Here is a 56,815-nt window from a genome sequence, read left to right as displayed (position 1 = left end):
CAACGGCCAGGGTCATCTGCCAGCCTTCGATCGTCACATCGACCAGGCCATCGTGGCGGTGGGCGCTTATTTGCAGGGCGTGAACACCCAGGGCTGCGTCGCGCAAGCGCTGATACGCTTCCCGCGTGCTCACGGTACCGCTGCGGCTCACTGTCAGAAATTCGCCGGGGTATTGGCACTGATGATCTCGGCCTCATCCTGGCCGATGTTCTTGAAGCTGTGGGGCAGGGTGGTGGGGATGTAGTAGCCATCGCCCGAATTGAGCACGCTAACCTGGCCATCGACCCACAATTCGACCGTGCCACGGGTGACCAGGCCGCACTCTTCGCCCTCTGCATGCACGATCGGCTCGCCCGAATCGGCGCCCGGTGCGTACAGCTCGCGCAACATGCGCATCTGCCGCGCCTCGACACTGGCGCCGACCAGCAGCATGCGCAGGCCGTTGCGGCCCAGGTCTGGTTGCTCGCTGGCGCGGAACACGAAGCGCTCTTCCCGTACTGGCTCGTCGAAGCTGAAGAACTCCGCCAGGCTCATCGGGATGCCTTCGAGCAGTTTTTTCAGGGAGCTGACCGAAGGGCTGACGCGGTTCTGTTCGATCTGCGAGATCGTCGAGTTGGTCAGCCCGCTGCGGCGGGCCAGTTCCCGTTGGGAGAGGTTGTTGCGTTCACGCACCAGTTTGAGTCGCGTCCCCGTGTCCATAGCCGCCTTGTAATCAGAGGTGTCAAAAATAATGAGCGACGCATTAAAGCACACTCTGCACGCTTGCGCGCTGTGCTTATCAGGCCCGCTTCTCGCGTGGCATCGGCCATAGCCCGACCAGCAGCAAAAGCGCAGCCACCGCCAGGAACGGCAAGCGCGGGTCGAGGGCATACACCAGCGTGCCGGCCAGTGGCCCGATCACCGCGCCCATGCCCTGGGCAGCGCCGATCGAGCCGGCGGTGGCACCTTGTTCAGAGGCTTGCATGGCATTGGCCGCGAGTGCCGAGAATGCCGGGAACACAAAGCCCATGCCGGCGGCGGCGACGAAGTAGCAGGCCCACAGCCAGGGCGCCGTGGCCGCCAGTGCGCCGCAGGCAAAACCGACCGCCGAGACACTGGCACCCACCCGAATCATTTTCAACGGCGGCCACTCCAGTTGGCGCAGCACCACCTGCGCCAGGATCAGTGCCACACCCACCGTGGTCAAGGCGATGCCGGCAGCCTGGGCGGCCTCGGCCGGGCCCAGGTGCAGGCGGTCGAGGGCGAAGAAGCCGACGGTGATTTGCGACACTGTGACACTGAGCATGGCGCTGAAGGCCACCAGCAAAGGCCGGCGCAGGCGCGGATCGCTCAAGTGCACAGGGCTGGGCGCGTGGCTTTTGGCCAGTGCCTGTGGCTTGAGGGTGAACAGCAGCACGAAGAACGCGCAGGCCGGCAGCAGCGACATGAGGTGGAACGGCAGGCTCAGGCTGTGCCGCGCCAGCAATGCGGCCAAGGCCGGGCCCAGCACCAGGCCGACGGCGTTGGCCGCCCCCAGCGAGGCCATGGCCCGCGCCCGCTGCTGCGGTTCGACATGGTCGGCGATCATTGCATTGCAGGCCACCGGGATGGCGGCATAGAACGCCCCGATGCACCCGCGGGCTAGCATGAGGCCGATAAAGGCCAGGGTTGCGCCCGGCAGCCAGCGCAGCGCGCCTTCGACGAACAGGCACAACAGCCAGTAGGCGAGGGTGAAGCCTGCGCTGCCAAGCAGCAGCACGCGCCGGCGCCCGAGCCGGTCGGCCGCGCGGCCCCAGGGGCGGGCCAGCAGTACCCAGACCACACCGGCCACGGTCACGGCAGCACCGGCTTGCCAGGTGGCCATGCCGAGTTGGCGTGCGATCGGGCCGATCAGGGCGACGAAGGCCATCATCGACATGGTACAGGCCATGTTGGCCAGCAGCAGTGGCCGTAAGTCCAGGGTGCTGGCAGGAACGAGAGTGGCAGGATCCTTTGCGACGTTCATAGGGCAGTCCAGAGTTTTTAGCGAAAAGTACGCCGATCTTAATAAGAATTATTATCGAATGTCGAACGCCCCGGACCGCTTCGGCTCAGTCGCTGCGACGCAGGGGGCCAGGCCACATGCTACGCAAGACGCCGTCGCGACGCACCAAGGCATGCATCAGGGCTGCGCCCAGGTGCAGTACAACCGTCGCGAACAGCAGGTAGCCGGCCCAGCCGTGGGCTTGGCGCAGCACGGCATACAGCTGAAGGTCATGCGGGGCGATCGCAGGCAACTGCAGGGGCCGCGGATAACCGCCGGCCGAAAGCATCGCCCAACCCAGCAGGGGCATGGCCAGCATCAAGGCATAGAGCACCAGGTGCGAGGCCCCGGCGGCGAGCCGTTGCAGCGTTGGCAGGTCGCGTGGCAGTGGTGGGTGAGGCAGCGTCAAGCGCAGGGCAATACGCAGCAGCACCAGTACCAGCAAGGCCAGGCCCGTTGCCTTGTGCAGGTCGATCAGCAATGGATGGCGCAGTGACAGGTCGCTGACCATGCTCACGCCGATGAACAGCATGGCCACGATCAGCACGGCCATCAGCCAGTGCAGCAGGCGAGCGAGGGGATGGAAGGCTTCGGGTTTCATGGGCGGGCTCCGGTGCCGAGCGATTCGCGGCTGCGGCGGTTGAACGATTCCGAATACGCGGCCGAACGGGCGGCGAGGATCGGGTCGGCGGACGCTTCGATGCCATGCGGCAGGATCAGCGGGTCGAAGTTCAGGTCTCGGCAAGCGCCTTGTTCAGCAGCGTCCACCTGTTCGAGCACGAGCGTGCCGGCGTCCACGCTGCGCCGCTGTGCAGGCCAGGGGCTGGCGGGGTCGTCCACGGCGTCACCGGGCTCGGCCAGGACCAGGCGCAGGGTCCAGCGCAGCGGCCCTTGGGCCAGGCGCTGTTGCAGGTCATGCTGCAGGAACAGTTTGTCGTCCACCTGCCCTGGCAGCGCCGTAAACGCCGTCTGCGGCTCCAGTTGCCAGCGCACTGGTTGGGCTGCCCCGGCGGCGTCGATCAGGCGAAAGGCATTGATGCTGTGGTACTGGGTGCTGGCAAAGCTGTTGCTTGGCTTGTAGCTCGCGGCCCACTGGCGGAACGCCGCGCTTTCAGGGTGAGCAGCGAAGAACGCCTGCTGCCTGGCTGGGTCCAGTTTGCCGGTGGCAGGGTCAGGCGTGCTCGCTAGCACCTGTTCATAGAAGGCTTGCGGTGTGCTCACCGCCAGCACGGGCGGGTTGTTCATGCCGGTACGCCAAACCTGCCCGTCGTCGCTGCTCAACTGAAGCGCCAGGCTGCGCACCGGGATGGCGGTGTCTGGCGCATAAGGGTTGGCGCCACCGATGGCGAAGCGGCCGATCACCGGCACCCGTGCCTGGCTGAACACCCGCGCCGTGGACAGGCTGGCAGCCTGCCCGCTGGCCTGGAAGTAGCCGCTGACGCACAGGCCTTTGGCGTGGTTCTTGCGGTAGCCCGGGTAGTGCCCGGCCTGGGCTTCGAAGGTGTCGATGATGCGCTGCGGCGTCAGCTTGGCTGCGCCGATCCAGCCTGCGGCATAGGCAAAGCCAACGCCCGCTGCCAGCATCACAGCGCCGATGGCGGCCAGGCGCAGGGCCTTGGCGGGGCCGTGCAAGGGTGAGTTCATGGTTGTCGTCCGGTTCAGTGAAGATGCCGGTACGACGGGGCAGGGCAAAACTTATTCCCTGGGATGGAATAGATTTTGTTGCCGGGCGTCTGCCCCATACACTGACAACCCCAGAGGCCGGGACATTTGCCATGCACGATCTGGACGAACACCAATGGCGCGAGCTGCTTGCACGTCTGCGCCGCTTTGCCTTGTGGTTGACGCGCGAACCCGGCAGCGCCGACGACCTGGTGCAAGCCACCGTCGAGCGCGCCTTGAGCCGCCATGGCCAGCAACGCGAGGCAGAGGCGCTGCGCGCCTGGCTGTTCACCATCCTTTACCGGCTGTTTCTCGACGGCAAGCGTCGCGACCGCCTGCATGCCCGTTGGCTGTCCTGGTTTGGCCGTGCCGAGGTGGAAAGCGAGCCGGTCGGCGGCAATATCGAGGCCATCGTCCTGGCCCAGGCCGACCTGCAGGCATTTGCCCGGTTGTCTGCCGAGCAGCGTGCCTTGCTGTTGCTGGTGAGCATCGAAGGCTTGAGTTACAAGGAGGCCGCCCAGGCTTTGGGCATCCCTATCGGTACTGTGATGTCGCGCCTGTCGCGCGCCCGCAATGCCTTGCGCGAACTGACCGAGGGCAACCCTCAACCCCCGGCCTTGCGGAGACTGAAATGACGCGCCTGATCCCCAGCGAAGACGAATTGCATGCTTATGTCGATGAGCGCCTGGCACCGGGGCGTCGGGCCGAAGTGCAGGCCTGGCTTACGGCCAACCCGCAGCAAGCGGCCAGGGTCGAGGCGTGGCGCAGTGATGCCCGCCGCCTGCGTGCGGCATTGGCCGGCCTGGGTGAACAACCAGGGGCTGCGCAACTCGACCTGGGCCAGCTGCGCCTGCGGCTGCGCCAGCGTCGTCAACGGCGCTGGGCGTCGGCGGCGGTGTTGCTGCTGGCGCTCGGCGTGGGGGGGATGGGCGGCTGGCAGGTGCGGGATGCCACGCTGGCAAGGGTCGATCTGCCGATGGCCGATGCGGTCCAGGCTCATCGGTTGTTTGCCGGCAGTGAGGCGCTGGATATCCAGGCCAGCGACCCGACCCAATTGCGTGAATGGCTCGGGCGTCACTTCAACCGCGTAGGGCAGTTGCCGGACCTGGCGGGTTACGGGTTCCGGCCGGTGGGCGCGCGATTGCTCAGCAACGAGCAGGGGCCGGCAGCATTGTTGGTGTTTCAGGATGGCAAGGGTGAACGGATCAGCCTGTTCATGCGCTCGCCCAGCGAGCATTACCAACGCATGCCTGATGGGCAGCGGGTTGATGGGCAGCTGGAGGCGCGGTATTGGTCACATGGGGCTTACAACTTTGCGCTGGTCAGCGCGGCGGACGATACGCGTGGGGCGGGGGTGGGGGCGGCGTTGCGGTTGGGGTTGTAGGGCGGCAGATGCAGGGCGGTGGATTTTCAGCGTTTATGAGATCGAGCGCCACCCGCGCGGCGCTCGATCTCCCAGGCGCTGCAAATCTACCGCCTACACCCAGCCTCGATCAGCTCAACTCCAGCCAGATCGGCGCATGGTCTGACGGCTTTTCCATCCCACGCAGTTCATAGTCCACGCCCGCTGCCTTGATCCGCGGCACCAGGTGCTGCGAGGCCATGATCAGGTCGATGCGCAGGCCACGTTTTGGATCGTCCTCGAAACCACGGCTACGGTAATCGAACCAACTGAAGCGGTCGGCCACTTCAGGGTACAGGTGGCGGAAGCTGTCGACCAATCCCCAGCCCTTGAGGCGCTCCATCCACTCGCGCTCTTCGGGCAGGAAGCTGCATTTGCCAGTCTTGAGCCAGCGTTTGGCATTGTCCGGGCCGATGCCGATGTCGCAGTCCTGGGGCGAGATGTTCATGTCGCCCATCACCAGCACCGGCTGGTCATTGCGGAACTGACCTTCGAGCAACGCCTGCAGGTCACTGTAGAAGCGCTGCTTGGCCGGGAACTTGGTGGGGTGGTCGCGGCTTTCACCCTGGGGGAAGTAGCCGTTCATGATGGTGACCGGGTTGCCATCGGTATCGGCGAAGGTGCCCCAGATGAAACGGCGCTGGGCGTCTTCTTCATCGGTGGCAAAGCCCTTGTGCAGGCTCAGGGGGGCCTGGCGCGACAGCAAGGCAACGCCGTAGTGACCCTTCTGGCCGTGGTAGTGCACGTGGTAACCCAGCGCCTGGACATCGGCCAGCGGGAACTGATCGTCACTGACCTTGGTTTCCTGCAGGCCGATCACGTCCGGCTGGTGCTTGTCGATCAAGGCCGCCAGCTGATGCGGGCGGGCACGCAGGCCGTTGATGTTGAAACAGACGATCTTCATGGAAAGACAATCCTGGCAAAAGCCGCGATGCTAGCCGACATCGCGCGTCATCACCAGCATGGCGGGTTGCGGGTGCTGCTGCTAACGTGCTGTAGGGGGTGAACGATGCGCGGTGGCGCCCCTCCAAGGCACTGTAAGCCCATTCCAGGAGGACTGCCCGCAATGCCCGACACCACTGCCACCCCGGCCCGTATCTGCCAGCTCGACGATGGTTACAGTCGCGAGGCACGTTCGCTGCTGTACAACGCCTACCGCCACGAGCCTACATTCGCCTACATTTTTGAAGCGCAGCGCCCAGGCTATGAGCGGCGTTTGCGCGTGATGGTGCGTGAATGGGTACGCCAGCATTTCTATCTGCAATTGCCTGCAATCGGCCTGTTGGTGGATGACCGCCTGATTGCCGTGGCCCTGATTGTGCCGCCGCTGCGCAGGCTGGGGGTGGCCGACAGCTGGGCCTGGCGTTTGCGCATGATGCTGGGTACTGGCCTGCGATGCACACGGCGCTATATGGATTACCAGGCGGCATTGGCCAGTTGCCTGCCCACAGACCAGGTGCACATGTTGCCGTTGCTGGGGGTGCATCCACAGTTTCAGGGGCGCCAGTACGGCGAGCAATTGTTACAGGCTGTGCATGACTGGTGCGCAGAAGACCCGAGCACCCAGGGCGTGGTGCTGGACACCGGCAATGAGCACTACCTCGCGTTCTATCAGCGTCAGGGCTATGAGGAAATTGGCGAGGTTGCTGTAGGGCCTATCCGCGAGCGGGTATTTTTTCACCCCAACCCGGTCTCTTCGAATCCTGCTTCTGCCTGACAGGCCGCCAGACGGCTCCCTTGAGCGCCCGGCTCTGGTAGCATGCGCCGCATGACGTATTCAGGAAGATTGACCTGGGGCCTGGTTTTCTGGGTCGCCAGTTTTGCAGCATGGGGCCAGAGCGAGTTGTTGGTGAAGGTAAAGCCCGCCAACAAAGCGCTCAAGGCCAATGTCGAAGGCTATATTGGCAACCTTGGCGACCGCGACGAAGAAGCGCTATTGCGCTTCAGCCGCGGGGCCGAGGAGCAGGCGCGCAAAGCAGTGCAGGCACTTGGCTATTATCAGGCCCAGATCGAAACCGAGGTCAAGCCTCCGACCAAGGCCGAGCAACCCGCGCAACTGATCATCCAGATCGCGCCGGGCGAGCCGGTAAGGCTGCGCGACGTGACCGTGCGTATCGAAGGCCCTGCCAGTGAAATGAAGGCGTTCCGGGTGCCCGACAGCAAGGCGTTGCGCGCTGGCGAGCAGCTCAACCACGGCCTGTATGAGGATGCCAAGCGGCTGATCCAGAATCAGGCCTCGCGCTATGGGTTCTTCGCCGGCCGCTTCAGCCGCCAGCGCCTGGCGGTCGACCCCCAGGCCGGTGTGGCCGACATCGAACTGGTCTACCAAAGCGGCCCTCGCTATCGCCTGGGCGCAGTCAAGTTCGGGGGTGACACCCCCCTCGATGATGACCTGCTGCAGCGCATGGTCTCGTTCAAACCCGGCACACCCTACGATTCCGAGCTGATCGCCGAGCTCAACAACGACCTGCAATCAAGTGGCTACTTCGAAGGCGTGCGGGTAGATGCCGCGCCGACCGCTGCCGTAGGTGAGGACATCCCCGTGGATGTCCGCCTGGAAACCCGCAAACCCCGCACCATGGGCCTGGGCCTGGGCTTCTCGACCGACGTCGGGCCACGCGGCAAGGCCAACTGGACGCGGCACTGGGTCAACCCCCAAGGCCACAGCTATGGCTGGGAAACCGAGCTGTCGGCCCCCCGGCAGAACGTCGGCCTGTGGTACGACATCCCGCTGGACCCGCCGCTGACCGACAAGTTGCGCTTTGCTGGTGGTTACCAGAACGAGGAAATCGCCGGTACCGACACCCTCAGCAAGCTGCTGACGGTTGGCCCGGAATGGCACAGCAAGTTGCCCAGTGGCTGGCAGCGGGTCATCTCGCTCAAATACCAGCGTGAGGAATACCGCCTGGGCGATGACTCGGGGCTGAGCAACCTGCTGATGCCGGGTGTGAGCTTTTCGTACCTGCGCAGCGACAACCGTATCGACCCACACAACGGCTACCGCTTGCAGTTCGATACACAGGTGGCCAAGGAAGGGCTGGTTTCCGACACCAACCTGCTGCACGGCAACGTATTGCTCAAAGGCCTGACCACGCTTGGCCACAACCATCGCTTCCTCGGCCGGGTGCAGTTCGGCGGCAGCGCCACCAACGGTTACAAGAACAACATCCCGCCTTCGCTGCGCTTCTTCGCCGGTGGTGACCAGAGCGTGCGCGGCTATGACTACCAGACCCTGTCGCCGAAAAACAGTGATGGCGACCGCATTGGTGGGCGCTACCTGGTGGCAGGCAGCGTCGAGTACCAATATTCGGTGACTGAGAAGTGGCGGGTGGCGACCTTCGTCGATCAAGGCAACTCGTTCAACACGCTCGAGCTGCCCAGCCTCAAGACTGGGGTAGGTATTGGCGTGCGTTGGGTTTCACCGGTCGGGCCGCTGCGCCTGGACCTGGCCAAGGCACTCGATGACGAGGGTGGTATCCGCTTGCACTTCTCCATGGGGCCTGAGCTGTGACACGTGTGTTCAAATTCATTCTGCTGGGTCTACTCGGCCTGGTATTGGCCGTGGGCCTGGCGCTTGGCATGCTGGTAGGTACCGAAAGCGGCAGCCGCTGGGCGTTGGCAAAGGTGCCGGGGCTTGAGGTTGCTGATTTCACGGGGCGACTGGCCGGCACTTGGCAAGCCAGTCGGCTGAGCTGGGTCGACGGCGGTAACCGAGTCGAAGTACAGGCGCCTCTATTGGCTTGGTCGCCCGCGTGCCTGTTGCGTGGCACCTTGTGTATCGAGCAGTTGCATGCCCAGCGCATCGACATGGCGTTTGCGCCGAGTGAAACGCCAGTCGACAGTGGCCCTTTGCAGCTCCCGGCCTTGCGTTTGCCGGTTGACATCGAACTGGGTGAGGTCAAGGTCGGCCAGTTGCGCCTGGACGGCAGCGAGCTGCTCGGTGATCTGCAACTGGTGGCGCACTGGACCCGGACCGGAATGCGCATCGATAGCCTGCAACTGCAACGGGACGACCTGCGCCTGGACCTGCAAGGTGACTTGCAGCCTGAAGGCGACTGGCCTGTGCAATTGCAGGGGCAGGTTCAACTGCCCTCGGTGGAGGGCAAAAGCTGGCAGCTGGCACTGGCAGCCAAAGGCGAGCTGCAGAAAACCCTCACGCTCGAAGGCACCAGCTCGGGTTACCTCGATGCACGCTTGAGCGGTGAGTTGCAGGCGTTGGCGGAACACCTGCCAGCAACGCTGCAGATTCGCTCCGAGGCGTTCAAACCGACTGCTTCGTTGCCAGATACCCTGCAGTTCAAGCAGCTCGAACTCAACGCCAAGGGCGATCTGCTCAAGGGTTATTCACTGTCGGGTTCGGCCAGTTTGCCCGCCGAACAGTCGCCGATCGCCTTGGCCTTGTCCGGGCGGGTCGACAGCAAGGGTGCCAAGCTCGATGCCCTTGACCTCAGCGCCAGCGATAGCCAGCGGCTCAAGCTACAGGCCAGTGCCGACTGGCAACAGGGCCTGAGCGCCGATGCCCAGCTCGAATGGCTGGATTTCCCATGGCTGCGCCTGTACCCACTGGAAACGCCGCCCGACGTCACGCTCAAGCGCTTCAACGCCCAGGTTCGCTACCGCGATGGCAACTACCAAGGCACCTTCAATGGCGACCTTGACGGCCCGGCGGGTGCCTTCACGCTGGCCAGCCCGTTCGAGGGTGACCTGGCCCAGGTGAAGCTGCCGCAGCTGGCGCTCACCGCAGGGCAGGGCAAGGCCGCCGGCAGTGTCGCGGTGCGCTTCGCCGATACCCTGGCGTGGGATGTCGATATGCAGCTTTCGGCGCTGGACCCTGCGTACTGGCTTGCCGAACTGCCGGGTACCCTGGCCGGGCCTCTGCGCAGCAAAGGTGAAATGAAGGGTGACGAGCTTAAGCTCGATGCCCAGCTCGACCTCAAAGGCCGCCTGCGCGGTCAGCCGGCGGTGCTCAAGGTCGAAGCGCAAGGGGCAGGGCAGAGCTGGACCCTCGGCGCCCTGGCGATCCAGTTGGGTGACAACCGCATCAATGGCAGTGGCAGCTTGCAACAGCGGCTGGCGGGGCGGGTGGATCTCGACCTGCCGCGCCTGGGCCAGCTATGGCCGAGGCTGCAGGGGCAAGTCAAAGGCCGGCTGGACATTGCTGGCACCTTGCAAGCGCCCCAGGGCACGCTCACCCTGCAGGGCCAGCAACTGGCGCAGGCCGAGAACCGTATCCAGCGACTGGACCTCGACGCCCGGCTGGATAACGCCCAGCGTGGTGTGATCGAGCTCAAGGCGGGCGGCATACACCTGGGTGACACGGCACTGGGCACCTTGCAGGCCAATGGCAAAGGTGACATTCGCCAGCAGGCCCTGACGCTGGCGCTCGACGGCCCGCAGCTCAAGCTCGACCTTGGCCTGGACGGCCAGTTGAACAAGGGCGATTGGCGTGGTCGGTTGGCCAGTGGGCGGATCCAGGCCGGTGGCCAGGACTGGCAGTTGCAGGCTCCGGCACGCTTGCAGCGCTTGGCCAGCGGCCAGCTAGATTTCGGCGGCCATTGCTGGCGTTCCGGTCAAGCCAGCCTGTGTGGTGAAGACCAGCGCCTGGCACCGGAGCCACGCCTGCGTTATCACCTCAAGCAGTTCCCCCTGGACAGCCTGGCCCAGTGGCTGCCAAAAGATTTTGCCTGGCAAGGCCTGCTGAACGCCGACGTCAACCTCGATGTGCCGGCCAGTGGCCCCAAGGGCAGCATCGTAGTCGACGCCAGTGGCGGCACCCTGCGGGTGCGTGACAAGGACCGCTGGGTCGACTTCCCTTATCAGGCCTTGCGCCTGGACAGCACCTTGGCGCCACGACGTATCGATGCCCGCCTGGCATTTCGCGGCGAGCGCCTGGGTGAACTGAGCTTGAATACCCGCATTGACCCACTGGGCAAGAATAAACCGCTGTCGGGTGATTTCAGCCTGACGGGCCTGGACCTGTCGGTGGCCCGACCATTCGTGCCCATGGTCGAGCGCCTGACCGGGCAACTCAATGGCAGCGGTCGTTTGTCGGGCACCTTGCTTGCGCCACAGGTCAACGGCAACCTGGTGTTGAGCGGTGGCGAGGTCAGCGGCGCCGAGTTGCCGCTAAGCCTGCAAGACTTGTCATTGCAGGCAACCATTGCGGGCGAGCAGGTTCAGCTCAATGGCAACTGGCGCAGTGGCGAAGCAGGGCGCGGCCAACTGACCGGTAACCTGACCTGGGGCCAGGCGCTGGGCATGGACCTGCGTTTGCAGGGGCAGCAATTGCCGGTGACGGTGGAGCCCTACGCGACCCTGGAAGTCGCCCCCGACCTGAACCTGCGCCTGATCGACGACAAGCTGGCAGTGACGGGCAAGGTCCAAGTGCCAAAAGGCAAGATCACGGTACGCGAACTTCCGCCATCGACCGTGAAGGTGTCCGATGACACGGTGATCATCGGCCATCAGACCGAAGAGGGTAAACAGCCCCTGGCAATGGCGATGGACATCGATGTCGAGGTTGGGCGAGACAAGCTGTCGTTCAGTGGTTTTGGCCTCACTGCCAACCTGCTCGGCCATGTGCACATCGGCGACAACCTCGATACCCGGGGTGAGTTGAGTTTGGCCGATGGCCGTTACCGTGCCTATGGGCAGCGCCTGACCATTCGCCGGGCGCGGCTGCTGTTCGCTGGCCCGATAGATCAGCCGTATCTGGACATCGAGGCCATTCGCAAGGTCGATGATGTGATTGCCGGTATCCGTTTGAGTGGCAGTGCCGAGCAACCGACCACGCAGGTGTTTTCCGAACCCGCCATGAGCCAGGAGCAGGCGCTGTCGTACCTGGTGCTGGGGCGCCCGTTGGGCACATCGGGTGAAGACAACAACATGCTTGCCGAAGCAGCGTTGGGCCTGGGGCTTGCCGGCAGTGCCGGTATCACCGGGAGCCTGGCGTCGAGCCTGGGCATCGATGATTTCCAGCTGGATACCGAAGGTTCGGGCAACACCACCAGCGTGGTCGCCAGCGGCAACCTGACCGAGAAACTGAGCCTGCGTTACGGGGTAGGGGTGTTCGAGCCTGCCAATACCATCGCGTTGCGCTACAAGTTGAGCCGGAGGGTCTACCTCGAGGCGGCAAGCGGGTTGGCCAGCTCGCTGGATATCTTCTACAAGCGGGACTTCTGATCGCCGCGGTCAGCAACGGACCGTGGCCGCTTCGATGAATTCATTGGAGCCGGAGAGGGGTGGGGGACTGGACCTGGGTATGCGTACCGGTGTGATCAGGCTGGTGTATTCCTCGATCAGCCGGTTCAGCGCTTCAGGCGGCTCGCTGGCCTGAAACTGCATGCGGATCTGTACTTCGTCGGGGTCGCGACTTTCGCCCTGACGGCCTTGGCCGCCAATGGTGACCTTGAAGCTGGTCGCAGTGTGCTCGCTGGCGGTCAGCAATGCTTCTTGCGCCTCGGTGCCCTTGACCCGAACCGACAAGTCGACCTGCATGCGTTCCAGGGCCAGGCCCTTGGGTGATACCAGCGCAAACAAGGGCACGCGCATGATGTGCTGTTCATCCATGGCCACTTCGACCATCTTGGCCTTCATCGGGGCGCCCAGTGCTTCGGTGTCACAGTCGAAGAACTGATCGAACAGGTTGATGTACTGTTGTGCAATCAGGCTGTTGGTGGCACTGGCGGCTTCTTGCAGGCCCCGCGTGATCTCGCGCAGGTCGATGGAAGTCATGGGGGCTAGGGACTTGTCCAATCATTCGGCTCCTGGGTGGGGTGGTGCCCCCTGCTGCGAGGGGGCGATTCTTGCCAGCTTCAATTTGTTGGCGGGGTTTCACTGTCAGCTGGTTGTTTGCCAGGGGCCTGCGGATGGGTGCCTGCCGTGGGGCCTTTCAACCTGTCGGCCTGCGAGATAGCGTCTGGGCTATCAAGCGTCGCGCTCTTGACGATGGTGGGTTTGGTTGCGGCTTCGGTCAGGAAGTCGATGACCCTCATCATTGCTTCGGGCGGGTCCTGCCGCTTCAAGGTAGTGTTGAACGCGTAGCGGGCGCGGGTATCGGTCTTGCGGGTTTGCGTGGACTTGTGGCTGATGCTGCCCTTGACGTTGAGGCTGAATGGCCCCCAGCCAAGCGACCCGGTGGCTTCTGCGGCCATGTTCTTGTCGGTTACATCTTCCGACATCTGATTGATGGTCAGTTCGAACTCGACATTGCCTTCTTCGATGGAGATGTTCGGGTGGGTGATCGCTGCCACCAGCGGCACTTTCATCGTTTTGCTGACGACGCCTTGGTACTCGCCCTGTTCATCGACGATGGTTTCGTCATAGTCGAACTGGATCGCGACGGCCTTGCCTTCCTGAACGCAGACTTGCATCAGGAAGTCTGCATAGGACTTGCTGGCGGTGACCTGCGCTTGGACCATCGCTTGCAGGGGGCCTGCAATCATACGGTCCATCGGCAAGGCATTGATGACGGATCCGATGAGGCTAGAGTCTATCGACATAGCTGGATTCTCTTTTTAGTGGGGTGCATGAAGGGTCGTCAGTAACGACCTCGTTGCTCATTGGCTAGCGAACGCAAGGTTCCTGGCGGCGGATATTGCCGATCTGGCGCAGGCTCAAGCCGTATTTGTCGGCCAGCAAGCTGCGTGACAAACCATCGGCGCTTTCTTTCTGGATCTGCAGGTTGCGCAGCTGGCGCATGAAGTGATCGGCCTTGGGGATTTCCAGGGCTACGCCGGCGAAGCGTTTGATCAGCGCATCGAGCGCCTCGGCCGGGAGTACATCGGCAAGCTTGGTCCGCTCGCGGTGCTTGGGGATGTATTTGGGTCTGCCGCCATAGGCGCAGGTCAGCTGGAAAGCGTTTTCGATACCGATGCAGTCGATCAGCGCTTGCAATGAATGCGGCAAATGGCTGATGTCTATGCAGGTGAGGTCTGGTAACTCCATGCGACGCTCCTTCGTTCAGGGTTGCGATGCGGTAAGCGATCACCCGCGGCGATATGTCGAAGGTGTGACTGGATTCTCAGGTAGAGCCAGGGCGCGTCGCTAGGCGGTATTTAGGCTGGGGTTTGTAGCCTCGGTGAGCACGGTTTGCAGGCAGCGATTTCGCTTGTTGTAGGACACTGCTTCAACTACTCGCCGCAGCTGTTGATTTTCCGTTGTCGCACTTCATAGCTTGCAAGTTGGGGGCGGGGACCCTCAGTCGCACGGATAGCTGCTCAACAGGCTGGCACTTTTCAAGTAGGCCTTGGGGGTTGTGCTCATGCCCTGTGGCAGGGCGCGCCAGTCGACCAGCAGGCACAGAGCACTGAACGCATGCTCGTCGCGCTTTCCTACAGTGCGATCAGGAAAGTCACGGCGATAAAGTGCTCGGGTCTGCTGCACGGGGTAAACCTGATCGGCCTGCGCCAAAGTCTGGCGGGCCAGCTCTGGCAGCAGCGATGCAGGCACGGTGAAATGAACCTGACCGGTGTGGGCTTGCAGGTAGCCGGCTTCGCGAGCGCGCTGCCAGAGTTGCTGCCATTGGCTGGAGCCGGCGTTGGCGGCCAGTTCGCTGCCTAGCTTGAACAACTGCTCGGCGGGCGCCTGGCGAGTGTCCAGCGCGTAGACAGGGAGGTAAGTCAGGGCAAGGGATGCGAACAGCATGGATCTGTACATGGTGCCTCCGGCACGGGCGATAAGGACCCATGCTTTCAGGCGAACGGCACCACGCTAAGCAGGAAATGCAGCGCTGGTGCGGGTGAGCGTTGTATCATTGCCGCGGCTCGTTGCGAGCCATTTGCCCCTGATGTTGCAAGGAACTTTGAATGACACACGTGCAGCGCCTCAAATATTCACTTCTGATCATCCTGGTGGTACTGGGCCTAATGCTGGGCCTGTCCCACCTGCAAAAGCAAGGCACGATCAGTGAGCAGACCTTCCAGATGCTGGCGATCGCCATTGCCGTGGTCGTGGTCGTGATAAACGGCATTCTGCGGCGCAAAGTCAAGCGCTGAGCTGTGCGGGCCGGCCAGTTGTGGCCGGCCATACGCTCAGCGCGGGGCGGTTTGATCCAGCACGGCGCGGGCCTGGGGGTTGAGGCTGTAGCATTTGTCGCTGCCCAGGTTGATGACGCCTTCGGCGCACAGCCGCTTGAGTACTTCACGCACACTGAGGAACGACAGCGGGATATCCAGTTGTTCCAGTTGCGCGTGCACACCACGCACGCCGATGCTGCGGCCATTGCGGTCTGCCACGTGCAGGGCATCGATCACTTTGAGCCGAATGAGGCTGGTGCGCAGGCCAAAGGTGCGCAGCAGCTCGCGAATCTGTTCGTTACCAACACGTTCCTCGACGAAAGCGTCCTGTCCTTTGGGCGCCTTCCCCGGGGTGTGCCCGGCCTGCATTGAGGGTTGCGGGTTGTACATGTGAATGCTCCTTTTCGTGGACTAACCCGAAATGTGGTTGCCTCACTTACTAGGACGAATGAGAACGGAAAATCTGCAGCCCGCTCGAAAAAAAATTGCCTGTTGTTGTTCAAGACGTTCTACATCGTTGTAATACGTAAAATTTTCATTCAGCCATTCGTCTGATCGGGATGACCCCTGAATCCGAGGTGTGCCCGTGTTCTCAATTTCGCGTCCCATGACCCGTGCCAGCTTGGCCGCAGCCCTGGTCGCCTTCAGCATTGCCGCGCAAGCGCAGCCCGCCAGCGCCGATGCCAGCGCGCAGATCCGCCGTACCAGCTTCGGGGTACCGCACATCGTGGCCAAGGATGAGCGCGGCCTGGGGTATGGCATTGGTTATGCGTATGCCCAGGACAACCTGTGCCTGCTGGCCAACGAGGTGCTGACGGTGAGCGGCGAGCGGTCGCGCTATTTTGGTGCCAAGGCCAAGACCTTCGAGCAACGCGACAACCTGGCCAGTGACCTGTTTTTCACCTGGCTCAACACGCCGACTGCCGTGGGTGCGTTTCTAAACGCTCAGCCAGCGCCGGTGCGTGACCTGCTGGACGGCTATGCAGGTGGCTTCAACCGCGCCCTGGCCGAGCGCCGCAGCCAAGGGTTGCCGCCAGAGTGCGGAACTGGGGAGTGGGTGCGGTCGATCACCAGCCAGGACCTGGTCAAGTTGACCCGCCGGCTGTTGGCTGAAGGGGGTGTCGGCCAGTTCGTCGAGGCGTTGGCAGGGGCGCAGCCACCTTCGCTGACCAGCCAACGTGCGGCGGCCGGTTTTGCCACGGCGCTGGCTCGGCAGGCGCGTTTCGCTTCGGAACGAGGCAGCAACGCGGTGGCCGTCGGGTCGCAGCGCTCGGCCAACGGCCGTGGCCTGTTGCTGGCCAACCCGCATTTCCCGTGGATGGGCGGTATGCGCTTTTATCAAATGCAACTGACCATACCGGGCCAGCTGGACGTGATGGGGGCTGCATTGCCAGGCTTGCCGGTGGTGAACATCGGTTTCAACCACCACCTGGCCTGGACGCACACGGTCGACACGTCGAACCATTTCACGCTCTACCGTCTTCAGCTCGATCCGAAGGACCCGACCCGCTACCTGCTCGACGGCAAGTCGCTGCCGTTGATGCGCCAAGCTGTGAGCGTCACGGTCAAGGCCGAGGATGGCACCTTGAACCAGGTCGAACGTCAAGTCTACAGCTCGAAGTTCGGGCCCGTGGTGCAGTGGCCAGGGCGCCTGGACTGGGACGCGCAAGCCGCTTACAGCCTGCGCGACGCCAACCTGGACAATACCCGGGTGCTGCAGCAGTGGTACCGCATCAACCGGGCCGACAGCCTGGACGCGCTGAAGGGCTCGGTGGAGCAGTTGCAGGGCATCCCTTGGGTCAACACGCTTGCCGTGGATGAAGGCGGCCAAGCGCTGTACCTGAACCAGTCGGTGGTGCCCTATGTCGACCAGCAACTGCTGAGCACCTGCAGCTACCCGAAGGCCTCAGGGCGCCTGGTGGTGCTGGATGGCTCGCGCAGTGGCTGTGCGTGGAAGGTCGATGCGCAGGCCGCGCAGCCCGGGATCTTCCCGGCGCGATTGCTGCCCAGCCTTGAGCGCAAGGACTTTGTGCAGAATTCCAACGACCCCGCCTGGATGGCCAACCCCGCGCAGCCCTTGACCGGTTTTTCACCGCTGGTCAGCCGCAACGACCAGCCGCTGGGCATGCGCGGGCGTTTTGCCCTGAACCGCCTGCAAGGTAGCGCCAAGCTTGGCGTCGACGACCTGCAGCGCATGGTCACGGACGATGAAGTCTACCTCGCAAGCTTGCTGCTGCCGGACCTGCTGGCGTGGTGCAAAGGAGCCGAAGCGGACCTGCAGCCAGTGTGTGACAGCCTGTTGGCCTGGAACGGCAAGGCAGACCTGGACAGCGGCATTGGCCTGGTGCATTTCGAGAACATGTTCAATGCCCTGGCGGCCCACCCTGAAAGCTGGCGGGTGGCCTTCGACCCGGCGGACCCGCAGCACACGCCGCGCGGCCTGGCGGTCGAACAGGCGGCGGTGCGCAAGCTGTTGCGCGAGGCGGCCTTGGCGTCCTTGCAACAGGTGGGTAAAAGCGGAGTAGGGCGCGACAGCCAGTGGGGGCAGGTGCAGCAGGCTCTTGACGGTACGCCTGTACCGGGTGGCCCGCAGGGGCTTGGGGTCTATAACGCGATCCACAGCGTGCCGCATGGGCCGGGCAAGCGCCTGGTGGTCAGTGGTACCAGCTACCTGCAACTGGTCAGCTTCACCGATCAGGGCCCACAGGCTCGGGGGCTGCTGGCGTTCTCCCAGTCGAGCGAGGCGGGTTCGGCGCATGCCCATGACCAGACCAAGGCTTTCTCGGCCAAGCAGCTGGCAGTGATTCCGTTTACCGAGGCGCAGATCAAGGCGGACCCCGAGTATCGTGAATATGTGATCAGTGAGGGGGATAAAGGGGCAGTGGCTCAGCATTGAGCCTCTGTCCGAGGCGGTTGTCGTAGGAGCGGCCTCGCCGGGCGCTCCTACAAGCCGGTTGTCATCCGTTTGCAGAAAACTCGAACGGCGCCAGTTGAAAACCCTGCTCGTCAACCTGCAGGGTCCAACCTCGGCGGTCCCAGTCCCCCAGCACGATGCGCCGTGCGGGCTGGCCGTTCACCACCAGCTTGTGAATCGCCGGCCGGTGGGTATGGCCATGCACCAACGTCCTGACACCGTGCGCCGCCATCACCTTAGGCACTTCCTCTGGCGTGACGTCGACGATCTCGGTGGCCTTCATGCGGGTCTGCGAGCGGCTTTCGCTGCGCAGCTTGCGCGCCAGCTTGTGCCTCGAAGACAGCGGCAGGTGCCGCAAAATCCACAGGCTCAACGGGTTGCGCAAGTAACGACGCAGCTTCATGTAGGCCAGGTCCCGGGTGCACAGTGTGTCGCCGTGCATCAGCAATACCTGCTCACCGCCCAGTTCGATCACGCTCGGGTCAGCCAGCAAGGTGCAGCCGGCGGCATCGCAGAAATCCTGACCAATCAGGAAATCACGGTTGCCGTGCATCAGGTAGATCACCGTACCGCTGTCGCTCAACTGGCGCATGGCTTGGCAAATCGATTGTTGGAAGGGCGTCATGGCATCGTCGCCGATCCAGGCTTCGAAGAAATCGCCAAGGATGTACAGGGCCTTGGCGTGGCGCGCATGGCCGTCGAGCAGATCAAGAAACGCCCGGGTGATATCCGGGCGTTCTTCTTGCAGGTGCAGATCAGAGATCAGCAGTATCACTCAGACGATCTCGGCTTTCTCGATGATCACGTCTTCTTTAGGCACGTCCTGGTGGCCGGATTTGGAACCGGTGGAAACGGCTTCGATCTTGTCGACGACGTCTTGGCCTTCGGTCACTTTGCCGAACACGGCGTAACCCCAGCCCTGTGTGTTCTTGGCGGTGTGGTTGAGGAAGTCGTTGTTGGAGGCGTTGATGAAGAACTGCGCCGAGGCGGAGTGCGGCTCCATGGTACGGGCCATGGCGATGGTGTACTTGTCGTTCTTAAGGCCGTTGTCGGCTTCGTTCTGGATGCTGGCACGCTTGTCTTTCTTCTCGTTCATGCCTGGCTCGAAGCCGCCGCCCTGGATCATGAAGCCCTTGATCACGCGGTGGAACACGGTGTTCGAGTAGTGGCCGGCTTCAACGTAGGCCAGGAAGTTGGCAACGGTCACAGGGGCGCTTTCGGCGTCCAGTTGCAGGACGATGTCGCCGTGGTTGGTGCTCAGTTTGACTTTGGACATGCTGAAATTCGCTCTTACAGGGCATTCGGAAATAGGTTGCGCAGGTTCACGCTCAGTCACCTGACGCTGGATCGGGCTGCCGCGGCACACGTACGCGGGGCCCATTTTGCCGGATCGCGACAATTTGCTGCGATAAATCGCGCCACTTTGTCAGCGGCCGGCTGTCAGCAGCTTGACTGCTTCGGCTATGATAGGCCCTTTGATTCAATCGGCCTACCCAGGCCGGACACGTGCATTCAAGGATCCTATGAGCAAGCCCACTGCCGACAACGCGCCCAACGCCGCTGCCAAAGGCGCCCCCGCTGTCCCTGCGAACTTCCTGCGGCCGATCATCCAGGCCGACCTGGACTCGGGCAAGCACAGCAGCATCGTCACCCGTTTCCCGCCGGAGCCCAACGGCTACCTGCACATCGGTCACGCCAAGTCGATCTGCGTCAACTTTGGCCTGGCCAAGGAATTCGGTGGTGTCTGCCACCTGCGTTTCGATGACACCAACCCGGCCAAGGAAGACCAGGAGTACATCGACGCCATCCAAAGCGACGTCAAGTGGCTGGGCTTCGACTGGGCCGGCGATGTGCGCTACGCCTCCAATTACTTCGACCAGTTGCACGACTGGGCCGTCGAGCTGATCAAGCGTGGCAAGGCTTATGTCTGCGACCTGACCCCTGATCAGGCCAAGGAGTACCGCGGCAACCTCAAGGAGCCAGGCAAGAACAGCCCGTTCCGCGAGCGCAGCGTCGAAGACAACCTCGACCTGTTCGCCCGCATGAAGGCCGGCGAGTTCAAGGACGGCGAGCGCGTGCTGCGGGCCAAGATCGACATGGCGTCGCCGAACATGAACCTGCGCGACCCGATCCTCTACCGCATCCGTCATGCCCACCACCACCAGACCGGTGACAAGTGGTGCATCTACCCCAACTACGACTTTACCCACGGCCAGTCGGACGCCATCGAGGGTATCACCCACTCGATCTGCACCCTGGAATTCGAAGGGCATCGTCCGCTGTACGACTGGTTCCTGGACAACCTGCCGGTCCCGGCGCACCCGCGTCAGTACGAGTTCAGCCGCCTGAACCTGAACTACACCATCACTTCCAAGCGCAAGCTCAAGCAGTTGGTCGACGAGAAACACGTCGATGCCTGGGACGACCCGCGCATGTCGACCTTGTCCGGCTTCCGTCGCCGCGGCTACACGCCGGCGTCGATTCGCAACTTCTGCGAAATGATCGGCACCAACCGTTCCGACGGTGTGGTCGACATGTCGATGCTCGAATTCAGCATCCGTGACGACCTCGACCGAACCGCGCCACGCGCCATGTGCGTGCTGCGACCGCTGAAAGTGGTCATCACCAACTACCCAGAAGGCCAGGTCGAGCAACTCGAACTGCCGCGCCATCCGAAGGAAGACATGGGTGTGCGGGTACTGCCGTTCGCACGCGAACTGTACATCGACCGCGACGACTTCATGGAAGAGCCGCCGAAGGGTTACAAGCGCCTGGAACCAGCCGGTGAAGTGCGCCTGCGTGGCAGCTACGTGATCCGGGCCGATGAGGCGATCAAGGATGCCGACGGCAACATCGTCGAGCTGCGCTGCTCGTACGACCCGGACACCTTGGGCAAGAACCCCGAGGGCCGCAAGGTCAAGGGCGTGATCCACTGGGTGCCGGCCGCAGGCAGCGTCGAATGCGAAGTGCGCCTGTACGACCGCCTGTTCCGCTCGCCTAACCCGGAAAAGACCGAGGACGGCGGCAGCTTCCTCGACAACATCAACCCGGACTCGCTGCAAGTGCTGACTGGCTGCCGTGCCGAACCGTCGCTGGGTCAGGCGCAGCCTGAAGACCGCTTCCAGTTCGAGCGTGAAGGCTACTTCTGCGCCGACCTCAAGGACAGCCAGCCGGGCCGCCCGGTGTTCAACCGCACCGTCACCCTGCGTGACTCCTGGGGCAGCTAAGGAACCGTCGTGCTTAACATCTACAACACGCTGAGCAAAACCAAGGAAGCCTTCAAGCCGCTCGATGGCAACAAGGTGCGCATGTACGTCTGCGGCATGACCGTGTACGACTACTGCCACCTTGGCCATGGTCGCAGCATGGTGGCCTTCGACCTGGTCACCCGCTGGCTGCGCAAGAGCGGCTATGAGCTGACCTATGTGCGCAACATCACCGACATTGACGACAAGATCATCAACCGGGCCAACGAGAACGGCGAGACGTTCGATGCGCTGACCGCCCGCATGATCGACGCGATGCACGAAGACGAGCGCCGCCTCAACATTTTGCCGCCGGATCAGGAGCCGCGTGCCACCGACCACATCGCTGGCATGCACGCGATGATCCAGACGCTGATCGACAAAGGTTACGCCTACGCGCCAGGTAACGGCGACGTGTACTACCGGGTAGGCAAATTCGTCGGTTACGGCAAGCTGTCGCGCAAGAAGATCGAAGACCTGCGCATCGGTGCGCGCATCGAAGTCGACGAGGCCAAGCAGGACCCGCTGGACTTCGTGCTGTGGAAGGGCGTCAAGCCGGGCGAGCCAAGCTGGGAATCGCCGTGGGGCCCGGGCCGTCCGGGCTGGCACATCGAGTGCTCGGTGATGTCCACCTGCTGCCTGGGCGAAAGCTTCGACATCCACGGCGGTGGCAGCGACCTGGAGTTCCCGCACCACGAGAACGAGATTGCCCAGAGCGAGGCCGCGACCGGCAAGCAGTACGCCAATGCCTGGATGCACTGCGGCATGATCCGTATCAATGGCGAGAAGATGTCCAAGTCGTTGAACAACTTCTTCACCATCCGTGACGTGCTTGAGAAGTACCACCCGGAGGTGGTGCGTTACCTGCTGGTGGCCAGCCACTACCGCAGTGCCATCAACTACTCCGAGGACAGCCTGCGCGATGCCAAGGGCGCTCTGGAGCGCTTCTACCACGCACTGCGCGGCCTGCCGCGCGTGGCGGCCAAAGGTGGCGAAGCGTTTGTCGAGCGCTTCAGCATGGCGATGAACGACGACTTCGGCACCCCGGAAGCCTGCGCTGTGCTGTTCGACCTGGTGCGCGAGATCAACCGCCTGCGTGACAGCGATCTTGAGGCTGCTGCTGGCCTGGCGGGTCGCCTGCGTGAGCTGGGTGATGTGCTGGGTGTGCTGCAGTTGGAGGCTGATGACTTCCTGCGGGCCGGCGCTGAAGGCAAGGTGGATGCTGCTGAGGTTGACAGCTTGATCCAGGCGCGGCTGCAGGCACGGGCTGACAAGAACTGGGCCGAGTCCGACCGTATCCGCGACCAGTTGACCGCCATGGGGGTGGTGCTGGAAGACAGCAAAGGCGCAACCACCTGGCGCCTGGCTGACTGATCGGCGCTGTGAAGGGGCTGCCTGGCAGCCCTTTCACGACACCTGGCCCAGGCTTCAAGCCTTGCGGCACACTACGAAACAGCAGAAACCGCTTTTCTTCCCAACACCGCACGCCCTTTCTTCATGCCGACCGCCAGCGCCAACAAGATCAACGCGATCGATAGCCAGTCCCATCCGCTCGGAACCTGATGCACGATCACGGCCGAGCTGACGATGCCGAACACCGGAATCAGCAACGACAATGGCGCCACCGTCGACACCGGGTACTCGCGCAGCAGGCAGTTCCACCCCCAATAGCAGAAGTGCGTCGCGGCATACACCTGAAACGCCAGTGAACAAGCGACGACGGTATTCGCTTGTGTAACCAGCGCCACAAACGGGCTTGTGCCGTGCAGCCACCAGGTCAACAACAGCAAGGGGGCCGGCGCAAAGAGGCTGGCCCACACGACGAAGGCGAATATCTCCCGCACCTTTGACAGCTTGATGATGACGTTGCCGATGCTCCAGGCCAGTGCGCTGATCATCACCAGGGTCAAACCGATGGTTGTTGTCTTGCCGGGGCTCGCGGCGAGTATGCCAAGCAAGCCGATTGCCGCCAGCACGATGCTGATCAGTTGGGGCCAGGCCAGGGGTTCGCGAAACAGCAAACAGCCCCAGGCCAGCGTAAAGAATGCACTGAACTGAATCAGCAACGAGGCGCTGCCTGGCGGCACACCCATGGCAATCCCCAGGTTGATCAACGCCCACATGGCGACGCCAAAGATCAAGCCATAAGCAGCCTGCCAGCCGATCGCGACATTCGGCCGCTTCACGAAAAACACCCACGGTAAGGCGCAGAGCGCAAAGCGGATGCCTGAGAGCAGGAGTGGGTCGACGTGGGCCAAGCCCAGTTTGGTGATCGGGAAGTTGATCCCCCAGAGCGCTGTGACCAGCACGGCGAGGATCAAGTGCTTTTTTTGCATTGTTTGACAGCCTTGTGAAGTCGCGGCAGGGGGCCTTGACGCCTTAGCCAATATGCCGCGGTCTGGTTTGGCCCGCTTTCAATTCAAGGTCAAATACCATTAAAATCAGGCCATGACGCATGCAGATGACACGCTATACGAAGACACCGCTTGCGATGTGGTGGTGACGAGGAGGGCTTTTGCCGATGGCGAACTGTTCCCGATGCACAGCCACAGGCGGGGCCAGTTTGCCTACGCCGCCTGTGGCGTGATCACGGTTGCAACTGGTTCGGGCACCTGGGCAGTGCCGCCATTGCGGGCCATCTGGGTGCCTGCCGAGCTTGCGCACGCTATGCACATGCGCGGCCCCGTCACCATGCTCAACGCCTATATTCGCCCGCAGTCAGCCCAGCGGGTCGGCCTTCCTGAGCACTGTCAGGTTTTTGCAGTTTCGCCCCTGGTGCGCGAGCTGCTTGAGAAGGCTATTGAAGTGCCCGCCCAGTATCCCGCGCAGGGGCGTGATGCGTGTTTGATGGGGCTGCTGCTTCATGAGATCGCCGGCATGCCGGGTGTGTCACTCAATGCCCCTATGCCCGAGGAGCCACGCCTTGCACGGGCGTGCAGGGCGTTTCTGGCGGAGCCCTCGTTGCAAACAGGCATCGACGGGATGGCGGAGCGCGCCAGCATGAGCCGGCGCACATTCACCCGCCAGTTTCGCCTGCACACCGGGATCAGTTTTAACGAATGGCGACAGCAGGCATGCTTGCTGGCAGCCGTGGTACGGCTGGGCAGTGGTGAGCCGGTTACGCGTGTTGCGACAGCGCTTGGGTACAGCAGTCCAAGCGCTTTCGCGACGGTGTTCAAGCGTTTGCTCGGTGCTGCTCCCAGCCGCTACTTCGCCGATCCCGCCAATGGGCAATGCAGCACCAGCTTGGCCCCGCCCAGTTCGCTGGAGCCGATTTCCAATCCGAACCCATGCAGGTCTACGATCGCCGCCACGATCGACAAACCCAGCCCGAAGCCCGGGTGACGGTGGCCTTCCTCGCTGCGATAGAAGCGCTTCAGCACAGCGGTGCGCTCTTCTTCAGGAATGCCCGGCCCAGTGTCCTCGATGGCGATATGCAGGCCCCGTTCATCCTGCGTCGCCGAAACCCGCACGCAGCCGCCCGCTGGCGTGAACTTGATGCCGTTGCCCACCAGGTTGGCCAGCGCCTCGAACAACAATTCGCGGTCACCGTGCAGCGTCGGTAACTGTTCGGGCTGGTCCAATTCAAGCCGAATAGCGCCATCTTCGGCCAATGGCAGGTAGAAGTCGTGGAGTTCCACCAGCAGCCCATGTGGGTCGAGCTGAACGAAGCCGGCACGGCGCTGACGGTCTTCCAGTTCGCTGATACGCAACAAGCCGCGAAAGCGTGCCATCAGTGTGTCGGTTTCACCTATAGCCTGGTCGAGTGCCTCGGCCTGCGCCGAATCGCTGTCACTCTGCTGGCGAATACGGTACAGCTGGGCGCGCAGGCGGGTCAGTGGCGTGCGCAGGTCATGGGCGATGTTGTCGCACACACCCTTGACCTCATGCATCAACCGCTCGATGCGGTCGAGCATGGCGTTGACGATGGCGGCCAGCATGTCCAGCTCGTCGCGCCGGGCCGACAGCGGCAGGCGGTGGGTGAGGTCGCCTGCCACGATCAGTTCGGCCTGGGCCTGAATGGCGCGGATGCGCTTGAGCGGTCTGCGCCGCAGCAGGTACCAGCCGGCAAAGCCTGGGATCAGGGTCAGGGAGATGCCCCAAAGCAGGGCATGCAGGATGATCCGGGTGACCACGAACAACGAACCGTTGTCCCGCACCAGCACCAGCCAGCGGCCATCCTGAACCTTGATCGCCACGGCATCGCAGCTGTCGCGTGGCATGTGCGGGTCGTCGGCGTCCAGGCAGCGTTTGAGCTCATGGACCTTGCCGTCCAGGCCAAGCTCGGAGGGCAGGGTGCGAATACGCCCGCCAAGCGGGTTGAGTTGGGCATCGAACAGACCGTAGGCGTCAAAGCTGCGCTCTTCGAAGGCCTGGCTGGCAATCAGCGCGTCGTCCAGTTGCTTGCCGCTCATGTGTGCGAACAGGTGCTGGCGCTGCAGCATGGAATGGCGGGTGAGTTTGTTCAGGTAGCTGGACACCTCGAAGTACAGCACCCCCATGAGGATGCTGCTCCAGGCCACGAACAGAAAGCTGTACAGCGCCAGCAGGCGGCTGGTCGAGGAGCTCCAGCCCTTAGACGGGTTCAGCAATGGCATAGCCCGAGCCCCGTACGGTACGGATCAGCGGCGATTGGCCGGGAGAGTCGATCTTCTTGCGCAGGCGGCCAATGTGGACATCGATCAGGTTGGTGCCGGGGTCGAAGTGATAACCCCAGACTTCCTCGAAAATCATCATCCGGGTGATGACCTGGCCACTGTGGCGCATCAGGTATTCCAGCAGCTTATATTCGGTGGGCAGCAGGTTGAGCGTGTGCTCGCCGCGCCGCGCTTCGTGGCTGATCAGGTCCAGTTGCAAGTCGGCGACCTGCAGGCGGGTCTGGGTCATGGGCACGCTGTTGCGACGCAGTAGTACCTCGACCCGGGCGGCCATCTCGTCCGAGGCAAAGGGCTTGGTCAGGTAGTCGTCACCCCCGGCACGCAGGCCGCGCACCCGTTCGTCGACGTCAGACAGGGCGCTGATCATCAGGATCGGCGTGGCGATCTTCAGGCTGCGCAGGGTGGTGACGATGGTCAGGCCATCGACTTCGGGCAGCATGCGGTCCAGGGTAATCAGGTCGTAGCCACCGGCAATCGCCTTGGCCAGGCCTTCCCGGCCATTGTCGGCCCAATCCACGTCCAGGCCGTGGCTGGAGAGTTCGGCGACGATTTCCTGGCCGGTGACGGCGTCGTCTTCGATGGTCAGTACGCGTGGCATGCTGGTTCCTGGGCGGCGAATAGAGGCTTGATTGTGCCAAAGAATAGACAAACGGCGATTTAAGAAAAATTCATCTGGGAATGCACGGTTGACCAAGCGGCCAAAAAAAAGGGCATGCCATTGCTTGGCATGCCCCGTTTTCAGGCTGTCGCAGCGCCTCAGGCGACCTTGACGATCCAGCCTGCCGGTGCTTCGACATCACCGCTCTGGATGCCGGTCAGCTCGTTGTAGAGCTTCTGGGTGACCGGGCCGACTTTTTCCAGGTCGTGGAACACGTGCAGCTTGCCGTTGTACTCGATGCCACCGATCGGGGTGATCACCGCGGCGGTACCGCAAGCGCCGGCTTCGATGAAGCGGTCGAGGTTGTTGATCTCGACATCGCCTTCGATCACTTTCAGGCCCAGGCGCGAGGACGCCAGTTCCATCAGCGACAGGCGGGTGATGCCTGGCAGCACGGAGGCCGATTTCGGCGTGATGAACTCGTTGTTGGCGGTGATGCCGAAGAAGTTGGCCGAACCGACTTCCTCGATCTTGGTGTGAGTCAGCGGATCGAGGTAGATGGCATCGGCGAAGTTGGCCTTCTTGGCTTCAGCGCCTGGCTGCAGGCTGGCGGCATAGTTGCCACCGACCTTGGCTGCGCCGGTGCCTTGCGGGGCGGCGCGGTCGAAGCTGGAAATCTGGAAGTTGTGCGGCTTCATGCCGCCCTTGAAGTACGAACCCACCGGGATGGCGAAGACCGAGAAGATGAACTCGGGTGCGGTACGCACGCCGATGTTGTCACCGGTGCCGATGACGAACGGGCGCAGGTACAGGGCGCCTTTGCCATGTGGCGGCACGAAGCGCTCGTTGGCCTTGACCACTTGCTTGCAGGCCTCGATGAACACATCGGTTGGCACGTGCGGCATCAGCAGGCGGGCGCAGCTGCGCTGCATGCGCGCGGCGTTCTGGTCTGGGCGGAACAGGTTGATCGAGCCGTCCTTGCAGCGGTAGGCCTTGAGGCCTTCGAAGCACTGCTGGCCGTAGTGCAGGGCAGTGGAGCCTTCACTGATGTGCAGTACGTTGTCTTCGGTCAGGGTGCCCTTGTCCCACTCGCCATTGCGCCATACGGACAGGTAGCGCTTGTCGGTCTTGATGTAGTCGAAGCCCAGCTTGTCCCAATTAATGCTCTCGTTACTCATGACACCCTCGATTGTCTTGCAGATGCCCGATTGCTCAGGCTGCTGTTATATGCGCACCACGCCACGATAATACATCCGTCGCGGATCGGGAACGGCCAGTCACGAATTGCTGGCCGCTGATGCGGGGTTGCTGGCTTTAAAGCTGCCAGTAATCATCCAGCGCGAGCCGTTCGAGCAGTACCGCATCATGGGAAACCACCACCAGCGCCCCCCGAAATCCCCGAAGCATGCATTCCAACGCCTCCAGTGATGGAAGGTCCAGGTGGTTGCTGGGCTCATCCAGCAACAGCATGTCTAGCGGTCGCTCGCGGTACAGCACAGCGGCCAGTGAGGCCTTCAGCCGTTCACCGCCACTGAGCAGGGCGCTGGGCAGCTCGATGCGCCCCGCATCGAGGCCCAGTTGCGCCAGCCGACAACGCAAATCACTCAGTGCCAGCGTTGGGTTGGCCTGTCGCAAGTGGTCGAGCACGGTGGTTTGCCCCGGTAGCAAGCTGCAGTGCTGGTCGAGTAAAGCCACTTCGCCGGTCACGCGGACGGTGTCGGATGGCACGGCTAGCGTTCCGTTGAGCACTTGCAGCAGGGTGGACTTGCCAGTGCCGTTGGCGCCGACCAGGCCTACACGCTGGCCCAGACACAGCCGCAGGCACAAGGGCTTGCGGTTGCCGTGCGGCAGGCGTAGCTGATGCACGGCCAGTACTTCCCTCCCTGGGTGGCGTTGAGGCGTCGGTGTGTGCAGGATGATGGTGCTGCTCTGTTCAACCTCGCGGGCTGCATCACGGACTTGGCCCTGTAGGGCCTGCAAGGCATCGCGATGGTCGCGTCGTTGTTTGCCAGCCGTGGCCTGGCTGCGCTCATGCTGGCGATCCAGCAGAATTTTCGCCTGGTTTGCATGCTTGGCCTGCCGCCCGGCACGCGCCTGGTGGCGCTCAAGGTCTTCGCGCTGGCGCTGTAACTGGTGGGCGTGACGTTGACGCTCCAGTTTGAGCCGCGCAAGTTGCTGCTGGGCCACTTCCGTCTGCTTGGTTTTTTGCGTGACATAAAGGTTGAAATTGCCTCCAAATGCCTGCAAGCCGAGGCTGGACAGCTCGACGATACGCGCCATGTGCTGAAGCAGGCTGCGGTCGTGGCTGATAACCAGCAAGCCGCGGTCCCAGGCCTGGATCATGCTGAGCAACTGTGCGCGGGCTTCGGCGTCCAGATGATTGCTCGGTTCGTCGAGGATCAAATAGTCGGCGTCGCTGAGCCAGGCACCGATCAAGGCCACGCGCATGGCCTGGCCACCGCTGAGGCTGCGGGCAGGTTGGCGCCAGTCGAGTTGGCCGAGGCCCTGTCGGTCAAGGTGCACCTGGAGTTGCTCGCGAATATCCCAGCGCTCACCCACTGTGTCGTAATCGACGGGGTCGACGCTGCCTTGTTCAATACGCTTCAACGCCGCGATCACCGTGCCTGCCTGGGCAAGGTCAGCTACCGTGGTGCTTTGCTGGATGACCTGTTGATGCAGGTGGTGAATGCGACCCTGGCGAAGGCAGCGCCCGCTTGTGGGTTCGCGCTGACCAGCCAGTAACTGTCCAAGCAGGCTTTTACCCACGCCATTGCGCCCGACCAGCCCCGTACGGCGCTGATCGAACGATTCGTTGAGATTGGAAAACAGCAGCCTGCCATCGGGCAAAGCCAAGGAGACGCTATCCAGCGTCAGGATCGACGTATTCGTCATGCACAACTCCACTCAATGCCGCGACATCTCCGGAGCAAGCCGGAGGCTGAAGGCTGGCCGTCGAAAAGACGGCGGCATCAATGGCGCATTGGACGAACACCTCGCAGAAGTGGAATACGGATCGTATCGAACCGGTGAAGGCAGGTAAAGCGCCTTCCGCCGATAGGCCTCAGTGCACTTGCAGGCGCTTGTTCCAGTCACCGTTGTGGCTGCGGCTACAGGCCTCTTCACTGTCAAAACGCACATGCCAGGCTGGATGATCCAAGCGTATCCCTACTTCATCGAGCGCCTGACAGGTCAGCGCCAGCATGCGCGCCTTGGCCACCCCAGCCAGCGCTGCAGCTTTGTCTGCCTCGCGCTGGAAAACCCAGGTGATGCGCAAGCTTGCGGGAAAGTTGTCGGGGTCGAGGCGGTGGGTAAGCCAGGTGAACCCGACGATTTCTGCCTTGGCCGTATCGCAGGCCTCCGTCAGGCAAGCTACCAGTTCACGCTCCACACGTGCCACCTCGCGCTTACCCATAGCCTTCATTGGGCAGCCTCATCATCAATTTGCTGGCAAAAACTCAAGCGGTTGCCGAACGGGTCGTACACCTGCATCTGCAGGCCCCAGTCCAGGCGTTCGGCCTCAGGGCGGGCGTAGCCGTAGCGTTTGGCCTGCAGTTCGCCTTCGAGGGCGCGCAGGTCGTCGATGCGGGCAAATACGGTTGAACCAGGGGTAGCGTCTCCATGGTGCTCGGTCAGGTGCAGGATCAGCCCGTCGCGATGAATTTGCGCGTACAGGGGCAGGTCCGGGCTGAAGCGGTGCTCCCAGTCGAGGCTGAAACCGAGAAAATCGAGGTAGAACTCTTTGGCCTTGTCGACCGAAAAAATACGCAGTACCGGAATGGCGGGGGCGAGCGGCATAAGGCGTCCTTGACCGTTGGCAAAGGTGCCACTGTAGCGCAGTTAGGCGGTCGCCTGCGCGTCTCTGGCTGCCGGGCCGACGGCAATGGTTGACCACCTGCCGGCCACTGCGTAGCCTTGCCAGTTCGAGGTTCTTCGGCCAGGCCGAAGCTAAGACGGGAACGCGGTACATGCCGCGGCTGCCCCCGCAACTGTAAGCACCGACAAAGGATCGACACAGCCACTGCGCAAACCGCGCGGGAAGGCGTCATCCGGCCAGCCTTGCTCTTTACCGAGCGGCGGGCATGGTGCGAGCCAGGAGACCTGCCTCGAAGCGCTTTCGACTTTCAACCGGGCGGGGTGATCCGGTGGCGAACAAGCCCGGCCGACCTGGCCCGTGGCTGTCGTCCTGCATGCCCGCGCCATCTGCCAAGGGCACCGCGACATGAAAACACTGGCCAAACTCCCCGTCACCATCGTTACCGGCTTCCTCGGCTCAGGCAAGACCACCTTGCTGCGGCACATGCTCGACAACGCCCAGGGCCGCCGTATCGCGGTGATCGTCAACGAATTCGGCGAACTGGGCATCGATGGCGAAATCCTCAAGCAGTGCAGCATCGGCTGCACCGAAGAAGAAGCCAGCGGCCGCGTTTACGAACTGGCCAATGGCTGCCTGTGCTGCACCGTACAGGAAGAATTCTTCCCGGTAATGCGCGAACTGGTCGCGCGCCGTGGCGACCTCGACCACATCCTCATCGAAACCAGTGGCCTGGCCTTGCCCAAGCCGTTGGTACAGGCCTTCCAGTGGCCGGAAATCCGCAACGCCTGCACCGTCGACGCGGTGATCACCGTGGTCGACAGCCCGGCCGTGGCTGCCGGTACCTTTGCCGCCTACCCGGACCAGGTGGATGCACAGCGCAAACTCGACCCTAACCTGGACCACGAGTCGCCGCTGCACGAACTGTTCGCCGACCAGTTGGCCAGCGCCGACCTGGTGGTGCTGAACAAGGCCGACCTGATCGACGCCGAAGGCTTGGCCAAGGTCCGCGCCGAAGTCGCCGAAGAGCTGCCGCCCGCCGTCAAGGTGGTCGAGGCCAGCAGCGGTCGCCTGCCGCTGGAAGTGCTGCTGGGGGTGGGCGCCGAGTCCGAGGCGCACATCGACGGCCGCCGTACTCACCATGATTCGCACCACGATGGCGATGACCACGACGATCATGACCACGACGCCTTCGATTCGATCTCCATCGACCTGCCCGAGGCTGACGAAAGCCTGTTGCTCGATGCCCTGACCCAACTGGTGGTCGAGTTCGGCATCCTCCGCGCCAAAGGCTTCGCCGCCATCCCGGGCAAGCCAATGCGCCTGCTGGTGCAGGGCGTGGGTACCCGCTTCGACAAGCACTTCGACCGCGCCTGGCGCGCCGACGAGCCGCGTATCACGCGCTTGGTACTGATCGGCCAAGCGCTTGACGCTGCGCAACTCGAAGCGCGTCTGCGCCAAGCACTGGGCGCCTGACCCATGCACCTGCTGCGGACCCAGCCCGGCGGCTTCGTGCCGGATGACAGCATCGCCGACCTCGGCCAGAGCCCCGCCGACCTGGTGATCCTCTGCAGCGGTGATTCACACCTGGCATTGCTCGCCGACACGGCCGAGCAATTGCCTGACGACTTCCCCAGTTTGCGCCTGGCCAACCCGATGCAGGTGCAGAACCATGCCTCGGTCGACTTGTATGTCGACCAGGTACTGCGCCATGCCAAGGTCATTCTGGTGTCGTTGCACGGTGGCGTTGGCTACTGGCGCTATGGCGTCGAGCAACTGGTCGCGCTGGCGGCCCAAGGCGTGCAGCTGATCCTGGTGCCGGGCGACGACCGCCCGGACCCGGAGCTGACGGGCCTGGGCACGGTGACCGGCGAGCAGGCCGAGCGCCTCTGGCACTACCTGCGCCAGGGCGGCAAGGCCAATGCCATCAACCTCTTCAACTGCCTGGCCAACCAGTTGTTGGGCCGCGATTATCGCTGGGACGAGCCGCAGCCCTTGCCGCGCACCTCGGTGTACCACCCGGCCAAGGGCAGTGCAGCGCTTGAAGACTGGTATGCGCAATGGCGCCCCGATCACCCGGTGGCACCGCTGCTGTTCTATCGCTCTCACCTGCAGGCGGCCAATACTGCTTTTATCGACGTATTCTGCAATCGGTTGCTGGCGGCCGGGGTCAACCCTTTGCCGATCGCCGTCGCCAGCCTCAAGGAAAGCGCCTGCCTGGAACAGGTCGAGGCCTGGCTGGACGAGGTCGGTGCCGAGGTGTTGATCAATACCACGGGTTTCGCCTTGTCCAGCCCCGAGCGCCCCAACCTGCGCCCGTTCCGCCGTGATATCCCGGTACTGCAGGCTATTTGCGCGCAAGACAACCAACCCGCCTGGGAAACCAGCGAGCAAGGCCTGGGCGCGCGCGACCTGGCCATGCACATTGCCTTGCCGGAGCTGGACGGGCGCATCATCACGCGCCCGGTCAGCTTCAAGGACATGGCCTGGCGCAGCGAGCGCAGCCAGTCCGACGTGGTCTGCTACCGCGCCCATCCCGAGCGCATGGACTTCGTCGCTGAGCTGGCCCGGCGCTGGGTAGCGCTGGCCCGCTTGCCCAATGACCAGAAGCGCGTGGCCCTGGTGCTGGCCAATTACCCGACCCGCGACGGCCGAATTGGCAACGGTGTGGGGCTGGACACGCCGGCGGCTGCGTTGAACATCCTCAAGGCGCTGCAGGGCGAAGGGTATCCGCTGGCCGACCTGCCGGGCACGGGCACCCAATTGATCCACCAGTTGCTGGGCGGCGTGACCAACGACCTCGACCATCTGGACCAGCGCCCCTGCCCGCAGAGCCTGAGCCTGGATGACTACCAGGCAGCGTTTTCCCGCCTGCCGGAGGCCAATCGCCAAGCGGTGCTGGAGCGTTGGGGGGCGCCGGAACACGACCCCATGTACCGCAGTGGGCGGCTGATGGTTGCAGGCCTGCGCTTCGGCCAGACCTTCGTCGGTATCCAGCCGGCACGCGGCTACCAGGTTGATCAAAGTGCGGTGTACCACGACCCCGACCTGGTGCCGCCACACGGGTACCTGGCGTTTCATTTCTGGCTGCGCCATGCCTTTGCTGCCGATGCGGTGATTCACGTTGGCAAGCACGGCAATCTGGAGTGGCTGCCCGGCAAGGGGGTCGGCCTGTCGGCGCAATGCTGGCCAGACGCGCTGCTCGGCCCGTTGCCGAACATCTACCCGTTCATCGTCAACGACCCGGGGGAGGGCGCCCAGGCCAAGCGTCGCACCCAAGCGGTCATCATCGATCACCTGATGCCGCCGTTGACCCGCGCCGAAACCTACGGCCCGCTGCGTCACCTGGAGCAACTGGCCGACGAATTCTATGAAGCGCAGCTGCTCGACCCGCGGCGTGCCCGCGAGCTGCAGCGCGACATCCTGGAACTGGTCAAGGCCAACCACATCGATCGCGAACTGCAACTGGAAGGCCAGCTGGACGATGCCGCCGTATGGCTGCCGCGCCTGGACACCTACCTGTGCGACCTCAAGGAATCGCAGATCCGCGATGGCTTGCATGTGTTTGGCCAGTCTCCTGAAGGTAGGCTGCGCCTGGACACCTTGCTGGCGTTGCTGCGCGTGGAGCGCGGCGACGGCCGGGGTGGCAATGCCAGCCTGTTGCGCACACTGGCCAAGGCCCTGGTGCCCGGCTTCGACCCACTCGACTGCGACCTCGGGCAGCCTTGGCAGGGCGCGTGCCCAGCGTTTTTGCAGGCAGTGAGCGACGCGCCATGGCGCACCTGCGGTGATACCCGTGAGCGCCTTGAACTGCTGGCCCTGCAGGTGATCGAGCAGGCACTGGGCGGAGCTTCGGCACTGCCTGCAGTGAGCGAATGGCAACCGGTGCACGAAGTGGTGCAAGCGCTGTGTGCAACGGTGGCGCCGAGCCTGGATGCCTGTGGTGCGGCAGAAATCGACGGCCTGCTGGCGGCCCTGGCTGGCCGCTTCGTCCCGGCGGGCCCCAGTGGCGCGCCAAGCCGCGGGCGCCTGGACGTGCTGCCCACCGGTCGCAACTTCTATACCGTGGATGTGCGTAACCTGCCCACCACCACGGCCTGGCGCCTGGGTTTCGCGTCGGCGAACCTGATTCTCGAACGCCACTTGCAGGACCACGGCGACCACCTGCGCCAACTGGGCCTGTCGGTATGGGGCACAGCGACCATGCGCACCGGCGGTGACGACATCGCCCAGGCCATGGCCCTGATGGGTGTGCGCCCGGTCTGGGCCACCGGCAGCCAGCGGGTCGACGATTTCGAAATCCTGCCGCTGGGCGTGCTTGATCGCCCGCGGGTGGATGTGACCTTGCGCGTCTCGGGGTTTTTCCGCGATGCCTTCGGCAACCTGATTCGCTTGTTCGATGCCGCCGTTCAGGCCGTGGCGGCGCTGGATGAGCCCGATGACCTCAACCCGCTGGCAGCACGGGTGCGCAACGAGCGCGAAACGCTGCAGGCACAGGGCGTCGACGCCGAGCAGGCGGCCCGCCAGGCTGGCTGGCGAGTGTTCGGGGCCAAGCCCGGTGCTTATGGCGCTGGCGTGCAGAACGCCATCGATGGCCGTTTGTGGCACAGCCGCGACGACCTGGCCGAGGTCTACCTCAACCACGGCGGCTACGCTTACGGCGCAAGCGACGAGGGCACCCCGGCCCGCGCCCAGTTTGCGCACCGCCTGGGACAGGTCCAGGCGGTGTTGCAGAACCAGGACAACCACGAGCACGACGTGCTCGATTCCAACGATTACTACCAGTTCCAAGGTGGCATGCTGGCCGCCTCTGAAACCTTGTCTGGCGCGTCGGTAGCCAGTTATCACGGCGACCACAGCCAGGTCGACCGGCCGCGTATCCGCACCCTCAAGGAAGAGCTGAACCGGGTCATCCGGGCCCGTGCGCTCAACCCGAAGTGGATCGACGGGGTGAAGCGCCATGGTTACAAAGGCGCCTTCGAGATGGCGGCGACAGTCGACAACCTGTTCGCCTTCGACGCTACCACGCACCTAATCGACGACCATCATTATCAGTCCCTGGCCGATGCCTACGTGCTCGACCCGGCGACCCGCGACTTTATGCGCGAGCACAACCCCGAGGCCCTGCGCGACCTTACCGAGCGTTTGCTGGAGGCCCAGCAACGCGGCCTCTGGGAGGCGCCTGGCGACTACCGCGAAGCCCTTGAGGAGCAGTTGCTCGACGGCGAGGAACAGGCTTGAAATGAGTGAACCCGTACTATTTCCGCTGGCTGCAGTGGTCGGTGCCGATGAGCTGAAACTGGCCCTGTGCCTGACCGCCATCGACCCGAAAATCGGAGGCGTGCTGATCGAAGGCCCGCGCGGCATGGCCAAAAGCACCTTGGCCCGCGGCCTTGCCGACCTGCTCGGCGAAGGCCCGTTCGTCACGCTGCCATTGGGCGCCAGCGAAGAGCGCCTGGTCGGCACCCTCGACCTGGACGCTGCGCTGGGGCAGGGCAAGGCACAGTTTTCGCCGGGCGTGTTGGCCCAGGCCGATGGCGGTGTGCTGTACGTGGACGAGGTCAACCTGCTGCCCGATACCTTGGTCGACCTGTTGCTCGACGTGGCAGCCAGCGGCACCAACCGCATCGAGCGCGACGGCATCTCGCACCGGCATAGCGCCCGCTTTGTGCTGATTGGCACCATGAACCCGGAAGAAGGCGAGTTGCGCCCGCAGTTGCTCGACCGTTTTGGCTTGAATGTGGCACTAGAAGGTTTGCCCGAGCCGCACGCCCGCCAGCAGATCATCCGTCGCCGCCTGGCGTTCGACAGCGACCCGCAGGCCTTTTGCGCGCAATGGGCGGCCGCCCAGGCGCAACTGCGTGAGCGTTGCCAGCAAGCGCGCCACGCCCTTGCCTTGATTGCCTTGGACGATCAGGCCCTGGCCTGGATCACCGAGCGCTGTTATGCCGCCGGGGTCGATGGCCTGCGTGCTGACCTGGTCTGGCTGCGCGCTGCACGGGCGCATTGCGCCTGGCGCGGGGGCGCGGCCATAGAAGAAGCCGATGTGGACGCGGTGGCCGAGTTCGCCCTGCGCCATCGCCGCCGGGTGACGCCGCAGCAACAACAGCCGCCTTCGACACCGCCCGAGGCAGGCCAGCAGGGCGCAGACAATCAAGGCGGGCAGGGTGATTGGGGGGCGCTGCCACCTCAACCGGTAGTGAGTGGCGCGCGTCGCGAGGTGCCGAACTGGGCAAAAAAGCCCTGAGCATCCGCCCACGGCAGGCTCAAGGGGCGGATGCCAGACCACGCGTGGGCAAGCTGGCAGGCGCCAGCCGTGGCCGTGTGCGCAGTGCCGCGGCGGGCCGGGTGGCGTGGTTGCCGACCTTGCTCAAGGGGCGGCCCCGGCTGCGTGACGACCTGTGCTGGCAACAGCGCCAGGGCCAGGCTAACGAACTGTGGCTGGTGATCGTCGACGCATCTGCGTCAACCCGCCGCCATCAGGCACTGGCGCAGACCAAAGGCTTGCTGGCGGCGTTGTTCGACCAGGCATACCGGCAGCGCGCCCGGCTGGCCTTGCTGACCGCCAGTGGGCGGACACCGCAGTGGCAGCGTCACGGCCTGAAGGCCTCGGCAGCCCTACAGCCCTGGTTGCAAGCGCTGGGGGCGGGCGGTGGTACGCCGTTGATCGCTGCGCTGGAGCAGGCACGGCAGTGGCTGCAGGCGCGGCAGCAAACCCACCCCAATGAGGCTGTGCGCTGCTTGGTGTTCACCGACGGACGGCTGCAGCGCTGGGATGCCGTGCAGCCCATGCCGTGTGCCACGCTATTGGTCGACATGGAACTGGCGCCCGTTCGCCTGGGGCGCGCACAACAGTTGGCCGAACAACTGCAGGCGGATTATCAGCACCTGGAACAGTTCAAGGTTGTGGATTGAGTTACGGCGGCGGGGGAGGTTGCGACACTATGTCGCAATAACAAAAGTTGCGAGAGCCGCAACTGGAAAGTTGCGCAAGTGCGTGACAGGGCACGCACTTGGCGGGCTAATCGGTATTACTTTGGCATCGACCAAGGTTGCAGGTCGTAACCTTTTTCGCACAGCTCGGCGCGCACTTCCTCGATCAGGCTGGCCCATTGCGCAGGGTCGGAATAAATGCGCGAGGACACTTGCTTGCTGCCGATGCGGGTGCTGGTCCGGTCGATCACTGCCAGGCTCAGCTCACCAGTACCGTTGGGTGCATCCCAGGCTACGCACTGGAAAGGTTCGAAGGCGTGGTCGGCAATCAGCAGTGCTTCGTTGACACGGAGCGGGGCATTCATGGTTCGGTCTCTCTATGGTCCCAAACATCGAAGTAAAGTCCGCGTTGCTTCAAAGTCGCCTCAATAATCGCGAAGTGCAGCGCGGGGTTATGTGTACTGATGCTCGTTGTCCGGGGGTAAGTCACACATTGGATGTAAAATTTTTTTTCAGGGTCAAATCTGTTCACGCTTACGCCGCCATGTGATGTCGATAAAGTGCGAAAATTCCCGTCATGGATTGTAAAAAAATGATTCGGCAGACAGACGGTACTGGGCACCGTCAAGTTCGTTGCTACTGTTAATTGGGCGCCACAACTTGCTGTTTTACTTCACAAAACCAAACTCTGGCGCCAAGGAACGGTCATGCAGCAACCCGCTTCCCAACGCCGTTTGCTCATCGTCGACCCCTGCGACGACTGCCACCAATTGCTGCCGGGCCTGCGCAGTGCCGGCTGGGATGTGGACAGTTGTATCCTCGGCGCCGCGCTGGAGCACACCTGCGATGTTGGCCTGCTGCGCCTGCAGGCATCGCACCTGCGCCATCCCGACGCCGTGAAGGACATGATCAAGCGCAGCAATACTGAGTGGATTGCCGTGCTCAGCGCCGAGCAGTTGCGCATGCAGAACGTGGGTGATTTTGTCTGCGAATGGTTTTTCGACTTCCATACCTTGCCGTTCGATGTTTCCCGCGTGCAGGTCACCCTCGGGCGTGCCTTTGGCATGGCACGCCTGCGCGGCAAGGGCACGGCGCGGGTGGACGAGGCGACGCATGAGCTGTTGGGTGAAAGCCGCCCTATTCGCGAACTGCGCAAATTGCTGGGCAAGCTGGCGCCCACCGAATCGCCGGTACTGATCCGCGGTGAGAGCGGCACAGGCAAGGAACTGGTGGCGCGCACCCTGCATCGCCAGTCACAGCGGCGCGATCAGCCGTTTATTGCCATCAACTGCGGGGCGATACCCGAACACCTGATCCAGTCCGAGTTGTTCGGGCACGAAAAGGGCGCGTTTACCGGCGCCCATCAGCGCAAGGCCGGGCGAATCGAAGCGGCCCATGGCGGCACCCTGTTTCTGGACGAGGTCGGTGACTTGCCCTTGGAGCTGCAGGCCAACCTGCTGCGGTTTCTGCAGGAGAAGCACATCGAACGGGTCGGAGGCAGCCAGCCGATCCCGGTGGATGTACGGGTGCTTGCGGCCACTCACGTGGACCTGGAAAAGGCCATCGAACAGGGGCGCTTTCGCGAGGACCTGTATTACCGGCTCAATGTGTTGCAGGTGGTGACCGCGCCGCTACGTGACAGGCATGGCGACCTGTCGATGCTGGCCAGCCATTTTGCGCATTTCTACAGCCTTGAAACTGGGCGCAGGCCGCGCTCGTTCAGTGACCATGCCTTGGCAGCCATGGGCCGGCATGATTGGCCCGGCAATGTGCGCGAACTGGCCAACCGGGTGCGACGCGGGTTGGTGTTGGCTGAAGGGCGGCAGATTGAAGCGTCGGACCTGGGCTTGCAGATCGAGCAGGAACAGCAGCCGCTGGGGACGCTGGAGGAGTACAAGCACCGGGCGGAGCGCCAGGCTTTGTGTGATGTGCTTAACCGGCACAGCGACAATTTGAGCATCGCGGCGAAGGTGCTGGGGGTCTCACGCCCGACGTTCTATCGGCTGTTGCACAAGCACCAGATCCGCTGACAACAGGCCTTAGGCTGTGCGTAGCTGCCGACCTTGTGGGGGGGGTAAACCCGCCCCCACAGTTTTCTGATACCCCGATCGATCAGTGCGGGGCGCGGTGGATGGTCTTGAGCAGGTCTTCCGGGCTGATATGCCCCACTACCTGGGCCACCGCGCTGCCGGGGGTCGGCAGGTCGATGATGTGGCTCTTCATCTTGCCGACCACGTGCATCTCGCACGGCTTGCAGTCGAACTTCAGGGTCAGTACTTCGTCACCCTGAATCAGTTGCATCGGCGCGACCTTGGTGCGCACGCCGGTCACGCCCTTGGCTTGCTTGGGGCACAGGTTGAACGAGAAGCGCAGGCAGTGCTTGGTGATCATCACCGGCACTTCGCCGTGCTCTTCATGGGCCTCGTAGGCCGCGTCGATCAGTTGCACGCCGTGACGGTGGTAGAAGTCGCGGGCCTTCTGGTTGTACACGTTGGCCAGGAACGACAGGTGCGACTCCGGGTACACCGGTGGTGGCGTGGTCTCGGCCTTGCGCCCGCCACGCGGGTGCGCCTTGACCCGCGCAGCGGTCAGCGCCTCGATGGCTTCACGGCGCAGGGCCTTGAGCTGCGAGTTGGGGATGAAGTACGCCTGCGGTGCATCCAGCTCGATGGCGTTGGCGTGGTACTGGGTTGTGCCCAATTGGCCCAGCAGGTCGTGCAACTGCTCCAGTGCCTGTTGCGGCTTGTTGGCCGCGCCGAACGGGCCGTCTAGGGCGACTTGCACGCTGACGCCTTCTTCACTGCTGACGGTCAGCATCAGGCGCTGCTCACGCAGTACTGCGTGCCACTCGACGCCCACCCGGCGCTCGGCCGAGGTGCGCTGCAAGGCTTGCTGCCAGTTGTGGTCGAGGTTGCGCGACAGCGGGTGGTTCGGCCGCAGCTTGTACAGGCCGTCGGGCATCTCGTTGGGTTCGACGCGGTAGCGGTAGCGCTTCTGGCCGTCTTCCTCGAATTCGCCGCGGGGTTCGGCGATGTTGGCGCGAAAACCCACCACCTCACGCTTGACCAGCACGTTGAGGCCGTCGCCGTTGGTCAGCGGCACATCGGTGATGACCAGCATGTCGCGCTTGTTGACCTTTTCCACCACACCCACCGGCAAGCCGGTGAAGGTCGGCGAGTCGAAGGCGCCGATGTCGATCTTGCGGTCGCTGACGAAGTAGTCGGTGCTGCCGCGGTGGAAGGTCTTGTCCGGGTCTGGGACGAAGAAGTGTTCGGTGCGGCCGCTCGAGGCACGGGCCAGGGCCGGGCGGTCTTCGAGGATGGCGTCGAGCTCTTTGCGGTAGTGGGCAGTGATGTTCTTCACATAGCCCATGTCCTTGTAGCGGCCTTCGATCTTGAACGAGCGCACGCCGGCGTCGACCAGGTCGCGCAGGTTGGCGGTCTGGTTGTTGTCCTTCATCGATAGCAGGTGTTTTTCGAAGGCAACCACGCGGCCCTGGTCATCCTTGAGGGTGTAGGGCAGGCGGCAGGCTTGCGAACAGTCGCCACGGTTGGCGCTGCGGCCGGTCTGGGCGTGGGAGATGTTGCACTGGCCGGAGAAGGCCACGCACAGCGCGCCATGGATGAAGAATTCGATGGCCGCATCGGTTTCGGCGGCAATGGCGCGAATCTGCTGCAGGTTCAGTTCGCGGGCCAGTACCAACTGCGAGAAACCCGCCTGGTCGAGGAACTTGGCCCGTTCCAGGGTGCGGATGTCGGTCTGGGTGCTGGCGTGCAGCTCGATCGGCGGGATGTCCAGCTCCATCACCCCCAGGTCCTGCACGATCAGGGCATCGACGCCGGCGTCGTAAAGCTGATGGATCAGCTTGCGCGCGGGCTCCAGCTCGTTGTCGTGGAGGATGGTGTTGATGGTGGTGAACACGCGTGCATGGTAGCGACGGGCAAACTCGACGAGTTCGGCAATTTCGCTGACTTCGTTGCAGGCGTTATGGCGCGCGCCGAAGCTCGGGCCGCCGATATAGATGGCGTCAGCGCCGTGCAGGATCGCTTCGCGAGCGATGGCCACGTCACGGGCAGGGCTGAGCAGTTCCAGGTGATTCTTTGGAAGGGACATGTCGTTATATTTTCGGGCGGTCACGGTTTAGGCGGGCATTGTAGCGGTGAAACGGGTTGGTGGCATCCCTGCGCTGCAACCCTGCTTGCGCAACCTGTGTGTGAGCGGCCTTGCCGGCGCCCCGGCAAGGCCGTTCACAAAGGGATCAGCGCTTGGCCGCCATCGCGGTCACTTCCACGCGCATGCCGTCGAACGCCAGCGATGCCACGCCAACGGCGGCGCGTACCGGCCACGGGTTGCTGAAGAAGCGCTGGTACACCTCGTTGAACGCAGCGCGGTCGGCCATGTCGGTGAGGTAGATGGTCAGGTGCAGCACGCGGTCCATGCCGCTGCCGGCTTTCTCCAGGGCCACTTTCAGCGCCTGCAGGGTACATTCGCTTTGCGCAACGATATCGCCCAGCTCAAGGCTGCCATCGGCGTGGGTTGGGATCTGGGTGGTGACCAATACGCCGTTGTACTCGGCGACATCGGACGAAATGGAATCGGCATCCGGGTCGGGGGTGTAGGTGATGTCTGTATTTGCCATGGGAACGTTTGCCTTGCGACGGAAGGAAAACGGCAAGCCTACGCGAGCAAACGGCAGGGGTCGAGCCATGGGCAGTGGCGAATGCAGGATAAAAAGAAGGGCGCCTGTTGGCGCCCTTCCTGGTGTTGCTTAGGCTTCAGCGTCCCACGGACGATCGCCTTTCTCATCTTTGACGCGGGTCGGCAGGCCCATCACGTCCAGCGCCTTGAGGAACGGCTCGGCGGGCAGTTCTTCGACGTTGACCATGCGCTTGGCATCCCATTCGCCACGGGCGACCAGCAGGGCGGCAGCCACTGGCGGTACACCGGCGGTGTAGGAAATACCCTGGCTGTCGGTCTCGGCGTAGGCTTCTTCGTGATCCGCCACGTTGTAGATGAACACTTCGCGTGGCTGGCCGTCCTTGGTGCCCTTGACCAGGTCACCGATGCAGGTCTTGCCGGTGTAGCCCGGGGCCAGGGAGGCCGGGTCAGGCAGCACGGCCTTGACCACTTTCAGCGGGACCACTTCCAGGCCTTCGGCAGTCTTGACCGGTTGCTCGGAGAGCAGGCCAAGGTTTTTCAGCACGGTGAACACATTGATGTAGTGCTCGCCGAAGCTCATCCAGAAGCGCACGTTCGGCACGTTGAGGTTCTTCGAAATCGAATGCACTTCATCGTGGCCGGTCAGGTACAGGTTTTGCGAACCTACGACCGGCAGGTCGTCGGTACGCTTGACCTCGAACATGGTGTTGCTGGTCCACTGGCTGTTCTGCCAGCTCCACACTTGCCCGGTGAACTCGCGGAAGTTGATTTCCGGGTCGAAGTTGGTGGCGAAGTATTTGCCATGCGAACCAGCATTGACGTCGAGGATGTCGATCGAATCAATGCGGTCGAAGTATTGCTGCTGCGCAAGTTTTGCGTAGCTGTTCACCACACCCGGGTCGAAACCGACGCCGAGAATGGCGGTAATGTTCTTTTCTTGGCACTCTTCGAGGTGTTTCCACTCGTAGTTGCCGTACCAGGGCGGTGTTTCGCAGATCTTGCCTGGTTCTTCGTGAATCGCGGTGTCCAGGTAGGCGACACCGGTATCGATGCAGGCACGCAGCACCGACATGTTGAGGAAGGCAGAGCCCACGTTGATCACGATCTGCGATTCGGTCTCGCGGATCAGTGCCTTGGTCGCCTCGACATCGAGGGCGTTGAGCGAGAAGGCCTGGATGTCGGCGGGTACCTTGAGGCTACCCTTGGCCTTGACGCTGTCGATGATGGCCTGGCATTTGGAGATGTTCCGTGACGCAATAGCAATACGACCGAGTTCGTCGTTATGCTGCGCGCACTTGTGGGCCACCACCTTGGCGACACCTCCTGCACCAATGATAAGAACGTTCTTCTTCAATTTATCCCTTGCTCCTTACTGAATGCCGGTCTTACGACAGGCTGGAAACGTAGTCTTCAAAACCGAACTCGCGCACCACTTCGACGCTACCGTCGAGCTGCTTGACCGCGATGGAGGGCATTTTCAGACCGTTGAACCAGTTTTTCTTGACCATGGTGTAACCCGCCGTGTCGATGAACGACAGGCGATCGCCGATGGCCAATGGGCGATCGAATTGGTACTCGCCGAAGATGTCACCGGCCAGGCACGATTTACCGCAGACCATGTAGGTGTGCTCGCCATCGTTGGGGGCCATCTTGGCGTTGAGGCGGTAGATCAGCAGGTCGAGCAGGTGCGCTTCGATCGAGCTGTCGACCACGGCCAGGTGCTTGCCGTTGTACAGGGTGTCGAGCACGGTCACTTCCAGCGAGGCGCTGTTGGTGATGGCGGCTTCGCCCGGCTCCAGGTAAACCTGCACGCCGTATTTTTCCGAGAAGGCTTTGAGGCGCGCGCAGAACGCATCGACCGCATAGTCTTCACCGGTGAAGTGGATGCCGCCACCGAGGCTGACCCACTGCACCTTGTGCAACAGGTGGCCGAAGCGCTCTTCGATGTGGCTGAGCATCTTGTCGAACAGGCCGAAGTCACCGTTCTCACAGTTGTTGTGGAACATGAAGCCGGAGATTTGCTCGATGACCTTCTCGATCTTCTCCGGGTCCCACTCACCGAGGCGGCTGAACGGGCGGGCCGGGTCGGCCAGCAGGTAGTCGGAGCTGCTGACTTGCGGGTTGACGCGCAGGCCACGGACCTTGCCTTCGGACTGTTCGGCAAAGCGCTGCAGCTGGCCGATCGAGTTGAAGATGATCTTGTCGCAGTTTTCGAGCATTTCCTCGACCTCGTCGTCGGCCCAGGCCACGCTGTAGGCGTGGGTCTCGCCGGCAAACTTCTGGCGGCCGAGCTTGAGTTCGAAAAGCGACGAAGAGGTGGTGCCGTCCATGTATTGCTGCATCAGGTCGAACACCGACCAGGTGGCAAAACATTTGAGGGCGAGCAGCGCCTTGGCACCGGAGTGTTCACGCACGTAGGCGATCTTCTCCATGTTGCTCAGCAGCTTGGTTTTATCGATGAGGTAGTACGGCGTCTTGATCATTTAAAGGCCCCCGGCAAGGCCGGCCAAAAAAAGGACACGCATTGTGCCTTCACTTGCCGCAGACCGAAAGGGTAAGGCATGCATTTCGTCACTGTTGCAGACGTTGCGCAGGGTTTTTTCCGGTTGCGGCAGGCTCAGTAGATCAGGCTCATGTGACCGTCGTAATCATTGCCCGTACAAAACGGTCACGGCCAGGGGGACAGGCAGGGCTTAATCGGCCTGTTGTAACCAGGTGTGGATCTGCTCCAGCGTTGCGGTCGCACCGCCACAGACCACCACCAGTACGTTGCTGTAGCGGGCCAGGGTATCGGCCTCATAAGCCAGTGCCAGCGCAGCGCCACAAGCGGGCTCTACCAGTACCCGGTGGTCGAGCAAGAAGCGTTCACAGGCTTCAAGTGCCGCACGGTCGCTCACCAGGTGGCTGTGCACCGGGTGGCTACGCACGCATTCCAATGCCTGGTCGGCTACGCGCTTGGCGCCCAGGGACGTCGCCACCGATGCGAGGCGCTCGAGTTCAACCGGGTGGCCTGCCTGTACAGCTGCATGCAGCGAGGCAGCGCCCGTGGTTTCCACCGCTAGCACCGGCACATCATCCCAGCCGTTGCGCTTGAGGCCCTCGACCACGCCACTGAGCAAGCCGCCGCCACCGACCGATAACACCACCGCATCGGGCTTGACCCTGCTGGCGGCCACTTCGTCGATCAGGCTGGCATGCCCGGCCCACAGCAGGGGGTCGTCGAAGGGGTGAATAAAGGCATCGCCGGTGCCGAGCAAGGTCTGCGCCAGCTCGTTGGCCTCCTGCCAGGAGCTGCCGTGCACCACCACATTGGCGTCTTCCAGGCGCAGCAGTTCCTTGGCGCGCTCGGTGGTGGTCTCGGGCACCACCACCGTCACCGGCACCCCCAGTTTGCGGCCGGCATAGGCCACCGCCAGCCCGGCGTTACCGCCGGACGACGAGACGAAATGGCGTGCGCCCCGGGCATGGTGAACTTCGCAGGCATGGCCCACGCCGCGCAGCTTGAACGAGCCGCAAGGCTGCAGGGCGTCCAGCTTGAGCCAGACCGTACGGCCAGCGGCCAGCGACAGGGGGCGGGATTCGATCAGGGGGGTCTGGATATGCAAGGTCATGGCGTGCTCCACAGGTCAGTCTTCACGGGCAACCGAAGGGCTCTCGCCGCGCAGTTGCTCCAGGTAGTTGTAAACGGTGTAACGGGTCACGCCGAGGGCGTTGGCGGCCTTTTCCACGCCGCCCTTGACGATGAACAGGCCGCGCTCCTGCATCACCCGCACGGCCTCGACCTTGGCTTGCTTGTTCATCCGGCCCTGGCCACTGCGCAACAGCGAGTTCTGGATGATCTCGCTCATCAACAGTTCCATGTCTGCAGGTTCCTGGGGGGTGGTCGATGCAGGCGAAGCGCCCACTGGCTGCAACTGCTGCAAGAAGCTTAGGGCGGTGTCGAGGCCAGTGACGTCGGTGTTGATGCACAGGCTGGCAAAGGGGTGGCCGCTGCTGTCGCGGAAGATGGCCGTGGCGCTTCGCAGGGTGCGGCCCTTGAGCGTGGTGGGGTAGTCGGGCAGCACCACAGGGTCGCAGCCGTGCCGTTCGGCGCTGGCTTGCATCAGTGCCTTGAAGCCTTGATCCTGTTCGGGGGCGGCGAGAATCGGGCTGCCGACGACGCGGCCGGAAAGGTGGCCGTTGACGATCGCCACGACGGAGCGCTCCGGGTGGTCGAGGTCGTGCAGGAGGATTTCCATGTTGCGGGCGGCAACACTGCCCAGGGCCTGGATGGCAGCCTTGAGGATGGTGAGGGTTAGCTGGCGTTCTTCGGGCGGGGAAAGCGGCATGAAAGCATCACCAATTTCAACGGTTTGTGCATTTTTACACACAAAGTTGAAATTGGCGATGCAGGTGCGAATTTACGCGCCCAGTGCTGGCGTACGCGGCGGGATCATACGGCGCGAGCCGGTTGCCTCGAACGCCGCGCCAAAGCTCAGCAGGTTGTTGTCGCTATAGGCACGGCCAGCGAAGGTCAGCCCCACCGGCATGCCGATATCGGCCATCACGCCCATCGGCACGGTCACTGTCGGTACACCCAGATGGCGGATAGCAAGGTTGCCGTTGGCCACCCAGATGCCGTTGCTCCAGGCAATGTCCGCCGAAGCCGGGTTGACGTCGGCATCTGCTGGCCCCACGTCGGCCACGGTCGGGAACAGCACCGCGTCCAGGCCCAGCTCGTCCATCCAGTCTTCCAGGTCCAGCTTGCGGGTTTTTTCCAGCCCGCGCAGGCCATCGGGCAAGGTCTCGATCTGGTCCCAGGTCTTCAGGCCGCGCTTGGCCATGTTGACGTATTCGTCCATGCCGGCGGCCAGGTCGTCCTCACGGTTGGGCAGGGTGCCTGGGTCGTGGGGGAAGATCTTCAGCCCTTCGACATCGGCCAGGCGGTTGAGCTTGGGGTCGTCGTTGGCGCGCAGGAAGTCATCGAAGGCCCAGCCCGACAGTTCCCATAATTCGTCATGCAGGAACGCTTTGCTGACGATGCCGCGGTTGTACACGGTTGGGGCGCCAGGGCGATCGCCTTCGCAGTTGGAGACCAGCGGGAAGTCCACTTCGAGCACTTCGGCGCCTGCCGCTTCCAAGGATTGGCGGGCCTGTTGCCACAGCTCGATGACGCTGTCGCGGGTGTTGATGCGCTGGCCGGTTGGGCCGCCGATACCTGGCTTCTCGGAGGTGCCGGCTTCGGGGTCGGCATTGATGTACATGCGCGGCACGCCGAAGCGCTTGCCCTTGAGGGCGCTGGCATCCACTGCCAGGTCCAGGTACGAGGCCGGGCGCACGGAAGAAGCGGCCGGGATCGCAACCCACGGCTGCAGGCGCCACAGGTCGCCGCGCTTGTCGGCGTCATCGGCCACCACGACCTCGAGGATTTCCAGCAGGTCGGCCATGGTACGGGCATACGGCACCACCACGTCCATGGTCGGCGTCAGCGGCCAGTTGCCACGTACCGAAATCACCCCGCGCGAAGGGGTATAGGCGCACAGGCCGTTGTTGGACGCAGGGCCGCGGCCGCTCGACCAGGTTTCTTCGGCCAGGCCGAAGGCGCTGAAGCTGGCGGCGGTGGCAGTACCGGCACCGTTGGACGAGCCCGAGGCGAAGGGGGCGGTCAGGTAGTTGGCATTGTACGGGCTCTCGGCCCGACCATACACCCCCCGCTGCATGCCCCCGTTGGCCATGGGCGGCATGTTGGTCTTGCCCAGGCACACGGCACCGGCGGCCCGCAGGCGCTCGATGGTGAAGGCGTCGCGCTGGGCTACCAGGTCCTTGAAGGCCGGGCTGCCGGAGGCGGCGGTGAGGCCTTTGACCAGGTAGCTGTCCTTGGCGGTGTAGGGGATGCCGTCCAGCGGGCTCAGCGGCTGGCCATTGGCGCGGCGGGCATCGGAGGCTTCGGCCTCCTTGAGTGCGTCTGGGTTGCGTACCACCACAGCGTTGAGCGCGGTCGGCGTATTGGCGCCATCGTAGGCGTCGATACGCGCCTGGTAGGCCTTGACCAGCTCGACCGCTGTGGTGCGGCCCGACTCGAGCGCGTCGCGCAGCTCGGCAATGGAAACCTCGGTTACCTCGATCATGCTTTCACCAAAAATTTTTGCAGGTGGGGGCTAGTGCGAGGAGTGTACAAGAAGGCATTGGTGTACGCAGGTTTGCGCAGGGGCAAATGGTTTTATGCAGGCGGGCATTGTCGGGGCCGCACGGCGGCCCCGGGCAGTCAATCCAGGTCTGCCGCCGAGTGCCGCTCAGGCACCTGGCTGGCCTCGTCGCCCCAGGTGCGATTGACCCGCGTCCCGCGTTGCACTGCGGGGCGTTGGGCGATCGCTTCGGCCCAGCGTTGCACATGGGGGTACTCGTGCACCGCCAGAAACTCCGCCGCGCCATAAAGATTGCCGCGCACCAGTTCGCCGTACCACGGCCACACGGCGATATCGGCGATGCTGTACTCATCACCGCCCAGGTAGCGGCTTTCGGCCAGGCGGCGGTCGAGTACGTCCAGTTGGCGCTTCGCTTCCATGGTGAAGCGGTTGATGGCGTACTCGAACTTTTCCGGTGCGTAGACATAGAAGTGGCCAAAGCCGCCACCCAGGTACGGCGCAGCGCCCATCTGCCAGAACAGCCAGTTCAGGCTTTCGGTACGTGCAGCTGCGGCCTTGGGCAACAGTTCGCCGAACTTTTCTGCCAGGTACAGCAGGATCGCCCCCGACTCGAACACCCGCACCGGTGGCTCGACGCTGCGGTCGAGCAGGGCGGGGATCTTCGAGTTGGGGTTTACCTCGACGAAGCCGCTGGAGAACTGGTCGCCCTCGCCGATGCGGATCAGCCAAGCGTCATATTCGGCGCCGCTGTGGCCCAGGGCGAGCAGCTCTTCAAGGGCTATGTTGACCTTTACGCCATTGGGCGTGGCCAGGGAGTACAGCTGCAGAGGGTGCTTGCCCACTGGCAGCGCCTTGTCGTGGGTTGGCCCTGCAACCGGGCGGTTGATGCTGGCGAATTGGCCACCGGAGGCCGCGTCATTGCGCCAGACCTTGGGTGGGGCGTAAGGGGGCTTGCTCATGGGGTGCTCCTTGAATGCCGCGAAAGGGTCAGCTAAAGACGTTGACCTGCATCTATGCCACGGGTTCGTGGAAAAGCGCAATTGCATAGGGCGCTGGCGCTGGCAGCATGGCGCGTTTTTCATCCAGTTTTCATCTGTCATTGCCGGCAGCAGCCTTATGCTGGCGCTATCCCTTCGCCCTGCACGGAACAGCCGGCCGATGAACATCCCTCGCTGCTTGCTGGCGCTGGTCCTGCTCGGCGGCCTGTTGGCCCAGGCCGAAGCCGCGCCGTGGGTCGCCGGCCTGCACCCCATGACCCTGACTGACCCCGTCGATGACCGGCCCATGCAGGCGCTGGCGTTTTACCCTGCCATTGGCGCCACCCGCAGCAGCCGTATCGACGGCTACCCGGTCGATGTCGCCGAAGACGCCCCGGTAGCGCTGGGGCAGTTCCCTTTGCTGGTGCTCTCCCACGGCAATACCGGCAGCCCGCTGGCCTTGCATTACCTGGCCACCGCCCTGGCGCGCCAGGGGTTCGTGGTGGTGGCGGTCGTGCACCCGGGTGACAACGCGCGCGATCACAGCCGGCTGGGTACCCTCAGCAACCTGTATGGCCGGCCGCTGCAGGTCAGCGCCGCGATCACGGCGGCCCGTGACGATGCGCTGCTGGGGCCCTACCTGAACGATGGCAAGGTCGGTGTGATCGGTTATTCGGCGGGGGGCGAAACGGCGCTGATCGTGTCGGGGGCGCAACCCGACCTGGACCGTTTGCGCCAGTACTGCCTGGAGCGCCCCGGCGATGCCGACGCCTGCAAGACCCATGGCGTGCTGATTGCCGACCGCAGCGAGCTGGCGCCCGAGGCCGACTCACGGGTGGGGGCGGTGATGCTGATGGCGCCCCTGAGCCTGCTGTTCGGCCGTCATGCGCTGGCCGGGGTGCATATTCCGGCATTGATCTACAGCGGTGACAGTGACCAGTTGGTGGCTGTGGACCGCAACGCCGAAGCCTTGGCCCGCAAGCTGCCCATCACACCGGATTACCGCCTGCTGGCCGGCGCCGGGCATTTTGTGTTCATGGCGCGCTGTGACGATGAACAGCGCGCGCGCATGCCGGCACTGTGCAAGGACGCGGACGGCGTCGACCGCCGGCATATTCACCACTCGCTGCAACGCGACACCGCTGCCTTCTTCAGCCAGACCTTGGGCGCGCCAGCGCCGGACCAGCGCTCAGCCGCGTCGGCTGCGCCGCGCCAACAGCAGCGTTAAGCCGACGCCTACCAGCGCAAGCAGGGCTGCGACGCAGAAGATCGAGGCATAGCCCAGGTGCACGGCCACCGCGCCCATCACCGGGCCAGCGATGGCCAAGGCCATGTCGAAAAACACCGCATAGGCACCCAGCCCTGCGCCGCGGCTGCTGCTGGGCACCTGCTTGATGGCCTCGACGCCCAGCGCCGGGTACACCAGCGACAGGCCGAAGCCCGTGAGCCCGGCGCCTGCCAGTGCCCAAGGCGGCGAGGGCGCCAGCCACAGCAGGCCCAAGCCGACCACCTCGGTGGCCATGCACACCACCGCCACGTTGTAGCCGCCAAACCGGTTGACCGCGTTGACGAACATCAGCCGCGAAATGATGAAGCACACCCCAAAGGCACTCAGGCACCAAGCCGCACCGGCCCAACCGCGCTCCAGGTAATAAAGGGTGACGAACGTGGTCAGTGTGCCGTAGCCGATCGACGCCAGGGTGAGGCCCAGGCCGCAGGGCGCAACCCGGCTGAATGCCGACCAGAACGCCAGCCGCTCGCCACGCACCACCACCACGTCTGGCCGTTTGCGCAGCACCAGCAGGGCAAATAGCGCCAGCACCAGCAAGGTCGGCCCCAGCACGCTGAAGTCCAGGCCATCCACGGCCAGCACACCCACCGGCGCGCCAATGGCAATGGCGCCATATGACGCGATACCGTTCCACGAGATCACTCGGGCCGTGTGTTCCGGGCCGACCTGGCTGATGCCCCAGCTCAAGGTGGCCACACCGATCAGCCCCTGGGCGATGCCCAACAGCAAGCGACCGCCCAGCAACAGCGCCAGGCTCAGCAGCGGCATCGTCAGCGTCCATGCCGATAGCAGGGTCAGCACCCCGCAACTGGCGATGCCCAGCAAGCCGAAGCGGATCGCCTGCTTGCCGCCAAGGGTATCCGCCACCCGCCCGGCGAACGGGCGGCTGAGCAGGGTGGCCAGGTATTGCAGGCCAATCGTCACCCCCGCGATCACCGCGCCAAAGCCGAGCTGGTCGTGCACATAGCTGGGCAGCACCGCGATCGGCAGGCCGATGCAGAGGAAGGCAATGAACGTATAGAAGACGATCGACAGGATCTGCAGGGTGATGTTGAAGGTGTTGCTGGCGGGGGCGGGTTGTTGCGCGGTCATGGGCTCGTTCGCGGGCAGGCGGTGGGGCGTTGTTTCATCATGGCCGCTGCGCGAAGGAAATGAAAGCAGGCTAACGAATTATTCGTTGAGTGTATCGAGCGCTGGGAAACCCGCTTCCACATCGTGGCAGCGGGTTCACCCGCGAAGAGACCGGCCTGGCCAGCTCAAAAGGGCCAGGCCATCTCAGCTACCTCAGACCACGACGCCCTGGCTACGCAGGTAGTCGTCATAGGTGCCGCTGAAGTCGACGACACCGTCCGGCGACAGCTCGATGATGCGGGTGGCCAGCGACGACACGAACTCACGGTCGTGGCTGACGAACAGCAGCGTGCCTGGGTAGTTTTCCAGCGCCAGGTTCAGCGCCTCGATCGACTCCATGTCCAGGTGGTTGGTCGGTTCGTCCATCACCAGCACGTTGGGCTTTTGCAGGATCAGCTTGCCGAACAGCATGCGGCCTTGCTCACCACCGGAAATCACCTTCACCGACTTGAGGATCTCGTCGTTGGAGAACAGCATGCGCCCGAGAGTGCCGCGGATCACCTGCTCACCGGAGGTCCACTGGCCCATCCAGTCGAACAGGCTCAGGTCGTCCTCGAAGTCGTGGGCGTGGTCTTGGGCGTAGTAGCCCACTTCGGCGCTGTCGGTCCACTTCACCGAGCCTGCGTCCGGCGTCATCTCGCCTACCAGGGTGCGCAGCAGGGTGGTTTTGCCGATACCGTTGGGGCCGATGATCGCAACGCGTTCGCCGGCTTCGACGGTGATGTCGAAGTTCTTGAACAGCACTTTGTCGTCGAAGGCCTTGGCCATCTTCTCGACCACGACGGCCTGGCGGTGCAGCTTCTTGGTCTGCTCGAAGCGAATGAACGGGCTGACCCGGCTCGACGGCTTGACCTCGGCCAGCTGGATCTTGTCGATCTGCTTGGCCCGCGAGGTGGCCTGCTTGGCCTTGGAGGCGTTGGCCGAGAAGCGGCTGACGAAGGTCTGCAGCTCGGCAATCTGCGCTTTCTTCTTGGCGTTGTCCGACAGCAGTTGCTCGCGCGACTGGGTCGCTGCGGTCATGTACTCGTCGTAGTTGCCTGGGAACAGGCGCAGTTCACCGTAGTCCAGGTCGGCCATGTGGGTGCAGACGCTGTTCAGGAAGTGCCGGTCGTGGGAAATGATGATCATGGTGCTGTTACGCGCCGTGAGGATCGTTTCCAGCCAGCGGATGGTGTTGATGTCCAGGTGGTTGGTCGGTTCGTCGAGCAGCAGCACGTCCGGGTCCGAGAACAGTGCCTGGGCCAGCAGCACACGCAGCTTCCAGCCCGGCGCCACTTCGCTCATCGGGCCGAAGTGCTGTTCCAGTGGAATACCCAGGCCCAGCAGCAGTTCACCGGCGCGGGATTCGGCGGTGTAGCCGTCCATCTCGGCGAATTCGGTTTCCAGCTCGGCGACGGCCATGCCGTCTTCCTCGGTCATTTCCGGCAGCGAGTAGATGCGATCGCGCTCGGCCTTGACCTTCCACAGCTGGCCGTGGCCCATGATCACGGTGTCGATCACGGTGAATTGCTCGTAGGCGAACTGGTCCTGGCGCAGCTTGCCCAGGCGGGTGTTCGGCTCGAGCATGACCTGGCCACCGGACGGCTCGAGGTCGCCGCCGAGGATTTTCATGAAGGTCGACTTGCCGCAACCGTTGGCGCCGATCAGGCCGTAGCGGTTGCCGTTGTTGAATTTGACGGAAACGTTTTCAAACAGCGGCTTGGAGCCGAACTGCATGGTGATGTTAGCGGTGGAGATCAAAGGAGCTTACCTATCAATAACTTACGTGGCTTCGTCGCAGCTGCGAGCCCATTTCGGACCAATCTGGAGCGGTTCCAGCTCCTGCCAGTCGTTGGACGTGTCAATCCAGCGCGCATGAGTCGATAAGAGCATCTGCACGCCATGCCCGAGCTGTTGGGCGATAAATGCGGGGTTGAGACCAGACATTGAGCCTATTGTCGCATAGGTATGGCGGCAGTTATACGGGGGCGGTATCTGATCCCCAGCGTCTTAGGGGGCGGGCGCCATTGAGGGTGCAGATTTCGAACCGCACGAATCAACCCCTCTCTCGCAGGCGCGCGCGATGGACAAAGAGAGAAAGATGCACACGGGCATGAGCGGAAACCAGCACTTAACGGCCTGGGAGGCCGAGTGGGCTTCACTGAATTGTTCGGCTTTCGATCTGCAGGGCAGTCCTGCCGCCAGACAACCCTGCAGAAGCTTCAGAGCTTGTACTGGATGGTGTAGGACGCATCGGTTCGAGGTTCGATGGTAATTGGCATGCCGAATAGCTTCCCTTTACATTCACTGACGACGCAGCGATACACGGACCCCTGTCTGAGCTGCGCCCACAAGCCTTCGTCATGGATCACGATGCGCACGACATGGCTTTCCGGATCTTCTCTGATCTGAGCAACGTGGTGATCCAGGTCGCAGCCGAATTCAGGCGTGGTGAACTCTGGATCGTAGCCGATCAGCACCCCGTGCCGTTTTAGATCGTCCCTGATACGCTCAATAACGTCGTCCGCTTCTTGTTTTAGCATGATCGTCATCTCACGGTGTTTGAACTCATGAAAAACTCTAGCTGACCCTGATGGTTTTCGCTGAAATGCGTTAAAAACTTAAACGGCGACCCTTGTAGAATGCCGGTCACAGGCGGTCTAATCCCGCTTTTTTTGGAACCGATTTGTCTGCCAGAGTGTGTGCGTGTTCACGTGCTACTCATTTTTGCTGGCAGGGGCATTGATCAAGGTGTGTTGACTGTTGCGAGTGAAAACAAAGAAAACCCTCAGGTTGCTACGGAAGTGGTTCGTCTATCTCTGGATTGCAGGCTTGGCGGGCAACTCCAGCAGGTTGTTCGAGCACCTTTCACTCTGGAAGCCCTGGCGCTTGATCAAGGGTGCCGCCGCGTATCTTCTGGCCACCTGAAGCAGGACCTGTTTATTCGTTGTGAACTGGCCGTGGGACTTCACCTCGATGCTAAGCGGGAGGTGCATACCTGCCCTGCGCTAGAGGTGAAGCTGGCTAAACGCGCTATTGAGGGCGGCGCTAGCCTCGAATCACCTCGAGGCGAGCCCGCCCGGCATCGGTGATGGCGTTCTCTCCTTCATCACGGATGCGATACCGACCCGACACCATTTTGGTAATCGTGAATCGCACCAGCTCGCTCCTCGACAGGGCTTCACCTACTTCAAAGCTCATTGCACGCTCTAGATCGAAGAGTTTTGTTTCTCCGGTTTTGTAGCGGGCAAACGCTATCAGTGCCGAATCCAAAGCTGCTTGATCAACCACCTGAACACGCTGCATTTGACCTCCTGGTCTGAATCGCCCAGGTCCATGGGTTTCAAAGTGACGGACCTGGAAGTTCGTAGAGGCCGAGACGCTACTACGGAGCAGGGCAGGTGGGTTACTGGGTTTGCGTCCAGGGTGGATGGGTGGCCAGGGGCTGCAGGGGCGATTACCATGAGCCCGACACGATCGGCTAAAGAAGTGTGCAAGGTCGCCGATAAAACGGCGCTATATAAAGTGTACCTTTGGCACGGGCCCGTTAGTGCTTCAGCTCGGCCATGCTTGCCGCATGGGTCGACAATCCGACCTTAAGCAACCATCACCTCATTGGGTTTACCGCTTGTTTTTATTCATCGCAAAACTCAAACGTAGCTTGACCCCACGCCAGCTCATGCGATTGCTGGATACCCATGATCTGGGCAAGAAGCAGACTAATCGCCTTATGGCCAAGGCGGGTATTCGCACTGAAGGCAGCGTTGTCATTCGCCCACCGATCTACTTCGAGCGCGGCAACCTGGAACTGGGCAAGGGCGCGTTTATCAATAGCGGTTGCGTGTTACTCGACGAGGCAACTATCCGCATTGGGCGCAAAGCGATGCTGGGACCACAGGTACGACTGTGCACGACCAGCCACGATGTCCACCCGGATCGGCGCAAGAGCAACGACTACATTGCGCCGATCACCGTGGGCGACAATGCATGGATAGGCGCGGGCGCCGTGATATTGCCGGGCGTCAACATTGGCCAGAACAGTGTGGTTGCGGCCAACAGTGTGGTGACTGAGGATGTTGTCGCCAATGCGCTTTATGCCGGCTCTCCGGCGAAGTTCAAGAAGTGGCTGGTAGAGCCGGACGCGGTGTAAGTTGCAGCCGCGAGCTTAGCTTCCGCCGCCACCCGAGCCACCGCTTGCCCCACCGCTGCCACCTGCGCCCCCACCGGCACCGCTGCTACCCGTACCACTGCCGCCGGTGCTACGCCCCGGGCCGGCGGTACCGCTATTACCCGAGCCCGTGTGATCAGTCCCATCGCCGCCTGTTTTGTCGGTTCCGTTTCTTTCGGTGCCTGCGCCGGTGCCCATGGCATCTGCCGGCGTACCAGAGCCACTTGCTCCGCCGCCGCTAGGGCTACCGTGGCCGCTATTTGCGCCTGGCGTACCAGGCGAGCCTGCGCCGTTGTCGTTCATATCGCTGGCCGCGAAGGCCATAGGGGTAATGACGCCCAGGCAAAGGGCGAGCAGCAGGGTCTGCGGACTAGTCCGTTTCATGATGTATCTCCCATTAGGATGAGTACATCTCTTGGGCTATAAGCTGAGGACAGGGTGCCAAGGGACTGACGGATGGCGGCCTGTCGTGGCCGGGATTTCAGCAATTATGTCTGCCCAAAAAATGATCCCGAGCGAGGAAGACCATGAGCTACGATCAAGTTATCAGACGCGGGAAAACCCGGCCCAGTTGGGCAATGAGGTTAACAGTACCTCTCGACATGAAACCCGTAGCATTATCCTCTCGGCTCTCGCAGGGGCGGCATTTGCCCTGGTGACGAGCTGGGTAGCATTCAGGGTCTTTTCCTGACTGACAGCTGCCCCGTGCGAAATTGCATCCACTTAACCACTTGATTGCCCGTGCCACCCACGAAGAGGTTGTTCGAGGCATTGGTACTGTCCTTGAGCACATCATCGCCGGCATCGGCGTACAGACGGTTGCTGCCGCTGCCGCCGTCGAGGGTGTCGTTGCCCGCGCCGCCGTGCAGTTCGCCCAGATTGTCCCAGATCAGTCAGCACATCGTCATGGTCCGTCCCAAAAAGGGTCATCGCCTTGATGTGGGCATAGCTCCAAACGGTGCCGTCAGCGAAGCGAATCTCTTCCAGCTTGTAGTAGCTTGCGCCGTCGCTGGTGAAGTAGTTGCTCACCGTCACCTTGTCGGTCGAGCCCGCCAGCGACAGGATCAGGTTGTTGCTCGAACGGGTGACCAGGATATCGCTCGACGCGATGTCCGCCGCGAACTCGATAGCATCGTGTCCGCTCCATGAAGCCCACATTCCAAGCGACTACCTGAAGCCCGATGCTGCGCTCCCGATTTCTTTCTGGAGCCAGTCCGCCATGATGCGTCCCGACAGCAAAGTCG

50 protein-coding genes, 2 pseudogenes and 1 riboswitch (1 of these 53 cut by a window edge) are annotated in these 56,815 nt (G+C 63.0%); of the genes and pseudogenes, 17 read left to right on the top strand and 35 right to left on the bottom strand.

From position 1 onward, the window contains the following. From HU766_RS09570 to HU766_RS09550, 5 genes are all read right to left on the bottom strand, one after another. On the bottom strand, window positions 1-151 hold the 5' portion of the coding sequence (locus HU766_RS09570) for a hypothetical protein (protein ID WP_346656662.1). It extends 149 nt beyond the left edge of the window; 151 of the gene's 300 nt are visible here — the first part of the coding sequence; it begins with the start codon at window positions 149-151; its stop codon lies beyond the left edge, outside the window. Between the two features lie 2 nt (window positions 152-153). Further along, window positions 154-699, bottom strand: coding sequence for a cupin domain-containing protein (locus HU766_RS09565; RefSeq protein WP_027594799.1), 546 nt, complete (start codon window positions 697-699; stop codon window positions 154-156). A gap of 79 nt (window positions 700-778) precedes the next feature. Then, window positions 779-1,984 (bottom strand): MFS transporter, encoded by a 1,206-nt coding sequence (locus HU766_RS09560; RefSeq protein ID WP_186655754.1) that lies wholly within the window; start codon window positions 1,982-1,984, stop codon window positions 779-781. An 85-nt stretch (window positions 1,985-2,069) separates the two neighbouring features. Further along, on the bottom strand, window positions 2,070-2,603 hold the full coding sequence (locus HU766_RS09555) for a cytochrome b (RefSeq protein ID WP_186655751.1): 534 nt from the start codon (window positions 2,601-2,603) through the stop codon (window positions 2,070-2,072). Beyond that, window positions 2,600-3,646, bottom strand: coding sequence for a catalase family peroxidase (locus tag HU766_RS09550; RefSeq protein ID WP_186655748.1), 1,047 nt, complete (start codon window positions 3,644-3,646; stop codon window positions 2,600-2,602). The genes HU766_RS09555 and HU766_RS09550 overlap by 4 nt, the downstream gene beginning before the upstream one ends. Window positions 3,647-3,777: 131 nt before the next feature. Here HU766_RS09550 and HU766_RS09545 point away from each other — a divergent pair, with 131 nt between their 5' ends. Beyond that, window positions 3,778-4,299, top strand: a complete 522-nt coding sequence (locus tag HU766_RS09545) for a sigma-70 family RNA polymerase sigma factor (protein ID WP_033698297.1) — start codon at window positions 3,778-3,780, stop codon at window positions 4,297-4,299. Beyond that, window positions 4,296-5,048 carry an anti-sigma factor gene (locus HU766_RS09540; protein WP_186655745.1) on the top strand — a complete coding sequence of 251 codons (753 nt, stop codon included), beginning with the start codon at window positions 4,296-4,298 and terminating at the stop codon, window positions 5,046-5,048. The genes HU766_RS09545 and HU766_RS09540 overlap by 4 nt, the downstream gene beginning before the upstream one ends. 109 nt (window positions 5,049-5,157) lie before the next feature. Here the strand turns inward: HU766_RS09540 and xthA are convergent, their stop codons facing one another. Next, on the bottom strand, window positions 5,158-5,970 hold the full coding sequence (gene xthA, locus HU766_RS09535) for an exodeoxyribonuclease III (RefSeq protein WP_186655742.1): 813 nt from the start codon (window positions 5,968-5,970) through the stop codon (window positions 5,158-5,160). A gap of 162 nt (window positions 5,971-6,132) precedes the next feature. Here xthA and HU766_RS09530 point away from each other — a divergent pair, with 162 nt between their 5' ends. From HU766_RS09530 to HU766_RS09520, 3 genes are read left to right on the top strand one after another with little or no spacing between them, the layout of a single operon-like run. Then, window positions 6,133-6,783: a GNAT family N-acetyltransferase gene (locus tag HU766_RS09530; protein ID WP_186655739.1), complete on the top strand. Its 651-nt coding sequence runs from the start codon at window positions 6,133-6,135 to the stop codon at window positions 6,781-6,783. Between the two features lie 51 nt (window positions 6,784-6,834). Further along, complete coding sequence (locus HU766_RS09525; RefSeq protein ID WP_186655736.1) at window positions 6,835-8,577, top strand: autotransporter assembly complex family protein; 1,743 nt, start codon at window positions 6,835-6,837, stop codon at window positions 8,575-8,577. Further along, window positions 8,574-12,248, top strand: a complete 3,675-nt coding sequence (locus HU766_RS09520) for a translocation/assembly module TamB domain-containing protein (protein ID WP_186655732.1) — start codon at window positions 8,574-8,576, stop codon at window positions 12,246-12,248. The genes HU766_RS09525 and HU766_RS09520 overlap by 4 nt, the downstream gene beginning before the upstream one ends. A gap of 9 nt (window positions 12,249-12,257) precedes the next feature. On the opposite strand, the gene HU766_RS09515 is transcribed toward HU766_RS09520, so the two are convergent. The 4 genes from HU766_RS09515 to HU766_RS09500 all read right to left on the bottom strand — a co-directional run bounded on the left by HU766_RS09515 (window position 12,258) and on the right by HU766_RS09500 (window position 14,723). After that, window positions 12,258-12,821, bottom strand: a complete 564-nt coding sequence (locus tag HU766_RS09515) for a DUF2589 domain-containing protein (RefSeq protein WP_186655729.1) — start codon at window positions 12,819-12,821, stop codon at window positions 12,258-12,260. 59 nt (window positions 12,822-12,880) lie between these two features. Next, entirely contained in the window at window positions 12,881-13,567 is a 687-nt protein-coding gene (locus HU766_RS09510) for a DUF2589 domain-containing protein (protein WP_238338588.1), read from the bottom strand. 64 nt (window positions 13,568-13,631) lie between these two features. After that, complete coding sequence (locus HU766_RS09505) at window positions 13,632-14,012, bottom strand: Mor transcription activator family protein (protein ID WP_033698285.1); 381 nt, start codon at window positions 14,010-14,012, stop codon at window positions 13,632-13,634. A gap of 252 nt (window positions 14,013-14,264) precedes the next feature. Then, window positions 14,265-14,723: a hypothetical protein gene (locus HU766_RS09500; RefSeq protein WP_186655726.1), complete on the bottom strand. Its 459-nt coding sequence runs from the start codon at window positions 14,721-14,723 to the stop codon at window positions 14,265-14,267. Window positions 14,724-14,872: 149 nt separating this feature from the next. On the opposite strand from HU766_RS09500, the gene HU766_RS09495 reads away from it, so the two are divergent. Further along, the gene (locus tag HU766_RS09495) at window positions 14,873-15,061 is read left to right on the top strand and encodes a hypothetical protein (RefSeq protein ID WP_033698281.1); all 189 of its coding nucleotides are present in this window, start codon (window positions 14,873-14,875) and stop codon (window positions 15,059-15,061) included. Window positions 15,062-15,097: 36 nt separating this feature from the next. On the opposite strand, the gene HU766_RS09490 is transcribed toward HU766_RS09495, so the two are convergent. Next, window positions 15,098-15,472 carry a fe2+ zn2+ uptake regulation protein gene (locus tag HU766_RS09490; protein WP_186655724.1) on the bottom strand — a complete coding sequence of 125 codons (375 nt, stop codon included), beginning with the start codon at window positions 15,470-15,472 and terminating at the stop codon, window positions 15,098-15,100. A gap of 196 nt (window positions 15,473-15,668) precedes the next feature. On the opposite strand from HU766_RS09490, the gene HU766_RS09485 reads away from it, so the two are divergent. Next, the gene (locus tag HU766_RS09485) at window positions 15,669-17,978 is read left to right on the top strand and encodes a penicillin acylase family protein (RefSeq protein ID WP_186655721.1); all 2,310 of its coding nucleotides are present in this window, start codon (window positions 15,669-15,671) and stop codon (window positions 17,976-17,978) included. A 61-nt stretch (window positions 17,979-18,039) separates the two neighbouring features. Here HU766_RS09485 and HU766_RS09480 read toward each other — a convergent pair whose 3' ends face one another. Together HU766_RS09480 and HU766_RS09475 are read right to left on the bottom strand one after the other, a co-directional pair. Next, window positions 18,040-18,771: a UDP-2,3-diacylglucosamine diphosphatase gene (locus HU766_RS09480; RefSeq protein ID WP_186655719.1), complete on the bottom strand. Its 732-nt coding sequence runs from the start codon at window positions 18,769-18,771 to the stop codon at window positions 18,040-18,042. Beyond that, complete coding sequence (locus HU766_RS09475) at window positions 18,772-19,272, bottom strand: peptidylprolyl isomerase (RefSeq protein WP_186655717.1); 501 nt, start codon at window positions 19,270-19,272, stop codon at window positions 18,772-18,774. Between the two features lie 247 nt (window positions 19,273-19,519). On the opposite strand from HU766_RS09475, the gene HU766_RS09470 reads away from it, so the two are divergent. Both HU766_RS09470 and cysS read left to right on the top strand, forming a co-directional pair. Further along, window positions 19,520-21,223, top strand: a complete 1,704-nt coding sequence (locus tag HU766_RS09470; RefSeq protein ID WP_033698273.1) for a glutamine--tRNA ligase/YqeY domain fusion protein — start codon at window positions 19,520-19,522, stop codon at window positions 21,221-21,223. 9 nt (window positions 21,224-21,232) lie between these two features. Continuing rightward, window positions 21,233-22,615, top strand: a complete 1,383-nt coding sequence (gene cysS, locus HU766_RS09465) for a cysteine--tRNA ligase (protein WP_186655715.1) — start codon at window positions 21,233-21,235, stop codon at window positions 22,613-22,615. A gap of 71 nt (window positions 22,616-22,686) precedes the next feature. Here cysS and HU766_RS09460 read toward each other — a convergent pair whose 3' ends face one another. Then, on the bottom strand, window positions 22,687-23,577 hold the full coding sequence (locus HU766_RS09460; RefSeq protein WP_186655712.1) for an EamA family transporter: 891 nt from the start codon (window positions 23,575-23,577) through the stop codon (window positions 22,687-22,689). 112 nt (window positions 23,578-23,689) lie between these two features. On the opposite strand from HU766_RS09460, the pseudogene HU766_RS09455 reads away from it, so the two are divergent. Continuing rightward, window positions 23,690-24,457, top strand: a pseudogene (locus tag HU766_RS09455) (helix-turn-helix transcriptional regulator); the annotation flags it as partial. Here the strand turns inward: HU766_RS09455 and HU766_RS09450 are convergent. From HU766_RS09450 to HU766_RS09425, 6 genes are all read right to left on the bottom strand, one after another. After that, the gene (locus HU766_RS09450) at window positions 24,448-25,839 is read right to left on the bottom strand and encodes a HAMP domain-containing sensor histidine kinase (RefSeq protein ID WP_186655707.1); all 1,392 of its coding nucleotides are present in this window, start codon (window positions 25,837-25,839) and stop codon (window positions 24,448-24,450) included. The pseudogene HU766_RS09455 and the gene HU766_RS09450 overlap by 10 nt on opposite strands. Then, complete coding sequence (locus HU766_RS09445) at window positions 25,817-26,497, bottom strand: response regulator transcription factor (protein WP_033698266.1); 681 nt, start codon at window positions 26,495-26,497, stop codon at window positions 25,817-25,819. Before HU766_RS09445 ends, HU766_RS09450 begins: the two co-directional genes overlap by 23 nt. A 158-nt stretch (window positions 26,498-26,655) precedes the next feature. After that, the gene (locus tag HU766_RS09440) at window positions 26,656-27,675 is read right to left on the bottom strand and encodes a branched-chain amino acid aminotransferase (protein WP_047583041.1); all 1,020 of its coding nucleotides are present in this window, start codon (window positions 27,673-27,675) and stop codon (window positions 26,656-26,658) included. Between the two features lie 136 nt (window positions 27,676-27,811). Continuing rightward, window positions 27,812-29,389 (bottom strand): ABC-F family ATP-binding cassette domain-containing protein, encoded by a 1,578-nt coding sequence (locus HU766_RS09435; RefSeq protein WP_186655704.1) that lies wholly within the window; start codon window positions 29,387-29,389, stop codon window positions 27,812-27,814. A 169-nt stretch (window positions 29,390-29,558) separates the two neighbouring features. Next, window positions 29,559-29,918, bottom strand: a complete 360-nt coding sequence (locus HU766_RS09430) for a hypothetical protein (protein WP_186655702.1) — start codon at window positions 29,916-29,918, stop codon at window positions 29,559-29,561. After that, window positions 29,915-30,292: a glyoxalase superfamily protein gene (locus HU766_RS09425; RefSeq protein ID WP_186655700.1), complete on the bottom strand. Its 378-nt coding sequence runs from the start codon at window positions 30,290-30,292 to the stop codon at window positions 29,915-29,917. Before HU766_RS09425 ends, HU766_RS09430 begins: the two co-directional genes overlap by 4 nt. A 111-nt stretch (window positions 30,293-30,403) precedes the next feature. Further along, window positions 30,404-30,618: riboswitch (cobalamin riboswitch) on the top strand. 98 nt (window positions 30,619-30,716) lie between these two features. On the opposite strand from HU766_RS09425, the gene cobW reads away from it, so the two are divergent. The 4 genes from cobW (at window position 30,717) to HU766_RS09405 (ending at window position 37,223) form a co-directional block, all read left to right on the top strand. Next, window positions 30,717-31,784 carry a cobalamin biosynthesis protein CobW gene (gene cobW, locus HU766_RS09420; protein ID WP_186655698.1) on the top strand — a complete coding sequence of 356 codons (1,068 nt, stop codon included), beginning with the start codon at window positions 30,717-30,719 and terminating at the stop codon, window positions 31,782-31,784. Between the two features lie 3 nt (window positions 31,785-31,787). After that, window positions 31,788-35,549 (top strand): cobaltochelatase subunit CobN, encoded by a 3,762-nt coding sequence (gene cobN, locus HU766_RS09415; RefSeq protein WP_186655695.1) that lies wholly within the window; start codon window positions 31,788-31,790, stop codon window positions 35,547-35,549. Between the two features lies 1 nt (window position 35,550). Beyond that, the gene (locus tag HU766_RS09410; RefSeq protein WP_186655687.1) at window positions 35,551-36,555 is read left to right on the top strand and encodes an AAA family ATPase; all 1,005 of its coding nucleotides are present in this window, start codon (window positions 35,551-35,553) and stop codon (window positions 36,553-36,555) included. A 77-nt stretch (window positions 36,556-36,632) separates the two neighbouring features. Then, complete coding sequence (locus HU766_RS09405; protein ID WP_186656114.1) at window positions 36,633-37,223, top strand: VWA domain-containing protein; 591 nt, start codon at window positions 36,633-36,635, stop codon at window positions 37,221-37,223. A gap of 116 nt (window positions 37,224-37,339) precedes the next feature. Here the strand turns inward: HU766_RS09405 and HU766_RS09400 are convergent, their stop codons facing one another. Then, window positions 37,340-37,606 carry a hypothetical protein gene (locus HU766_RS09400; RefSeq protein WP_013972506.1) on the bottom strand — a complete coding sequence of 89 codons (267 nt, stop codon included), beginning with the start codon at window positions 37,604-37,606 and terminating at the stop codon, window positions 37,340-37,342. A gap of 342 nt (window positions 37,607-37,948) precedes the next feature. On the opposite strand from HU766_RS09400, the gene HU766_RS09395 reads away from it, so the two are divergent. Next, on the top strand, window positions 37,949-39,271 hold the full coding sequence (locus HU766_RS09395; protein ID WP_186655677.1) for a sigma-54 dependent transcriptional regulator: 1,323 nt from the start codon (window positions 37,949-37,951) through the stop codon (window positions 39,269-39,271). Between the two features lie 82 nt (window positions 39,272-39,353). Here HU766_RS09395 and HU766_RS09390 read toward each other — a convergent pair whose 3' ends face one another. From HU766_RS09390 to yghU, 8 genes are all read right to left on the bottom strand, one after another. After that, complete coding sequence (locus HU766_RS09390; RefSeq protein WP_156310045.1) at window positions 39,354-41,354, bottom strand: U32 family peptidase; 2,001 nt, start codon at window positions 41,352-41,354, stop codon at window positions 39,354-39,356. 145 nt (window positions 41,355-41,499) lie between these two features. Then, window positions 41,500-41,880 (bottom strand): RidA family protein, encoded by a 381-nt coding sequence (locus tag HU766_RS09385; protein ID WP_033698252.1) that lies wholly within the window; start codon window positions 41,878-41,880, stop codon window positions 41,500-41,502. Window positions 41,881-42,009: 129 nt separating this feature from the next. Next, window positions 42,010-43,254 (bottom strand): saccharopine dehydrogenase family protein, encoded by a 1,245-nt coding sequence (locus HU766_RS09380; RefSeq protein WP_033698250.1) that lies wholly within the window; start codon window positions 43,252-43,254, stop codon window positions 42,010-42,012. Between the two features lie 31 nt (window positions 43,255-43,285). After that, window positions 43,286-44,383: a carboxynorspermidine decarboxylase gene (gene nspC, locus HU766_RS09375; protein WP_033698248.1), complete on the bottom strand. Its 1,098-nt coding sequence runs from the start codon at window positions 44,381-44,383 to the stop codon at window positions 43,286-43,288. A 210-nt stretch (window positions 44,384-44,593) separates the two neighbouring features. Beyond that, complete coding sequence (locus tag HU766_RS09370) at window positions 44,594-45,511, bottom strand: pyridoxal-phosphate dependent enzyme (RefSeq protein ID WP_033698246.1); 918 nt, start codon at window positions 45,509-45,511, stop codon at window positions 44,594-44,596. A gap of 15 nt (window positions 45,512-45,526) precedes the next feature. Next, window positions 45,527-46,228 (bottom strand): PAS domain-containing protein, encoded by a 702-nt coding sequence (locus HU766_RS09365; protein WP_033698244.1) that lies wholly within the window; start codon window positions 46,226-46,228, stop codon window positions 45,527-45,529. A 72-nt stretch (window positions 46,229-46,300) separates the two neighbouring features. Next, window positions 46,301-48,007: an amidase gene (locus HU766_RS09360; protein WP_186655675.1), complete on the bottom strand. Its 1,707-nt coding sequence runs from the start codon at window positions 48,005-48,007 to the stop codon at window positions 46,301-46,303. Window positions 48,008-48,144: 137 nt separating this feature from the next. Further along, a complete protein-coding gene (yghU, locus tag HU766_RS09355; protein WP_186655672.1) occupies window positions 48,145-48,984 on the bottom strand; it encodes a glutathione-dependent disulfide-bond oxidoreductase in 840 nt (279 codons plus the stop codon). A 199-nt stretch (window positions 48,985-49,183) separates the two neighbouring features. Between yghU and HU766_RS09350 the strand changes: the two genes are divergently transcribed. Then, complete coding sequence (locus tag HU766_RS09350) at window positions 49,184-50,230, top strand: dienelactone hydrolase (protein ID WP_186655670.1); 1,047 nt, start codon at window positions 49,184-49,186, stop codon at window positions 50,228-50,230. Here HU766_RS09350 and HU766_RS09345 read toward each other — a convergent pair. The 5 genes and pseudogenes from HU766_RS09345 to HU766_RS09330 form a co-directional block, all read right to left on the bottom strand. After that, a complete protein-coding gene (locus HU766_RS09345; RefSeq protein ID WP_186655668.1) occupies window positions 50,192-51,385 on the bottom strand; it encodes an MFS transporter in 1,194 nt (397 codons plus the stop codon). The genes HU766_RS09350 and HU766_RS09345 overlap by 39 nt on opposite strands. 192 nt (window positions 51,386-51,577) lie before the next feature. Then, window positions 51,578-53,164 carry an ABC-F family ATPase gene (locus tag HU766_RS09340; RefSeq protein ID WP_047583047.1) on the bottom strand — a complete coding sequence of 529 codons (1,587 nt, stop codon included), beginning with the start codon at window positions 53,162-53,164 and terminating at the stop codon, window positions 51,578-51,580. 21 nt (window positions 53,165-53,185) lie between these two features. Further along, window positions 53,186-53,445 (bottom strand): annotated as a pseudogene (locus tag HU766_RS26170) (site-specific integrase); the annotation flags it as partial. 180 nt (window positions 53,446-53,625) lie between these two features. Beyond that, window positions 53,626-53,946: a hypothetical protein gene (locus HU766_RS09335; RefSeq protein WP_033700074.1), complete on the bottom strand. Its 321-nt coding sequence runs from the start codon at window positions 53,944-53,946 to the stop codon at window positions 53,626-53,628. Between the two features lie 505 nt (window positions 53,947-54,451). Then, window positions 54,452-54,709, bottom strand: coding sequence for a hypothetical protein (locus HU766_RS09330; RefSeq protein ID WP_186655665.1), 258 nt, complete (start codon window positions 54,707-54,709; stop codon window positions 54,452-54,454). 271 nt (window positions 54,710-54,980) lie between these two features. Between HU766_RS09330 and HU766_RS09325 the strand changes: the two genes are divergently transcribed. Next, a complete protein-coding gene (locus HU766_RS09325; protein ID WP_238338587.1) occupies window positions 54,981-55,553 on the top strand; it encodes a DapH/DapD/GlmU-related protein in 573 nt (190 codons plus the stop codon). An 810-nt stretch (window positions 55,554-56,363) separates the two neighbouring features. On the opposite strand, the gene HU766_RS09315 is transcribed toward HU766_RS09325, so the two are convergent. Next, complete coding sequence (locus HU766_RS09315; protein ID WP_186655662.1) at window positions 56,364-56,729, bottom strand: calcium-binding protein; 366 nt, start codon at window positions 56,727-56,729, stop codon at window positions 56,364-56,366. Window positions 56,730-56,815: the final 86 nt, after the last annotated feature.

This window comes from Pseudomonas sp. SWRI77, from assembly GCF_014269105.1.
Lineage (GTDB): Bacteria > Pseudomonadota > Gammaproteobacteria > Pseudomonadales > Pseudomonadaceae > Aquipseudomonas > Aquipseudomonas capeferrum.
Note: the sequence above shows the minus strand (reverse complement) of the source record. Positions and strands in the feature narration are given on the sequence as shown.

Excerpts from the sequence above, each read along its gene's own strand:
- HU766_RS09370 (WP_033698246.1), bottom strand. The coding sequence starts at position 45,511 with ATGACCTTGCATATCCAGACCCCCCTGATCGAATCCCGCCCCCTGTCG.
- HU766_RS09330 (WP_186655665.1), bottom strand. The coding sequence starts at position 54,709 with ATGCAGCGTGTTCAGGTGGTTGATCAAGCAGCTTTGGATTCGGCACTG.
- cobW (WP_186655698.1), top strand. The coding sequence starts at position 30,717 with ATGAAAACACTGGCCAAACTCCCCGTCACCATCGTTACCGGCTTCCTC.
- HU766_RS09410 (WP_186655687.1), top strand. The coding sequence starts at position 35,551 with ATGAGTGAACCCGTACTATTTCCGCTGGCTGCAGTGGTCGGTGCCGAT.
- HU766_RS09495 (WP_033698281.1), top strand. The coding sequence starts at position 14,873 with ATGACACACGTGCAGCGCCTCAAATATTCACTTCTGATCATCCTGGTG.
- HU766_RS09365 (WP_033698244.1), bottom strand. The coding sequence starts at position 46,228 with ATGCCGCTTTCCCCGCCCGAAGAACGCCAGCTAACCCTCACCATCCTC.
- HU766_RS09550 (WP_186655748.1), bottom strand. The coding sequence starts at position 3,646 with ATGAACTCACCCTTGCACGGCCCCGCCAAGGCCCTGCGCCTGGCCGCC.
- yghU (WP_186655672.1), bottom strand. The coding sequence starts at position 48,984 with ATGAGCAAGCCCCCTTACGCCCCACCCAAGGTCTGGCGCAATGACGCG.
- HU766_RS09560 (WP_186655754.1), bottom strand. The coding sequence starts at position 1,984 with ATGAACGTCGCAAAGGATCCTGCCACTCTCGTTCCTGCCAGCACCCTG.
- HU766_RS09440 (WP_047583041.1), bottom strand. The coding sequence starts at position 27,675 with ATGAGTAACGAGAGCATTAATTGGGACAAGCTGGGCTTCGACTACATC.
- HU766_RS09335 (WP_033700074.1), bottom strand. The coding sequence starts at position 53,946 with ATGCTAAAACAAGAAGCGGACGACGTTATTGAGCGTATCAGGGACGAT.
- xthA (WP_186655742.1), bottom strand. The coding sequence starts at position 5,970 with ATGAAGATCGTCTGTTTCAACATCAACGGCCTGCGTGCCCGCCCGCAT.
- HU766_RS09430 (WP_186655702.1), bottom strand. The coding sequence starts at position 29,918 with ATGAAGGCTATGGGTAAGCGCGAGGTGGCACGTGTGGAGCGTGAACTG.
- HU766_RS09510 (WP_238338588.1), bottom strand. The coding sequence starts at position 13,567 with ATGTCGATAGACTCTAGCCTCATCGGATCCGTCATCAATGCCTTGCCG.
- HU766_RS09525 (WP_186655736.1), top strand. The coding sequence starts at position 6,835 with ATGACGTATTCAGGAAGATTGACCTGGGGCCTGGTTTTCTGGGTCGCC.
- HU766_RS09385 (WP_033698252.1), bottom strand. The coding sequence starts at position 41,880 with ATGGCAAATACAGACATCACCTACACCCCCGACCCGGATGCCGATTCC.
- HU766_RS09475 (WP_186655717.1), bottom strand. The coding sequence starts at position 19,272 with ATGTCCAAAGTCAAACTGAGCACCAACCACGGCGACATCGTCCTGCAA.
- HU766_RS09505 (WP_033698285.1), bottom strand. The coding sequence starts at position 14,012 with ATGGAGTTACCAGACCTCACCTGCATAGACATCAGCCATTTGCCGCAT.
- cobN (WP_186655695.1), top strand. The coding sequence starts at position 31,788 with ATGCACCTGCTGCGGACCCAGCCCGGCGGCTTCGTGCCGGATGACAGC.
- HU766_RS09470 (WP_033698273.1), top strand. The coding sequence starts at position 19,520 with ATGAGCAAGCCCACTGCCGACAACGCGCCCAACGCCGCTGCCAAAGGC.
- nspC (WP_033698248.1), bottom strand. The coding sequence starts at position 44,383 with ATGATCAAGACGCCGTACTACCTCATCGATAAAACCAAGCTGCTGAGC.
- HU766_RS09565 (WP_027594799.1), bottom strand. The coding sequence starts at position 699 with ATGGACACGGGGACGCGACTCAAACTGGTGCGTGAACGCAACAACCTC.
- HU766_RS09490 (WP_186655724.1), bottom strand. The coding sequence starts at position 15,472 with ATGTACAACCCGCAACCCTCAATGCAGGCCGGGCACACCCCGGGGAAG.
- HU766_RS09450 (WP_186655707.1), bottom strand. The coding sequence starts at position 25,839 with ATGCCATTGCTGAACCCGTCTAAGGGCTGGAGCTCCTCGACCAGCCGC.
- HU766_RS09545 (WP_033698297.1), top strand. The coding sequence starts at position 3,778 with ATGCACGATCTGGACGAACACCAATGGCGCGAGCTGCTTGCACGTCTG.
- HU766_RS09360 (WP_186655675.1), bottom strand. The coding sequence starts at position 48,007 with ATGATCGAGGTAACCGAGGTTTCCATTGCCGAGCTGCGCGACGCGCTC.
- HU766_RS09390 (WP_156310045.1), bottom strand. The coding sequence starts at position 41,354 with ATGTCCCTTCCAAAGAATCACCTGGAACTGCTCAGCCCTGCCCGTGAC.
- HU766_RS09530 (WP_186655739.1), top strand. The coding sequence starts at position 6,133 with ATGCCCGACACCACTGCCACCCCGGCCCGTATCTGCCAGCTCGACGAT.
- HU766_RS09500 (WP_186655726.1), bottom strand. The coding sequence starts at position 14,723 with ATGTACAGATCCATGCTGTTCGCATCCCTTGCCCTGACTTACCTCCCT.
- HU766_RS09400 (WP_013972506.1), bottom strand. The coding sequence starts at position 37,606 with ATGAATGCCCCGCTCCGTGTCAACGAAGCACTGCTGATTGCCGACCAC.
- HU766_RS09325 (WP_238338587.1), top strand. The coding sequence starts at position 54,981 with ATGGGTCGACAATCCGACCTTAAGCAACCATCACCTCATTGGGTTTAC.
- HU766_RS09435 (WP_186655704.1), bottom strand. The coding sequence starts at position 29,389 with ATGACGAATACGTCGATCCTGACGCTGGATAGCGTCTCCTTGGCTTTG.
- HU766_RS09345 (WP_186655668.1), bottom strand. The coding sequence starts at position 51,385 with ATGACCGCGCAACAACCCGCCCCCGCCAGCAACACCTTCAACATCACC.
- HU766_RS09425 (WP_186655700.1), bottom strand. The coding sequence starts at position 30,292 with ATGCCGCTCGCCCCCGCCATTCCGGTACTGCGTATTTTTTCGGTCGAC.
- HU766_RS09350 (WP_186655670.1), top strand. The coding sequence starts at position 49,184 with ATGAACATCCCTCGCTGCTTGCTGGCGCTGGTCCTGCTCGGCGGCCTG.
- HU766_RS09445 (WP_033698266.1), bottom strand. The coding sequence starts at position 26,497 with ATGCCACGCGTACTGACCATCGAAGACGACGCCGTCACCGGCCAGGAA.
- HU766_RS09395 (WP_186655677.1), top strand. The coding sequence starts at position 37,949 with ATGCAGCAACCCGCTTCCCAACGCCGTTTGCTCATCGTCGACCCCTGC.
- HU766_RS09315 (WP_186655662.1), bottom strand. The coding sequence starts at position 56,729 with ATGTGGGCTTCATGGAGCGGACACGATGCTATCGAGTTCGCGGCGGAC.
- HU766_RS09540 (WP_186655745.1), top strand. The coding sequence starts at position 4,296 with ATGACGCGCCTGATCCCCAGCGAAGACGAATTGCATGCTTATGTCGAT.
- HU766_RS09555 (WP_186655751.1), bottom strand. The coding sequence starts at position 2,603 with ATGAAACCCGAAGCCTTCCATCCCCTCGCTCGCCTGCTGCACTGGCTG.
- HU766_RS09460 (WP_186655712.1), bottom strand. The coding sequence starts at position 23,577 with ATGCAAAAAAAGCACTTGATCCTCGCCGTGCTGGTCACAGCGCTCTGG.